40 protein-coding genes, 1 tRNA gene and 7 pseudogenes are annotated in these 49,131 nt (G+C 50.2%); 21 read left to right on the forward strand and 27 right to left on the reverse strand.

All coding sequences use genetic code 11. From position 1 onward, the window contains the following. The 8 genes and pseudogenes from KOO62_12275 to KOO62_12310 all read right to left on the reverse strand — a co-directional run. Nucleotides 1-706: VCBS repeat-containing protein (locus KOO62_12275; GenBank protein ID MBU8934765.1), on the reverse strand; the 706-nt coding region annotated here is incomplete at its 3' end. Between the two features lie 276 nt (nucleotides 707-982). Continuing rightward, nucleotides 983-2,644: a thrombospondin type 3 repeat-containing protein gene (locus KOO62_12280; GenBank protein MBU8934766.1), complete on the reverse strand. Its 1,662-nt coding sequence runs from the start codon at nucleotides 2,642-2,644 to the stop codon at nucleotides 983-985. Between the two features lie 105 nt (nucleotides 2,645-2,749). Next, nucleotides 2,750-3,499 (reverse strand): annotated as a pseudogene (locus tag KOO62_12285) (thrombospondin type 3 repeat-containing protein). Nucleotides 3,500-3,739: 240 nt separating this feature from the next. Then, a pseudogene (locus KOO62_12290) lies at nucleotides 3,740-4,228 on the reverse strand (thrombospondin type 3 repeat-containing protein). 219 nt (nucleotides 4,229-4,447) lie between these two features. After that, a pseudogene (locus KOO62_12295) lies at nucleotides 4,448-4,753 on the reverse strand (SBBP repeat-containing protein). A gap of 75 nt (nucleotides 4,754-4,828) precedes the next feature. Beyond that, nucleotides 4,829-5,029: pseudogene (locus KOO62_12300) on the reverse strand (SBBP repeat-containing protein). Further along, a pseudogene (locus tag KOO62_12305) lies at nucleotides 5,018-5,320 on the reverse strand (SBBP repeat-containing protein). Before KOO62_12305 ends, KOO62_12300 begins: the two co-directional pseudogenes overlap by 12 nt. Before the next feature lie 84 nt (nucleotides 5,321-5,404). Next, a pseudogene (locus KOO62_12310) lies at nucleotides 5,405-6,316 on the reverse strand (SBBP repeat-containing protein). A gap of 198 nt (nucleotides 6,317-6,514) precedes the next feature. On the opposite strand from KOO62_12310, the gene KOO62_12315 reads away from it, so the two are divergent. From KOO62_12315 to KOO62_12355, 9 genes and pseudogenes are all read left to right on the forward strand, one after another. After that, entirely contained in the window at nucleotides 6,515-9,271 is a 2,757-nt protein-coding gene (locus KOO62_12315; GenBank protein MBU8934767.1) for a DEAD/DEAH box helicase family protein, read from the forward strand. Continuing rightward, complete coding sequence (locus KOO62_12320; protein ID MBU8934768.1) at nucleotides 9,268-10,755, forward strand: restriction endonuclease subunit S; 1,488 nt, start codon at nucleotides 9,268-9,270, stop codon at nucleotides 10,753-10,755. Before KOO62_12315 ends, KOO62_12320 begins: the two co-directional genes overlap by 4 nt. Next, nucleotides 10,755-12,212: a type I restriction-modification system subunit M gene (locus tag KOO62_12325; protein MBU8934769.1), complete on the forward strand. Its 1,458-nt coding sequence runs from the start codon at nucleotides 10,755-10,757 to the stop codon at nucleotides 12,210-12,212. Before KOO62_12320 ends, KOO62_12325 begins: the two co-directional genes overlap by 1 nt. Before the next feature lie 171 nt (nucleotides 12,213-12,383). Next, nucleotides 12,384-14,186: a hypothetical protein gene (locus KOO62_12330; protein MBU8934770.1), complete on the forward strand. Its 1,803-nt coding sequence runs from the start codon at nucleotides 12,384-12,386 to the stop codon at nucleotides 14,184-14,186. A 261-nt stretch (nucleotides 14,187-14,447) separates the two neighbouring features. Further along, entirely contained in the window at nucleotides 14,448-14,693 is a 246-nt protein-coding gene (locus tag KOO62_12335; protein MBU8934771.1) for a hypothetical protein, read from the forward strand. A 461-nt stretch (nucleotides 14,694-15,154) separates the two neighbouring features. Then, nucleotides 15,155-16,255 (forward strand): tyrosine-type recombinase/integrase, encoded by a 1,101-nt coding sequence (locus KOO62_12340; protein ID MBU8934772.1) that lies wholly within the window; start codon nucleotides 15,155-15,157, stop codon nucleotides 16,253-16,255. A 32-nt stretch (nucleotides 16,256-16,287) separates the two neighbouring features. Continuing rightward, nucleotides 16,288-16,476: a helix-turn-helix domain-containing protein gene (locus tag KOO62_12345; protein MBU8934773.1), complete on the forward strand. Its 189-nt coding sequence runs from the start codon at nucleotides 16,288-16,290 to the stop codon at nucleotides 16,474-16,476. Continuing rightward, a pseudogene (locus KOO62_12350) lies at nucleotides 16,473-16,922 on the forward strand (recombinase family protein). Before KOO62_12345 ends, KOO62_12350 begins: the two are co-directional and overlap by 4 nt. A 225-nt stretch (nucleotides 16,923-17,147) precedes the next feature. Further along, a complete protein-coding gene (locus tag KOO62_12355) occupies nucleotides 17,148-17,945 on the forward strand; it encodes a zinc ribbon domain-containing protein (GenBank protein ID MBU8934774.1) in 798 nt (265 codons plus the stop codon). Here KOO62_12355 and KOO62_12360 read toward each other — a convergent pair. The 6 genes from KOO62_12360 to KOO62_12385 form a co-directional block, all read right to left on the reverse strand. Beyond that, a tRNA-Arg gene (locus KOO62_12360) sits at nucleotides 17,907-17,980 on the reverse strand. The two genes, KOO62_12355 and KOO62_12360, sit on opposite strands and share 39 nt — an antisense overlap. Nucleotides 17,981-18,160: 180 nt before the next feature. Then, nucleotides 18,161-19,519 carry a S41 family peptidase gene (locus tag KOO62_12365; protein ID MBU8934775.1) on the reverse strand — a complete coding sequence of 453 codons (1,359 nt, stop codon included), beginning with the start codon at nucleotides 19,517-19,519 and terminating at the stop codon, nucleotides 18,161-18,163. A 163-nt stretch (nucleotides 19,520-19,682) separates the two neighbouring features. Further along, the gene (locus KOO62_12370; protein ID MBU8934776.1) at nucleotides 19,683-21,353 is read right to left on the reverse strand and encodes an FAD-binding protein; all 1,671 of its coding nucleotides are present in this window, start codon (nucleotides 21,351-21,353) and stop codon (nucleotides 19,683-19,685) included. A gap of 32 nt (nucleotides 21,354-21,385) precedes the next feature. Next, nucleotides 21,386-22,141, reverse strand: a complete 756-nt coding sequence (locus tag KOO62_12375) for a 4Fe-4S dicluster domain-containing protein (GenBank protein ID MBU8934777.1) — start codon at nucleotides 22,139-22,141, stop codon at nucleotides 21,386-21,388. A 60-nt stretch (nucleotides 22,142-22,201) separates the two neighbouring features. Next, the gene (locus KOO62_12380; GenBank protein MBU8934778.1) at nucleotides 22,202-23,077 is read right to left on the reverse strand and encodes a CoB--CoM heterodisulfide reductase iron-sulfur subunit B family protein; all 876 of its coding nucleotides are present in this window, start codon (nucleotides 23,075-23,077) and stop codon (nucleotides 22,202-22,204) included. Nucleotides 23,078-23,139: 62 nt separating this feature from the next. Further along, nucleotides 23,140-23,547, reverse strand: a complete 408-nt coding sequence (locus KOO62_12385) for a 4Fe-4S dicluster domain-containing protein (GenBank protein ID MBU8934779.1) — start codon at nucleotides 23,545-23,547, stop codon at nucleotides 23,140-23,142. Nucleotides 23,548-23,893: 346 nt separating this feature from the next. Between KOO62_12385 and KOO62_12390 the strand changes: the two genes are divergently transcribed. Beyond that, a complete protein-coding gene (locus tag KOO62_12390) occupies nucleotides 23,894-24,148 on the forward strand; it encodes a hypothetical protein (protein MBU8934780.1) in 255 nt (84 codons plus the stop codon). Nucleotides 24,149-24,617: 469 nt separating this feature from the next. Here the strand turns inward: KOO62_12390 and KOO62_12395 are convergent, their stop codons facing one another. Then, the gene (locus KOO62_12395) at nucleotides 24,618-25,757 is read right to left on the reverse strand and encodes a helix-turn-helix domain-containing protein (protein MBU8934781.1); all 1,140 of its coding nucleotides are present in this window, start codon (nucleotides 25,755-25,757) and stop codon (nucleotides 24,618-24,620) included. Continuing rightward, nucleotides 25,757-26,047, reverse strand: a complete 291-nt coding sequence (locus KOO62_12400) for a hypothetical protein (protein MBU8934782.1) — start codon at nucleotides 26,045-26,047, stop codon at nucleotides 25,757-25,759. Before KOO62_12400 ends, KOO62_12395 begins: the two co-directional genes overlap by 1 nt. A 183-nt stretch (nucleotides 26,048-26,230) precedes the next feature. Between KOO62_12400 and KOO62_12405 the strand changes: the two genes are divergently transcribed. The 9 genes from KOO62_12405 (at nucleotide 26,231) to KOO62_12445 (ending at nucleotide 34,560) form a co-directional block, all read left to right on the forward strand. Next, nucleotides 26,231-27,070 carry a DDE-type integrase/transposase/recombinase gene (locus tag KOO62_12405; protein ID MBU8934783.1) on the forward strand — a complete coding sequence of 280 codons (840 nt, stop codon included), beginning with the start codon at nucleotides 26,231-26,233 and terminating at the stop codon, nucleotides 27,068-27,070. 87 nt (nucleotides 27,071-27,157) lie between these two features. Beyond that, entirely contained in the window at nucleotides 27,158-28,213 is a 1,056-nt protein-coding gene (locus KOO62_12410) for a hypothetical protein (protein ID MBU8934784.1), read from the forward strand. A gap of 146 nt (nucleotides 28,214-28,359) precedes the next feature. Continuing rightward, the gene (locus tag KOO62_12415) at nucleotides 28,360-28,743 is read left to right on the forward strand and encodes a hypothetical protein (protein MBU8934785.1); all 384 of its coding nucleotides are present in this window, start codon (nucleotides 28,360-28,362) and stop codon (nucleotides 28,741-28,743) included. Between the two features lie 34 nt (nucleotides 28,744-28,777). After that, complete coding sequence (holA, locus tag KOO62_12420; GenBank protein ID MBU8934786.1) at nucleotides 28,778-29,764, forward strand: DNA polymerase III subunit delta; 987 nt, start codon at nucleotides 28,778-28,780, stop codon at nucleotides 29,762-29,764. Next, the gene (locus tag KOO62_12425; GenBank protein ID MBU8934787.1) at nucleotides 29,761-30,363 is read left to right on the forward strand and encodes an RNA polymerase sigma factor; all 603 of its coding nucleotides are present in this window, start codon (nucleotides 29,761-29,763) and stop codon (nucleotides 30,361-30,363) included. Before holA ends, KOO62_12425 begins: the two co-directional genes overlap by 4 nt. 40 nt (nucleotides 30,364-30,403) lie before the next feature. Further along, nucleotides 30,404-31,738 (forward strand): zf-HC2 domain-containing protein, encoded by a 1,335-nt coding sequence (locus KOO62_12430; GenBank protein ID MBU8934788.1) that lies wholly within the window; start codon nucleotides 30,404-30,406, stop codon nucleotides 31,736-31,738. An 89-nt stretch (nucleotides 31,739-31,827) separates the two neighbouring features. Next, nucleotides 31,828-32,271, forward strand: coding sequence for a PspC domain-containing protein (locus KOO62_12435; protein MBU8934789.1), 444 nt, complete (start codon nucleotides 31,828-31,830; stop codon nucleotides 32,269-32,271). Then, entirely contained in the window at nucleotides 32,271-33,170 is a 900-nt protein-coding gene (locus KOO62_12440) for a hypothetical protein (GenBank protein MBU8934790.1), read from the forward strand. Before KOO62_12435 ends, KOO62_12440 begins: the two co-directional genes overlap by 1 nt. A gap of 253 nt (nucleotides 33,171-33,423) precedes the next feature. Continuing rightward, nucleotides 33,424-34,560, forward strand: a complete 1,137-nt coding sequence (locus tag KOO62_12445) for a hypothetical protein (GenBank protein MBU8934791.1) — start codon at nucleotides 33,424-33,426, stop codon at nucleotides 34,558-34,560. 164 nt (nucleotides 34,561-34,724) lie between these two features. Here KOO62_12445 and KOO62_12450 read toward each other — a convergent pair whose 3' ends face one another. Then, nucleotides 34,725-37,244 carry a PKD domain-containing protein gene (locus tag KOO62_12450; GenBank protein ID MBU8934792.1) on the reverse strand — a complete coding sequence of 840 codons (2,520 nt, stop codon included), beginning with the start codon at nucleotides 37,242-37,244 and terminating at the stop codon, nucleotides 34,725-34,727. Between the two features lie 266 nt (nucleotides 37,245-37,510). On the opposite strand from KOO62_12450, the gene KOO62_12455 reads away from it, so the two are divergent. Further along, complete coding sequence (locus KOO62_12455; GenBank protein MBU8934793.1) at nucleotides 37,511-38,404, forward strand: DMT family transporter; 894 nt, start codon at nucleotides 37,511-37,513, stop codon at nucleotides 38,402-38,404. Between the two features lies 1 nt (nucleotide 38,405). Here the strand turns inward: KOO62_12455 and KOO62_12460 are convergent, their stop codons facing one another. The 6 genes from KOO62_12460 to KOO62_12485 all read right to left on the reverse strand — a co-directional run bounded on the left by KOO62_12460 (nucleotide 38,406) and on the right by KOO62_12485 (nucleotide 45,729). Then, complete coding sequence (locus KOO62_12460; GenBank protein MBU8934794.1) at nucleotides 38,406-39,860, reverse strand: ABC transporter permease; 1,455 nt, start codon at nucleotides 39,858-39,860, stop codon at nucleotides 38,406-38,408. After that, nucleotides 39,857-40,555 (reverse strand): ABC transporter ATP-binding protein, encoded by a 699-nt coding sequence (locus KOO62_12465; GenBank protein ID MBU8934795.1) that lies wholly within the window; start codon nucleotides 40,553-40,555, stop codon nucleotides 39,857-39,859. The genes KOO62_12460 and KOO62_12465 overlap by 4 nt, the downstream gene beginning before the upstream one ends. A gap of 279 nt (nucleotides 40,556-40,834) precedes the next feature. Beyond that, a complete protein-coding gene (locus KOO62_12470) occupies nucleotides 40,835-41,323 on the reverse strand; it encodes a response regulator (protein ID MBU8934796.1) in 489 nt (162 codons plus the stop codon). A gap of 19 nt (nucleotides 41,324-41,342) precedes the next feature. Next, on the reverse strand, nucleotides 41,343-43,376 hold the full coding sequence (locus KOO62_12475) for an anion permease (protein MBU8934797.1): 2,034 nt from the start codon (nucleotides 43,374-43,376) through the stop codon (nucleotides 41,343-41,345). A 4-nt stretch (nucleotides 43,377-43,380) separates the two neighbouring features. After that, nucleotides 43,381-43,947 carry a CBS domain-containing protein gene (locus KOO62_12480; GenBank protein ID MBU8934798.1) on the reverse strand — a complete coding sequence of 189 codons (567 nt, stop codon included), beginning with the start codon at nucleotides 43,945-43,947 and terminating at the stop codon, nucleotides 43,381-43,383. Nucleotides 43,948-43,971: 24 nt separating this feature from the next. Then, the gene (locus KOO62_12485) at nucleotides 43,972-45,729 is read right to left on the reverse strand and encodes a histidine kinase (protein MBU8934799.1); all 1,758 of its coding nucleotides are present in this window, start codon (nucleotides 45,727-45,729) and stop codon (nucleotides 43,972-43,974) included. Between the two features lie 146 nt (nucleotides 45,730-45,875). On the opposite strand from KOO62_12485, the gene KOO62_12490 reads away from it, so the two are divergent. Then, on the forward strand, nucleotides 45,876-46,433 hold the full coding sequence (locus KOO62_12490; protein MBU8934800.1) for a GNAT family N-acetyltransferase: 558 nt from the start codon (nucleotides 45,876-45,878) through the stop codon (nucleotides 46,431-46,433). A 3-nt stretch (nucleotides 46,434-46,436) separates the two neighbouring features. On the opposite strand, the gene KOO62_12495 is transcribed toward KOO62_12490, so the two are convergent. The 4 genes from KOO62_12495 to pal form a co-directional block, all read right to left on the reverse strand. Continuing rightward, complete coding sequence (locus tag KOO62_12495; protein MBU8934801.1) at nucleotides 46,437-47,285, reverse strand: deoxyribonuclease IV; 849 nt, start codon at nucleotides 47,283-47,285, stop codon at nucleotides 46,437-46,439. Between the two features lie 46 nt (nucleotides 47,286-47,331). Beyond that, entirely contained in the window at nucleotides 47,332-47,874 is a 543-nt protein-coding gene (locus KOO62_12500) for a hypothetical protein (GenBank protein ID MBU8934802.1), read from the reverse strand. A gap of 1 nt (nucleotide 47,875) precedes the next feature. Next, nucleotides 47,876-48,679: a tol-pal system protein YbgF gene (gene ybgF, locus KOO62_12505; protein MBU8934803.1), complete on the reverse strand. Its 804-nt coding sequence runs from the start codon at nucleotides 48,677-48,679 to the stop codon at nucleotides 47,876-47,878. Between the two features lie 12 nt (nucleotides 48,680-48,691). Further along, nucleotides 48,692-49,131: peptidoglycan-associated lipoprotein Pal (gene pal, locus KOO62_12510; GenBank protein ID MBU8934804.1), on the reverse strand; the 440-nt coding region annotated here is incomplete at its 5' end.

The following is a 49,131-nucleotide window of genomic DNA, read 5'->3' on the forward strand; positions in this document are numbered from 1 at the left end:
CATCGCCGGCCCCGTAGTTGACCGCCGAGGCAAAGGTGCCGTCGCCGTTGTTTTTCAGGATGGAGACGTTGTCGGAACCATAGTTGGCCACGGCCAGGTCATCATCGCCATCACCATCAAGATCAGCAGCATAGACAGAATAAGGAGCATCACCGGCCCCGTAGTTGGCTGCCGAGTCAAAGGTGCCGTCGCCGTTGTTTTTCAGGATGGAGACGTAATCGGTAGGCAAGTTGGTCACGGCCAGGTCATCATCGCCATCACCATCAAGATCAGACGCATAGACAGAACGAGGATAACTGCCAGCATAGTAGTTGACCGCCGAGGCAAAGGTGCCGTTACCGTTGTTTTTCAGGATGGAGACGTTGTGGGAACCATAGTTGGACACGGCCAGGTCATCATCCCCATCACCATCAAGATCAGCAGCATAGACAGATTGAGGACCATCGCCGGTCCCGTAGCTGACCGCCGAGGCAAAGGTGCCGTCACCGTTGTTTATCAGGATGGAGACATTGTCGGAATTCCAGTTGGCCACGGCCAGGTCATCATCGCCATCACCATCCAGATCAGCAACATAGACTGAATTAGGATAATCACCGGCCCCGTAGTCAATTCTCGCATAAAACATAGGATCATTGGCGAAAGCGCCGGCAGACATCACTAAACAAAGTATAATTACTGCAACTGATAGAAGACGGTGATTATTCATCAGAGACACTCCGGACTAAAAATTGTCATTTCAAGTCGGTGGCACTTAGGACCGCATTACCACCCTGCTATGGAAGAAGTATACACCAAAACAGCACAAAAGTCAATGTGTAGGAAATCATATCTGGTGTAGACGTGGGCGTCTGCCGCCCACAAAACTGCAGCGTATTACCCCCGGCAGGACGTAATTAGAACTTACAAAGCCTTGTTACAGCACTTTCGATCAGTGGCATAGGGGTGTTTCCAAGGACCACCCGATGGGTGGAGGTAGTTCTCATTACGGGCACGCCGCCGGAGCCGGACCTCCAGTAAACAAGTACGAAACGAGATAGGTCAGATCGGCGATATTGATCTCGCCATTACCGTCAACGTCACTTTCTTCCATGCACGGCGGAGGCGACCCTCCAGTGAATAGATAGGCCACGAGGTAGGTCAAGTCTGCGATGTTGATTTCATCGACCAAATCGTAGTCAACATTGGCGCGGATTGGGGGAACGCAGCAGCCAAAAGGAATAGCTAACGAGAATGGTGATAAGGATGTCGTATAACCACAGATTGTGTTGGTTGCTGTATCCAAAGAATATGTAATATCTACCCAATCAGGATCAACGAAGTGCATCAATCTCAGGTTTGCTTCTTCCTCTTGAGCAACTATGGCAGAATCATAAGTTATGCAAATTAGGATTGAGTCTTCAAAGGTAGCATCCGTAGTAATATTGTAGTACTCGGGATTGCCAGTCGGAACAATCTCAAAAGTCCCTTCACCCGGGTCCGGCCCACTGTCTGTTATGGTCATTTCCGTTGTCCCTGGTGTTGAGACACTGTCAAAAGTAATATCAACATCATCCCCCAGATCTACTACTACACTATCACCAACGGATGTCTCAGCTTCAAAACTGCACGAATCTCCTATACCATCCCCATCAAAATCTTCCTGTAGTGGGTTATATCTGGTTGGACAGTTGTCATCAGGACATGTGTTATAGGCGAACCCGGGATTGCCATATCCGTCATCATCAGTATCAGTACATTCATCACAAGCATCACCGATGCCATCATTGTCTGTATCTAATTGGTCATCGTTTGCTATACTTGGGCAGTTGTCACAAATATCACCTGTACCATCAAAGTCGGTGTCTTCCTGCTCCGGGTTGCTATCAGTTGGGCAATTGTCACAGCTGTCACCAGCGCCATCAGAATCAGTGTCCTCCTGAGCAGGATTGTAATGCGATAGACAGTTGTCGTCGTCGTCCGCGATTCCGTCACCATCGGTGTCAGGTTGTACTGTCAGGTTTATCGCGATATACTGCGGCGAATTTGCGGCGCTTGCCGAGGTAATGGTCACAGTGTCGATATAGAAACCGGAGCCCAGTACCGTGATATCAACTGCACAGTCTACGACAGAGGGAGTCGTTGTGACACTTGGTGTCGGTGTCAGCCATGCTTCGCTGTTGGAAACGGAGAACGCAAGTGGATCACCGTCGGAATTGACTGAGAAACTCTGAGTGTTGGGGTTGGCGCCGCCTTCAATGGCGTTGAAATTCAGCATTATAGGATCGACAAATAGATTTGGAGGGGGAGGTTCGAGTTCTCTGACAGTAAGTGCCCCTTCAAAATGGGGATAGATAAAGACCTGAGAATCATTCACGAACATCCATTCCGTTGCTATGCTGTAAGCCATCGTGTCAAACGTGACGCTGTCACTTTCCGTCCAACCTGTAGCTGTGAAATAGTAACTTGCCCAGAGCCTGCGACCACTGGAATCCGCCGGTATGCAATGAGATATCCCTGCTGCACCAAGCAAGAAACGCTGATTGGTGTTGGTAAGATCAATATCGTCATCTTCGAAAAAGTATGGACCAAACTCAAAGGGGGCAATGAGCGACGAAGCTTCGGTACTGTCCATCTGAAACTTGGGATTGTCCCAGGTGATACCCATAGAGAAACCTTTCAGATTCTCGTTCGAAAAAACATAGATGTCAAATCGTAATCCACCGGGAATGGCCGATGGCACAAAGGCAACCGTGTCTGGTGCATTGAACAAACTATCGCAAGCATCACCGATGCCATCACCGTCAGCATCTTCCTGTCCCGGGTTGTTAACATCAGGGCAGTTGTCGCAGACATTCCCGACGCTGTCGCTGTCAGAATCCGCCTGGTTGGTGTTAGGATAGGTCGGGCAATTGTCGCAAAGATCTCCAACACCGTCAGCGTCGATATCCTCTTGTTCTGGATTGTAATCATCGGGACAATTATCGCAGGCATCTCCTATACCATCAGAATCAGAGTCAGGAGTGGGATCACATCCGATCGGAAAACAATGAGGGCCATCCCAGCCCGGTACATACGGATCAATTCCGGTACTCCAGAGCCATTCGTTGGCTGAAGGATACCAGCACGAATCTATACAGAGGTATTTGCCGTCTGCGGCCTCATCAACACGAGTATGTAGAACATATACCTCAGAATCAAAGCCGACAGGTATACCGACATATTGATCAACACCTCCAAACCCAATAGTGTCCGCGCCTTGGCCGCTGACACCAAATGAATTGATAAAGAACCAATACCAGCAATCCTGGACAGGTGATATTGAATCCCATGTAACTGGCTCCCATGTTACTGATGGATCTTCTGTGAGACCAGATTCATCGGTGGCACCATAGATCCTGAAACCATTCGTTCCTCCACGTATGGGGCTATCATCTGCATTCGTAAGACGAAGATTAAAACTTATATCTGCATGAAGTGGAATCCAGTTACCAACAAGCCCGTCTACATTGTCTAATGACATTCCGCCCCTGGTGTTAGGGGCACATGGAAGTGTATCAAGACAATCTGTTAGTTCAGGTCCTCCCGCAAATAGATAATATGTAAGATATGCTAAGTCATGGATATTTACCCCTTTACACCCACCAGCATTTGCCGCAAGCGGAACAACTGGTTCAGGACCTTCGCCCCAAAACCAGTCAGTCAGATAGGTCACATCCCCAATATTGATTCCTCCATCATTCCGTGCATCACCACAGATAAAGTCACAATGGTCACCGATGCCATCACCGTCAGCATCTTCCTGTCCCGGGTTGTTAACATCAAGACAATTGTCGCACAGATCGCCTACGCCATCACTATCAGCATCCTCTTGGGCGGGGTTGTCAACACCGGGACAGTTGTCACAGGCATCTCCCACAGTGTCACTGTCGGTGTCCGCTTGATTGGTGTTGGAATCGTCGGGGCAGTTATCTTCTGGGCATGTGTTAGCAGTAAATCCCGGATTTCCGAAGCCATCACCATCAGTATCAGTACAACTATCGCAGACATCACCAATGCCATCACTATCAGCATCCTCTTGACCTGCATTGGCAATTGTCGGACAGTTATCACATAAATCTCCGACTCCATCATAGTCGCTGTCGATCTGGTTAGGGTTATAAACTGTCGGGCAGTTATCGTCATCATCAGCTACGCCATCGTCATCAAAATCACCCACAACAACCAACTTGGTCACAAAGACATCGGCCATACCCCGAAAGGTCTGGTATGCTCCCTCGATTGGGAAATCGGTGGAATAAGTATAGCCGGTAATATAAGCACTACCAACGTCGTTCAGTGAGATGCCACGACCTCCATCTTCACTACTCCCGCCAAGGTAAGTGCTGTAAACCAAAACATTGCCGGAAGAATTTAGTTTGGTTACGAAGACATCATCACTACCCTGATCTGTTTGGTATTCTCCCTCTGTTGGGAAATCGGTGGAATTAGTAACGCCGGTAATATAAGCCTTGCCGGAACCATCCACCGCGATGTCATCGCTGGTATCATAACCACTTCCCCCCAAGTAAGTGCTGTAAACCAATGTATCGCCGGAAGAGTTTAGTTTGGTGACAAAGACATCCCAGCTACCCTGATTGGTGGTTTGGTATGCTCCCTCAATTGGGAAATCGCCGGAATTAGAATAGCCGCTAATATAAGCGCTACCAGAGTCGTCCAGTGCGATGTCGGGGCACCAATCATAACCACCTCCCCCCAAATAAGTGCTGTAAACCAAGGCATTACCTGAAGAACTTAGTTTGGTCACAAAGACATCCCAGCCACCCTGATAGGTTTGGTATTCTCCCTCAGTTGGGAAATTGTTAGAGTAAGTACTACCGGTAATATATGTATTGCCAAAACCGTCCACTGCAATACCAGAACCCTGATCAATACCATCTCCCCCCAGATAGGTGCTGTAAACCAAAGCATTGCCGGAGGAATTTAGTTTGGTTACGAAGGCATCTTCACCACCCTGAAAGGTTTGGTATTCTCCTTCGGTTGGGAAATCCATGGACTGAGTTATGCCGGTAATATATGTATTGCCAAAACCGTCCACTGCAATACCAGAACCCTGATCAATACCATCTCCCCCCAGATAGGTGCTGTAAACCAAGGTATTGCCGGAACTATTTAGTTTGGTCACGAAGACATCCCAGCTACCCTGATTGGCTTGGTATGCTCCCTCGATTGGGAAATCGGTGGAATGAGTAGAGCCAGTAACATACGCATTGCCGAAATTGTCCACTGAGATGGCATTGCCTCTATCTTCGTCACTGCCCCCCAGGAAAGTGCTGTACACCAAAGTATTGCCGGAACTATTTAGTTTGGTCACAAAGACATCGCTCTCACCCTGAAAGGTTTGGTATTCTCCCTCAGTTGGGAAATCAGGAGATACAGTCTCGCCGATAATATAAACATTACCGTTTCCGTCCACTGCGATGCTCCAACCTTTATCAGCAGCACTTCCTCCCAGGTAAGTGCTGTAAGATAATACCGGGTCAATGACCAGGGGTAGTGCCGGATCGTAGCTACTACTGAGTTCAAACCCAAAAGAATTATCACCTTGTAGTCTATAGATACCCTCTACCGGAACACGGCTGCTATTTTCTACTTGATAAATTACAGGGCGTTGTTCAACAACCTCACCCCATTTAGTTTCAATGACCAAATCTCCATTATCATTTATTGAGATAGATTCTGCACCTTCATACTGTATCTCTATTTGCGAATAGTCAGCACCCGGGGATACAATAAAGTCATACTCCATCTGTTTGCCATTGCCGTAGTATTTCAGGTCAATACCGGTATAGATTTCTTCATAGACAATGGCATTGTAGTTGGGGATGTCGGTGTGCCATTCGTTAGGGTCGTTGCCGATGAAGTAGTTGCATTTGTACTCCATTATGTCAGCACTCACCATTCGAAGATTGGGATTTGCTCCTATGAATGACGCCTTGATGGCGATGGACTCGATGCTGTCGGGTTGTCTATCCATCATATCATCTGGCATCATACCATACCGCTTGTCTACAACAGAAATGGGATCACTATCTTCTGATTTGATTGTTCGAGTAAACTGGTAGACAGCACCATCGGATGTAAACCACATCGTGGCTCCACCGGCATTGGCGCGATAGAGGACCTGTTCATCCCACTGCCCTTGATTCTCGGTGAAGGCAAGCGGCATGGATGTAAGATTTCTTGTCACCGTGACTGACTGGTCATTGGCGGTCGCACCGGCGCACATTATGAGACATATTGCGACTACTGCAAGTGGGAGAAGGCGGTGGTTCTTCATCGAAGACACTCCTCATAATAGGTCTGTCAGAGTCGGTGGCACACAAGACCAGATTGCCACCCTGCTGTGGTGAAGTATACGCCGAAAAGACGAAAAAGTCAATGTGTAGGGTGTTTCGGTCCTGATGATCCACCTGTTGACTACGACGCGCTAAACTGCTATCATTCCCTCCAAACTAACAGCAGCAGTGCGGAGAATATGTCAGGGCCAGAAGACAAAGCGCGTGAACAGATAGACCAGCTACTGCAAGCGGCAGGGTGGCAAGTCCAGGATCGCGACAAGGTCAATCTGGGAGCTTCGCTCGGTGTGGCCGTTCGCTATTTTCAGATGAAAGAGAAGAACGAAGCTGACTATGTTCTGTTCGTTGACAGAAAGGCGGCTGGAGTTCTTGAAGCCAAAGCGGTCGGGATTCCTCTCGGCGGGGTGGCCGTCCAGACCGATAACTACCTTCGGCTGCTGCCTGATGGAATCCCCTCCTATGGCACGCCACTGCCTTTTGCATATGAGAGCACCGGAGTCGAGACGATGTTTCGGGATGAGCGTGATCCGGAACCTTGCTCCCGGTCTCTGTTCGCATTCCACACGCCGAGTCAACTTAAGAAATGGCTTGAGGAAGAAGGTACGCTCAGAGGGCGTCTGAGGGAGATGCCAGATATTGCCGATCCTCGCCTCTATGACTGCCAGGAAGAGGCTCTCGACGGCTTGGAGGAGTCTCTGAGACACTTCAAACCACGAGCCTTGATCCAGATGGCGACCGGCTCCGGGAAGACCTTCACAGCCATTTCGCAAATCTACCGACTCATCAAATTCGCCGGAGCCAAGCGGATTCTCTTTCTGGTTGATCGCAGGACGCTCGGTAAACAGGCAAGAAGGGAGTTCGAGGACTACACGACACCCGATGATGGCAGGAAGTTCAAGCAGATATACAACATCCAGCATCTGACCTCTAACGTGCTTGACGATGTGAGCCGGGTTCACATCTGCACTATCCAGCGGCTGTTTTCTATGCTCAAGGGTGATGCGGAGCTTGCTGAGGACCTTGACGAGAAGTCACCATGGGAGCTGGAGACCGGAACCAAACAAGCTGAGGTCAGATACAATCCGAGAATACCAATTGGCTATTACGATTTCATCATAACCGATGAGTGCCATCGCTCAATCTATCATCTCTGGCGACAAGTGCTTGAGTACTTCGATGCCTTCCTCATCGGCCTCACCGCCACCCCTTCCAAACAGACAATCGGTTTCTTCAATCAGAATTTGGTTACCGAGTACAGCCATGAGCGAGCCGTCGCCGATGGTATCAATGTCGGCTACGAAGTCTATCGCATCAAGACTGAGATAGGGGAAAAAGGCAGCCATGTCGATGCCGGAGTGTACATCGACCGTCGGGACAAACTCACGCGCGAGAAGAGGTGGGAGTTGCTCGACGAAGACCTTGACTATAATCGCAATCAACTGGATCGGGATGTTGTCGCCGTAGACCAGATTCGCACCGTTATCCAGACCTTCAGGGATAGAGCTTTACCCGAGATGTTTCCCGGACGGGGCGAGGTGCCCAAGACACTGGTGTTTGCTAAGGATGATTCGCACGCAGAAGATATAACCGGTATCATCAAAGAGGAATTCGGCAAAGGTAACGACTTCTGTAAGAAAATCACCTATCGCACAACCGGCGAGTCGACCGAGAGTCTGATAGCCAGCTTCCGCAACTCCTACAATCCTCGAATTGCCGTCACAGTCGATATGATCTCTACCGGGACCGACATCAAACCTCTGGAGTGTCTTCTCTTCATGCGGGATATCAAGTCCCGAACCTACTTTGAGCAGATGAAAGGTCGCGGCACACGCACTATCAATAAGGACGACCTTCAGCGGATCACTCCCGGTGCGAGGTTCAAAACTCATTTTGTCATTGTCGATGCAGTCGGAGTGTGCGAGTCAGACAAGACCGACTCCCGTCCGCTGGAACGTAAACGGACTATTCCTTTTGAGAAGCTGCTCAACTCTATCGCCTTTGGAAACCGGGAGGATGATGTCATCAGTTCGTTGGCCGGTCGTCTGGCGCGACTGGATCAAACGATTGAATCCAAAGACAGGAAGAAACTGACAGAAGCTGCCGACGGCACCGAGCTAAACACAATCATCCATGGGATGCTTGGCTCGATAGATGCCGACGCTCAGATCGAACACGCCAAAAAGAAGTTTGCCGCCAAGACGCCGACCGAAGAGCAAATCACTGAGGCTGCGATTGATCTCAAAAACGATGCCTGCTCGGTGTTTGACGATCCGACTTTTCGCGAGACGATTCTTGATGTCAAAAAGAAGTCCGAACAGACTATCGACAACCTGAGTAAGGACACTGTTACCTTCGCCGGGTTCGACGAACAGGCACGGCAAAAGGCGGAGTCGATCATCACCAGTTTCAAGGAATTCATAGCGCAGAACCGCGACGAGATCACGGCATTGCAGATTCTCTATTCCCGGCCCTATGGTCAGCGGAAACTGACCGTCGAGACAATCAAGGCGCTTGCTGATTTACTCTCAGGTCAGGACCGTCTTATGACACCGGAAATCATCTGGCAGGCGTACGACCGTCTTGAGAGAGGGAGAGTTCGTGGGGTATCGGTACCCCGGCTGCTGACTGATATGGTCTCGTTGGTGCGGCATGCCATGGGGCACGAAGATATCCTTGAGCCGTTTGCGGAGTATGTCAACCAACGTTTCGATCAATGGCTGGGTCTGCAGAAGGAGAACGGCGTCGAGTTCACTGAAGAGCAGATGAAATGGCTCTTGATGATAAGGGACCACATTGCTACTTCCGCCAGTATCTCTAAGGATGATTTTGAGCGAGTGCCATTTAGTCAGCAGGGTGGACTGATGAAGGTCTTTCGTTTGTTTGGTGATGAGTACGAGAAGCTTGTTGATGAGCTAAACGAGGTGCTGGTGGCGTGAGTAGGGTAGAAATTGTCCAGCATGTCTTGCCTTCCAATTGGGCATGGTCCCAAATTGGCGCGCTACTATCAATCAGGAATGGTTCTGCCTTCAAGAGTAAGGACTATGTTGATCATGGGGTGCCGCTTATTCGTCAAACGAACCTCAAATCTAAGAGCGTTGATGTTGAAGCTGCAGTCTGCCTACCGGAGCACTACATTGAGGACAATGCCGAGTTCTTGATCAGAAGGGGTGACTATCTTGTGGGAATGTCAGGTTCGCTTGGCAAGATCAGTTGCTACCGAGAGGATATGCCAGCTTTGCAGAATCAACGGACAGGCTTGCTGACGCTACGCGAGAAATCAGTGAGTGGATATCTGTTTCGTTACTTCGAGTTCTTGGAACACCAAATCGCCTTGGCTGGTAAAGGAGTAGGAGTACAGAACATAAGCTCCAAAGAGTTGGAGATGATACCCATTCCAGTACCACCTCAAGCTGAAGCTCAACGTATTTCGGCAAAGACAGACGAACTTCTCAGTCACCTTGATGCTGGGATGGAGGGGTTGAAAAAGGCAAAGGCTCTGCTCAAGCGATACCGGCAGTCAGTTCTCAAGGCGGCGATGGAAGGCAAGCTCACGACCGAGTGGCGAGAGAAGAACAAGGACAAGATCGAACCAGCGTCCGAACTGCTCAAACGGATTCTGGTTGAACGTCGAGAGAAATGGGAAACCGAGCAACTTGCCAAGATGAAGGCCAAGGGCAAGCTACCGAAGAACGACGATTGGAAGAAGAAATACAAAGAGCCGAACCGGCCCGACACTACCGACCTCCGCGAACTGCCAGGGGGGTGGGTGTGGGCTACCGTCGAGCAGGTTGCTGACAGTGTCGTCTATGGCAGTTCCAAAAAAACCTCTGTCACAGCAGGAGGTGTGCCAGTCTTGCGGATGGGAAATATCGTTGATGGTGAACTGAATTGGGAAAAACTCAAGTACCTTCCAAAAGACCACGATGAATTCCCTGCACTCCTTCTGAGTAAAGGCGACCTTCTATTCAATCGCACAAATAGTGCTGAATTAGTAGGCAAATCGGCCGTCTATGAAAGCAGCCCAGGATTCGCGTCATTCGCATCCTATCTCATTCGGTGTCGATTCGGAAACGGAGTTGATTCGTACTTCGTATCCTCCTGCATCAACTCGGTTCTGGGTCGCAAGTGGATCAAGTCAGTTGTGTCTCAGCAAGTAGGGCAGGCCAACGTAAACGGGACCAAACTGAAGAGTTTCGCCTTTCCAATGCCATCCGTCCAGGAGCAAGCAGAGGTGTCGAACAGACTGCGCCAGATACGCGCGGCTGAGTCCAATTTGTTGAGTGTTTTTGACACGGAGAGAAAGCGAGCTGAAGCACTCCGTCGCTCCATTCTCAGCCACGCCTTCACCGGCAAGCTCGTTCCGCAGGACCCTGATGACGAACCGGCTTCAAAGCTGTTAGAAAGGATTAAGAGTCAATAATGCCGAATAGCTCAAATGCAATTGTAGACAAACTCTGGAATTTCTGCACTGTTCTGCGCGATGACGGTCTGAGCTATGGTGACTATGTTGAGCAGCTTACATATCTGCTGTTTCTTAAAATGGCGGACGAACGGACTAAACAGCCATACGAAGAAAAATCAACAGTTCCGGCCGGACTTGATTGGGCTACGCTTGCGAGTCTGGACGGCGATGAGCTTGAAGTTCACTACCGCCACACTCTTGAGGTTCTGGCCAAAGCCAAGGGCATGCTTGGGGTAATTTTCAGGAAGTCTCAGAACAAGATACAGGACCCCGCCAAGCTGAGGCGGTTGATCTCACTCATTGGAGAAGAAACCTGGATGGGGGTTGATGCCGATGTCAAGGGGGAAATATACGAGGGGCTGCTTGAGAAGAACGCTGCTGATGTGAAGAGCGGCTCGGGACAGTATTTTACACCTCGTCAACTCATCAAGGCGATGGTCGAGGTTGTTCGACCCAAACCGAGAGAGGCGATCTGTGATCCCTGCTGTGGAACGGGCGGGTTCTTCTTGTCGGCGTTTGATTATGTCTCGCACAATTACAGGCTGAACAAGAGCCAGAAAGAGTTTCTTGAGGCGGAAACTTTCCGTGGCAAGGACATTGTTGATGGGGTAGTCAGGCTCTGTGTGATGAATCTCTTTCTTCACGGCATCAAGAGTGATGAGAGTATTGTGGAGACTGGCGATGCGCTCATTGCCGATCCCGGCAACCGATTTGATATCGTTCTGACCAATCCGCCATTTGGCAAGAAAAGCAGTGTTACTGTGGCTAATGGGGACAAGAAGACAGGCAAAGATTCTTTGACCTATGAGCGGGAGGATTTCTGGGCAACAACCTCCAACAAACAACTAAATTTCCTGCAGCATGTCAAAACGCTCCTGAAGATCGACGGTCGGTGTGCGATAGTAGTGCCGGACAACGTGCTCTTTGAGGGTGGGGCCGGTGAGATAGTCAGAAAGAAACTGCTGCATGGATGTGATGTTCATACTTTGCTGCGGCTGCCTACGGGTATTTTCTATGCTCAGGGAGTGAAGGCAAACGTGTTGTTCTTTGACATGCGACCGGGAGGCGAAGCAGCGTCAACCGAAAATCTCTGGATATACGACCTCAGAACCAACAAGCACTTTACTCGTAAAACGAATCCTCTCAAGTTTGAGGACTTGGCTGATTTTATCGAGTGCTACAACGCCGATAATCGGCACGAGCGGAAGGAATCGGAGCGGTTCAGGTGCTTCTCGTATGATGAGTTGGCGGAGCGCGACAAGACGAGTCTTGACATATTCTGGCTGAAGGATGACAGTCTTGAGGATGCGGCCAATCTTCCGAAACCAGACGTAATAGCCCGGCAGATTCAGGAGAACCTCGAAGCGGCACTGGAGCAATTCGCTGGCATCTATCAAGACTTGCAGGGTAAGTGATATGGCGAGGGATTGTATTTCGTTTGCTTCAGTGAAGCGACAGTGATGACATTGATGGTTTAGAGTTGAATACTGGACGTAAACCAGATCACACAGTGAGTACCATGCACGCAGCATTACCCGGGAAACGAGATAGTTGCCAGAACGCATCCTCCGCAAGGAATGATACCTATGTCAGATGAGCCAGAAAGCACAAATCTCAATGCCATTTCCGCTCAAACGTGGGCGACTCTCTTGTCGAAACGCTATGGCTTCGACTACGACTCGACTGTCGAGTATCTGAACGTAATAGAAAAGGCTAACGACGAACTTGATGAGCGTGCTCCGCATATGCCTTACCGAGCCCAATCGGATGCAATGATGGCTGTTCTTGCAACCGAGCTGGGATCTGTCGCGGCGCAGTTGCCAGAAAACTTGCGGTCAAAGACCCTACATCCTCGTGACATGCGCGAATACATGGAACTAAGTGCGATAGTCCAACACCTCAGTAAATATCCCATGCCACTCGGAGACACATCGTTCATGTGCGAAGTAACTGATGTCCTCATAGAGTGTATTAATGGGGACAGAAACAAGTTGGTTAACACAGGACTGCCATCCGTTGTTCCAGTAAATGGAAGTTATGTAAGTGTTCTAGGCTCCTTAGTCTATCCCTCGAAGCTCCCGTTAATGACCAAGGAACGGCCCAGAGACGGTCGTGTATCTACCATCCGCTATTTCTGGGATCGATGTCCAGATGTTCCAGCCAGGATTGTCACAGGACCCTTCGGAAGTCACATTCGAGTGACAGGTAGGGCCATCCAGTACTCGCAGGACGGTACGGGTTACGACTTGGATGGAAAGAAGATAATCGCCCCCACATATGAAGAGGCCTTTTGTAACACCGAGCTATCACCATGCCAGGTTGGAATTCTTCCAGCACTCCGGGAACAACTGATTCCATTGAAGCTGGCTGTATTGACAATCCTGCGTGATTGTCTATCGCGACAAAGTGTCTCTGAACTCTGGCCTCGCTGCCTCGACGTTTTGACAAGTACCCTCTGCGCAAATAGGATAGACTTTTTGCTGATGGTAGACTCCCATTACCTAAAACTGGAAACACGCCTGACCCTCAGAAATATGTGGTATCCTGAGCCAGTCAACTGGGGCGGCCTAAGAGAGCTTCTACAGATCATCGGACTTTATGAAAGAGAGCTGAAGCTCGATCATTCGCTTTCCAAAGAGAAATATCTAATGAAGTACATTGCCGAAGATCGCAATGGTCGACGCTTCTTTTCATTCAACACACTAGGTGATGTCCTAAGACACCCTGAAGCGGAGCGCCTCAAGCCGGCTTTGCTGAGTCTGCACAGGATGTTCGGTGAGGAACTCTTGTTTTGGGAAGAGTTTGACAAGCGGGCGGAGGCAGCTCTCAACTCAGAATTCTATGAGCCAATCGCTCTGACTCACATGGTTAAGCGCGGTGTATCGGAAGAATTTAGGAACTCCATGGAGAGATACGGTAGCGCACTGCAAAACAACCTTGAATCGGACTTGGAACTCAAGAAGCTCGATCCTACCAGAATGAATTCTGAAGCTTCAGCATCTAAATCCCCATTTCACGAAATTCGCGACCTCAAGTGGGAAGAGATTACTATCACGTTCGTATCACATCATTCGGTGTCCATTGCGGCGCGTTCGGTTAGTGAGACCTACACATATGCTGAGTTGGGCTTTGCGGACGGCCGTAGTGTCGATAAACCTAACACGCGGTGGGTCGTACTGAAAACCATGGCTAAGCGGGGAGAGATATCATATTCAGTGGATATTGAACAGACTACCCGCGATACGGCCAAGGCTGCCATGAAGGACATCAGAAAACTTCTCAGAGTAGCTATCGGCCTTGAGGATGACCCGTTCCATAAATACAGAAAGGTCAACGCCTATCGGCCGAAATTCCAGCTTGTCGACGCATCCTACAGCAACGGTGCGTGATAATTCACCGACCCGCTCTGAAAAATCTCACGAAATCTTCAAATTGATATAGGTTGATTCATAGTCACTTAGGTGTGTTGCTTCTGCCCTGGACTTACTTTCCTGGGCATAATCCTCTATCCCCCGTGTTTTTTCGCCATTAGCCATGAAGACCGCAAGGTTTGGCGACTAATCAGGCTATAGACCCCTGAGGTCGAGAACCAGGAAGGTGACTTCATTGCCAAACCTGCCTTCCTGGCTCTTCTGTAATGTGGCACGTCAATGGCGAGAGTTGACTTACACGAAGATTCCACCAATCGGGCCGATCCGACGACCGAGCCAGTCCGTAAGGACGGTGGCTCTTGTCGGAAGGAACCCGGCATTGCGTTTCTCGGACAGTCTCTTTCTGCAGACGAGTACCGGGAAGCTTGCGAAAATCTTCAGACGTTCTTCCAACTTCTCCGTGATTGGCGTGAGCAGGAGTCCAATGGCGACACGAAAACGACACTTTCAGGCGAGCAGGGTTAGGCGTCGGCACTGCTATACCATGGCAGAGTTGGCCGATCTCCTTGGAGCATACATACGAACCATACAGAACTGGCACAAGGCCGGGATGACCCCAATCGACGAGACCCAGCGACCGATGCTATTCCTCGGCAGCGCAGTCCGCTCTTTTCTGGAAAACAGGCGAAAGAGCCGAAGGCATACTCTCCAACCAGGCCAGATGTTCTGCCTCAGGTGTCAATCTGGACGGTGGTCTGAAGCCGAAAGTTTAGGTTTTGAGTTCACCGGGAAGGTTGTCGGCAAGGACGATGAGCAGGTTCTGGTTACTGGAAAGTGCGACTCTTGTGGAGCGAAACTGGTGCAATTCGGTACGCATCGGAGTCTGTTACAGGGGATTTGGACCGTGCAATTCCAACAAGCAAGAAAGGGATTATATGGTACTAACCAACCCCCTTGTAATACTGACTTAACGGAAGGATGTTAGCATGAGAGCCAATCCATCAAACGAGAAGACGAAGCGACGCTATTTTCGATGGCTGAAAGAGGCGGAAGGGTGCACCGAATCGACGATACGATCAGTTGAACGTGCGATCTGTGTCTTCGAAGACTATACTGAGTCTGCAGATTTCAAGATATTCTGTGAGCGGCAGGCGACTGGCTTCAAGCGGTGGCTGAACGAGAAACGCCGCAGTGGAAAACCGCTGTCCACCGCTACGGTGTACCAAACGATCAGACACCTCAAAGTCTATTTCAAGTGGTTAGCCGGTCAACCTGGGTACAAGTCCCAGATCAGTCTTGATGCGGTTTCCTATCTGTCACTCGACAAGAAGACGGTGAGAGCTGCTTTGGCTCCCCGTCCTCGCAAGTTCCCTGATTTGGATTATGTGATCGGATTGACAGGTTCCATTGATGTTCAGAACGACATTGACCAGCGTGACCGTGCTCTTGTGGCGTTTCTGCTATTGGCTGGTATGCGATATACTGCGATCTGCACATTGACGCTCGCGTGTGTTGAGCTTGACAGCCTGACCGTTCACCAGGACCCAAGGCTGGGAGTAAAGACGAAGTTTGGTGAGTCGATTACGACCCGTCTTTTTGGATTTAGCGATACGCTCACTGAATATGTCGTGAGTTGGGTAGAGTATCTATCGGAAACGAAGGGCTTTCAGCCAACTGATCCGCTTTTCCCCAAAACAAAGACGGGTCAGGTGGAGGGAGGATACACCTTTGTAGCCTCTGGTGTAGAGCCAGTGCAGTGGTCTGGCGGCAACGCGATCCGGGAGATTCTTCGGCGACGATCATTGGCAGCTGGACTACCCTACTTCGCTCCGCACGCATTCAGGCGTGCTGCGATTCAGTTAGCTGGTAGACACTGCATAACACCGGAACAATACAAAGCTGTCAGTCAGAATCTGGGACATAAGGATGTGGCGACTACACTATTGACCTATGGTATGCTGGATAGCCACAAAGTGGGAGAAGTTCTTGGGGAAATCGATTTCGCTAACAAGCCTGGCTTCAAAGGCGAGGGCATTCCTCCAGGCGAGGTTGCACAATTCCTGAAGAAATACCAAAGTAAGGCTTGACTTGAGGGATATACGACGATATATTGTGAGGTATGAACGATTTGATCTCAGAACTTGAGAGCTATCGATTGGAGAATCGGATTACGCAGAAGGAGCTTGCGGAGCTGCTGGGAGTGGCTTTCGTGACAGTTAGCCGTTGGCTCAATGGCCATGCGCTGCCCAGTAAGATACACGAGTACCACATCCGGAAGCTACTCAAGTCTGGAGGCAAGAAGCGATGAAAGCCGTTATCTATGCGCGTGTATCCTCCAAGGAGCAGGAGCGAGAGGGCTTTTCGATTCCAGCCCAACACAAGCTACTGATCGAATATGCCAACAAGCATGATTTTCAGGTCACTCAGGAATTCACGGAAGTAGAGACGGCGAAATCATCCGGCCGCACTGAGTTTGGCAGGATGGTAGAATACCTCAACGCACAGAGCGACGTGCGCTGCATTCTGGTTGAGAAGACCGACCGACTATATCGTAACTTCAGAGACTATGTACTTCTCGAAGCGTTGGACCTTGAACTCCATCTGGTCAAGGAAAACGAGGTTATAAGCAAGAACAGTCAGTCGCACGCAAAGTTTGTTCATGGGATAAAGGTCTTACTGGCCAAGAGCTTCATCGACAACCTCTCGGAAGAAGTGAAGAAGGGGATGCGTGAGAAAGCTGAGCAAGGCGAATATCCAGGCAAAGCTCCCTTCGGCTACTGCAACGATCCAATAGGCAAGTCTATTGTCCCTGATGAGAAATACGCGCCACTAATCAAGCGGCTCTATCAGCTGTACTCGAGTGGCAACTACTCGCTGGCCAGTTTGAGAGACAAGGTTTATGAGGAAGGATGGCGGACGGCCAAAGGGAGGAAGTTAGCAAAAAGCATGGTTGAAGCTGCTCTTAAGCGCCGATTCTATTTGGGAGAGTTCGTCTGGAAGGGAACGACGTACCCCGGTCAGCACGAACCTCTCATATCAAAGAGCTTGTTCGATAGCGTCCAGGCCGTACTCACATCTGCTCCCAGACAGCAGTCAGGCAGGAGAGAGTTCTTGTTCCGAGGACTTCTGAAATGCGAGCACTGTGGATGTGCCCTTGTCGGAGAACTCAAGAAGGGGAAATATATCTACTACCACTGCACTCAGGCACGTGGTCCATGCAATCATCCCTGGGTTCGTGAGGAAGTCCTCGACCAGCGCATGATGGATGTGCTCAAGGCTGTTGAAATAGATGATGGGACTGTTGGAGATATTGTTCAGGCGCTGAAGGACAGCCATCAAGATGAGACAACTTTTCGGGACTCGGAGTTGTTACGTCTGCGAAAGCGTGATAGAGAACTGCAATCCCGTCTTGATCGGGCTTACGAAGACCGACTTGATGGAGTGATCGACGAGGAATACTGGCGGCGTGTCTCCGCCTCTTGGCGAGATGAGCAGAACGGAATTGCCCATCAGATTCAGAAACTCGGTCAGTCAGACAGGAATTATATCGATCAAGCCGTCGAGATATTAGAACTCTCAAAGATGGCGCATTCACTGTACTTAGAGCGCAAGACGGCTGAGAAGCGACAGTTGTTGCAGTCTCTACTATCGAACTGCTCGTCGGATGGTATAAACCTTTGTCCCACATACCAGACACCCTTCAACTTGATAGCTGAAGGGCGTCAGAATCAATTTAAGTACCCCCGGCAGGACTCGAACCTGCTACCCTCGGTTTAGGAAACCGATGCTCTATCCAGATGAGCTACGGGGGCATCTACACTTTCCACTGCCTGTATTAAACCGGCCATTATGGTTCTTGTCAATCAGGAATTACGGGGGGAATGCGGGTACAGGGCAATTCTTGTCTGGCCTACGGATCCCACCTCAAGGGGTTTGTTGAAAACCCCAAGCGGGGGACCACTCAACCTTTGAGAGACTATAGCGTAGAACTCTTAATCGCGTGGATTGCGATCAACGCGACCATTGTCGTAAAGACCGTTGACCTCTACTACCTGCCCAGCTTCGTCACGAATAAACTTCATGCGAAAGTAATCCAATTTCTCAAACCAAAAAGTGTCCTCGGTCATCGGAGTCATCTTGAACTTCGGGCGTTCGTCCCGTTGGTAGTAAAGGACACCGTCTTCGAGAGTAATGTGTCGGGGGCCATAATCACCAACGAACTCCAACAATATGGCCTCGTCTACTTCAATGGGATTCAGTTGCGCATCGAGTCCTGCGATGTGCCAATCAAGGATTGGTAACGTTCGTTCGTCGCGAGGGTTCTCTTTAATCTTATTCATCGCTTCGACACGTGCGGTCATCAGGGCGTCATCGGCGGCAACGGCAATATGCGGTTCGACTCCGGTGCCTTCCCAGTTGGTGCCGGTGATTGGATTAATGGCACGCCCGAAGGGAACCTTAAGCTGCACATTGAGGTTGGCGTACAGCTCATTATTACAAGGATGTGCGCCACCGCCGGTTGTTTCCCCTATTAGAGTGGCACGTTCCAGATTTTTAAGGTTAAACGAAAATTCCTCTGCGCCGGAGAATGTGTAGCTACTCGTCAGCACATATAGTGGGATATCGGTCATCCTCTTGCCGGGAACCCAGTTGTGTGTCCAGAACTGATGGATAGAGTCAGACTTACGAATGTAGAAACTGTTGAGATGGACCGGCTCATTGAAGAAATAGCTCGTGAGCAATTGAATCATGACCGGATGACCACCTCCATTTTCCCGCAAATCAATTATCAGCGCATCGCAGTTTGCCACAAAGGCCATAGCCGCAATGGCCGTTTCCCCCGCCTCAGGGTAACCACTGAAACCGTCGAGCCTGAGATAGCCAACGTTCCCAGGTAGACGCTCGACTTTGACAAAATCGAAATTATTGTACTCCGAGTACATAAAATCCAGTCGTTCGTTTTCTGCTTTGTTGGTATCCGACTCGATTTGCGCCAGTCGTTCCGGACTGACATAGAAAACACTCAAGTGCCTGTCATGGCATACTTCGCGCAGATCGGTGGTCAGAGCCTCGGTGAATTCACCGAGATTGCTTATGTCCTTATACGCTTTATTCTTGTACTGCTTGCGAATGTATTGCTCCATCTCCGCGGCTACTTCAGGAAAAACATAGGTAGAGTTAAGTGTGGCCGTAATGCTGTCGATGATCTCCGCCTGGGACTTGGCATCGACAGTGATGTCCTGAGCCAGAGCCGATTGACCCGGGGTAAGACATACCAGTACCAGGGCAACAACGAACCAGCAGGAGAGCACTCCGACACCATTTCCGTTTTCGTTATAGACATGATTCACAATGGTTTCCTCCGTTGAAACAGATTGTCCTTTATGAGTTGGCTACCTTGCATTTACGTAGTTCTTCGCATAGATGTTTCACTCATCGTGATCAGGACAAAAAAGAAAAACCGCGACCCTCTCGGGTCACGGCCTTCATAGTGTGCAATTGTCTATCGGCGGTCTATCGCATCGTCCCCACATAATGGGATGTAAGCTGCTTCTCGCGCACCGCCGGATCGGTGTAGTCTGGTAATAGCATCGGCGCCACACGTCCATCAGCTACTCCGGCCTTGTCTACTTCCGCGTTGTACTTCACAGCATGATCGAGACTCAGCTTGCCGTCTTTGGCATCACCCTGGATATATTTACCAGCGCTTTCTCCGGCAATACGGCCATAGACCATAATATCGAGCAACGAGTTACCCATCAGGCGATTCTCGCCGTGGGTGCCGCCACCAGCTTCACCGGCAACAAATAGTCCCGGGACACAGGTGTCCGCTGTTGGTTTGAATTCCAAGCCACCATTCTGGTAGTGCAGAGTCGGATAGATAAGCATCGGTTCTTTAGCGATGTCGATACCGAAACGTTCATACAGAATATGTTTGCCAGGGAATTCGCGTTCGACCGTACCCTCACCGGAAAGCATTTCAATCATCGGCGAATCAAGCCAGATACCGAGCTTGCCGGTCGGAGTCGGTACGCCTTTGCCGCTGCCAAGACATTCCTTGATGATGGCGGAAGCCTCAACATCACGCGGCTCACGCTCGTTAACAAACTGGTTACCCTCGATATTAACCAGGTTCGCACCCGAGCCACGGAACTTTTCAGTAATCAAAATACCTTCCGCCTGCTCCGGGAAAACGATTCCGGTCGGATGGTACTGCACTGTGTGCAGGAAACAAATCGGTATGCCCGCTCGGTAGCCCATGACGATGCCATCAGCGGTAGCGCCATAATGGTTGGTGGTCATGAAACCCTGAATGTGCAGACGGCCACACCCTCCGGTAGCCATAATGACCGCCTTGGCCTTGGCAACCATATACTCTTCCGTTTCGAGATTGTACAGGACAGCGCCAGCACAATGACCGTGTTCGTTGAGAATCAACTCGACGGCAGGAGCGAACTCGATAACTCTGATATCGGCCGAACGGTTACGAGCTTCGTCTCGCACGGTGCGCATCATCTCTGCGCCGGTGATGTCGGCCGCATAATGCATCCGTTTTCGTGACGTACCACCACCATGAATAGTCTTGAGGGTGCCATCATCAGTTTTCGAGAACCCACAACCCAATCCTTCCAGCCATTTGATCACGCTGGGAGCCTTTTGGGACAGGGTTTCGACCAATTCGGGCGTGTTCTTAAAATGACCGCCACCCATGATATCGAGATAATGAAAATACGGTGAATCCTTGTGGCCCTTTGTAGCGGCTTGGATGCCGCCTTCAGCCATCATCGTATTGGCATCGCCGTGACGCAGCTTAGTAGCGATAACGACCTTGGCGCCATGCTCCTGCGCCAGCAGAGCGGCCGATGTTCCGGCTCCGCCGCCACCAATGATAAGCACATCCGTCTCGATGTCAACTTTGCCCAGATCCACCTTAGCCGGATCGACCCGACTGGTAGCTTCGAGCAGGTCAGCTATTTCATGGGCAATACGGTACCCTTTACTGGGACCAACCTGGACTTCCCGACGACCTTCTTCTTTGACGTCGGGATGATTCTTGAGCATCTCATGGCGCTCATCAAGGCTCAGAAATGGCACTTCCTCGTTGGCCTTCTTGCGCTCCACGCGCTCAGCGCGAGTGCTCTCGACAACCTTGATAAGCTTCTTTAGTTCTTCTGGATATGGCATTACAGTCCTTCTTTCACATCACGGTTGTTGGCTCACAGGTACGTATTATCCTGTGGCGCCCACTCTTCTTCCCCGGTAGCCGGTTCCATCTCGCGCTCAGTGTAAACCTTCTTGAGCGTGTCTTCATCCATCCCCTTAAGCTCATCAAGCCCTTTCTGGAAATGTCCGGTCTCAATCTTAGCGACCATATTGACCAGATGTTCGGCGCGAGGAGCTAGAAGCGCACCATTGATACGACGAGCCAGTTGAGCGATGTGGTACTGGGGAAGTTCCCCCATGCACCGACTGGCACACAAACCACACTGGATGCAGTCGAACGAAATCTGGGCCGCAGCGGCGATATCGCCTCGTTTCAAGGTGGCGATGTAGTCCATCACCTGCACGTCCATCGGACAGACCTTGGTGCAGGCATTGCAGGCCACACAGCGGAACAGCTCCGGATAGAGAGAGAAGATTTCTTCGGCCTTGCCTTCAAGTACGCTGAAATCATACATAGCGCGGTTAGCCGGGTAGAATGGCAATTGGGTCAGATACATATCCGGCTCGACTACCGTCTGACAAGCCAGCCCGACCCGAATCTTGTAGTCACCGGGAACGCGATACACTGTAGCACAGGCACCGCAAATGCCGCCGCGACACCCGCAACCGCGGATGTACTTGTAACCGGCATACTCCATCGCCTTCATGATCGTCAGCGACTCGGGCACCTCGTACCGTTTTCCCATGATGTAAATGGGAATCATCTTCGTCTCGGCTTTTGCCGAGGAAACTTGGGTTGCCGTACTCATTTGATCCTCATGATATCTATGTCAATTATTGTTCTTGTCGTACTCATGATTTCCACCCCATCACACCAGTTGTTTCTCTTTGAGGAGGTTCAACGAAACATCCCGATTAAGTTTGAACTGGTCTTCATCGGCAGGCACTCCAAGCGCCACCGCCAGCAACTGCGTGAAATAGTAAATCGGGACTTCAGTCGCATCCTCGATAGAGCTGAGCATCTTCTCCTGACGATGTCCGAGGTTGTAGTCACATAACGGACAGGTCAACGCCAGTGCTTCAGCACCATTGGTTGTCGCATCACTCAGGATATCGTGTGAGAGTTTCAACGCCACCTCCGGACTGCCCAACACCTGGTATGATCCGCAGCATTCGGTCGCCGAAGGAAAATCAACCACTTTGGCACCTATTGCCTCAAGGAACTCGTGGAAAACACTGGGACGATCCGGGCGGTCAAGTGCGACTTCTTTCGGACGAAGCAACGTACAACCGTAATACGGCGCAACCGCCAAGTCATCGAGCGGTTTCTTCAGAGCCGCCTTGACCTTGTCCCAACCAATTTCGTCTCGAAGGAAATCCAGCATGTGAACTACCTTCACTTCACCGGCGTAGTCGGGTTCTTCATCCATGAAGTCATTGATCGTGCCACGTTTTACCTCGTCTTCTTTCATCAGACGATTGGCTCGCGCCAGCGTGTTGTAACACATAGAGCACAGGGTCAGCACGGTGTCATGACCGCTCTCTTTGACGCGAATCAAATCACGCACCGGAGCAATCAGATGAATCAAATCGTCATCAGCCAACGAATATACAGCACCGCAACAATTCCACCGCTCCAGTTCCTCGACCTCAACTCCGAGTGCCTTCAATGAGGCCAGCGCGGAATGTTCGAGGTTGGCAGCTTTGGTCTTGAGCGTGCATCCAGGATAATAGCTTATCTTCATATTTTACCTCAATCTACTTGCAGTCACACCAAACAAATCGTTCTCACCGATAACCGGATGGCTCATGAAGAAAGCTTACGAAAACCGGCCACCATCGCAATCGTCGGCAGGTCTATGGTATCCTCGGGCTTCATTTCAGCCGGTCCAACCTTGTCGACATTGTCGCGCAACTGAACCTGCCGGAGAGCTTCCATTACCGCCGGGATATCAATACCGCGCGGGCAGCGAACCTCGCAGGTGTGACAGGAAGCACACAGCCAGGCCATGTTGCTCTTCTTTAGTTCCTCGGCCTGACCAAACTGGATGAGGTGCATTACATGGCGCGGAGCAGATGTGGCCTGCGTGTTCATCGGACACGAGGCCGAACAGGTGCCGCATTGCATACATCGGGCCACAGCATCACCAGCTATCTCATCGATCTTGTGGCGCAGTTGGTCATTCATCGTCTTAGCGGAAATCTTCAGGGGCATCGAAACCTTCCTCCGCATAGGTGTCGTCTTCGCCATCGTCCGGCAAACCAACAAAACTTATCACCAAGACTGATGTCGAAGACCCATTTGTGAATCGCTTCACAAACGGCTCATTAATATATGAGGCTGATAGTATGCTATTGTGCCCCAAAACGCAACCCTTTGGACGGAGAATTATAGGAAATTGTGGGTGTTGTCCCGTTTTCTCAAATACCTTATCCTTCAATAAGCATCGCCTGTTCTCTGGCAGTGGGTCAGCGTGCTTTCAGCCTGGTAGTGGGTCAGTTTGAATTACCCATTTGAGTTCTAACCTTGACAAATCTTCCCGCACTGGCTATACTTCAGCATGCAAAAGCGGTCACGCAAAAAGAAGAAGCCAGACGTTAACGAACTGGCAGCAGGGATCGTTGACCAAGCGACCAACGAAGACCCGCCAGAGGAAGAGCCAGAGGTTGACGACGGCAAGAATCCAGCGGCTGTTGCACTCGGTCGATTAGGTGGCCTCAAGGGCGGTAAAGCCAGAGCTAAGAAGCTGACTGCCGAAGAACGTCGTCGAAGCGCTCGGAAGGCCGCTTTGGCGCGCTGGCGGAAGTCCCCTTGACGGTAACCTTGGAGTCAAGTTCTCTTAGATCATCCGTGAAATCAAATACTATGTCAATCTGCTCACCGGTATTGTAATTCTGGTTATAACTATCCAAGTCGGTCTTTATTTGTTTGCACTCTCCTACGACCTGACGCCGCCGCTGCTGCAATGCCAAGTGAATCTGACTTGGTGTTGCACGTCGTATGTCCACCCAGAGGGTGTATTGAGATTTTCCTTTCTTCTCAGTTAGTGCATGTTTCACACGGGGTCTGCGACCTTGGGGGTCTGTCATGTACTGTTCACGTAGAGCGTCAGCTAAATCATCAGCACAACGTTTTATGAGAACGGTGTCCTGTGCCCTCCATTTCCCGTTCTCAATTGCCCATCGCGCAACCTCCTTGGTCGTATATTCGAGTTTCCCCGTCTGTTGTTCAAACTCGCGTGCGATTCTCCGCATTTGTTTTTTGTAGCTCACTTCGGCATCTCCTCATTCCGTTAGAACGCAACCCCAACCATCTGTTAGAGCCGATTCAGTTACTATGTCTCTGACATTAATCAACATATCTTTGCCCTGACTATATCTGATTATTCCCTTGTGCTGCAATTGCCCGACAACAATCCCAGGGTGAACGCCCAACCCCCTTGCAAAACTCGAAATAGATGCATTAGTAAAGATCGGTGCCACGCGCTTGACGAAGCCCGCGAGTTCTTCTTGGTCCACAAGCCAATTCTCTGCAAACTTGTCGGCTCTTTTTTCATCCTCCTGCTTTTCATCTGTGTGCTGTGCACCAGTGCCAACCAATGATATGTCTACGTTCGCCTCCGATTCTTGCCCGTCACCATACAAGATGTGGGCAAGTTCATGGCAGAGCGTAAACCAGAACCAATCAATCCGATTATATCTCATTGTCAATGCGATGACGGGATCTCGCTTTGATAGCCAGAAGCAGACACCATCAATCTTAGAACTCGGCAAATACTCAACGACTAAAAATCGTATCCCGTATCGAGCCAGGATTTCAGGTATTCGCCTTATCTCTTCGGGTTCATGGAATAAGAGCGTGATTTCCTCAAATAGTCGCTTAAACGACTTCTGCGAATATCGTTTCTCTATGGGGATGGCCTCTGCTATATTCCATGTTCTTTGGAGCCAGGCTTCTTGCTCCTTAGTAAGTTCCCCATAGTCTGTTGATTTCCGGGAAGCGCAGGAGATTGTCATCTTCTCTCCCAAAGCATCTTTCTTATAGAATTGCTTAATCTGGGCTTCAATAAACTCGATGTTTGGCGTTTCAACAATCCACCCCCTGTTTATCATGTGCCTTATTGGGGCAAGGTGCCATAATCGTGAGCGCCTCTTTCGGACGTCGTTTTTAGGGAGCCGCTCTTTCGCCAGTTCATATACAGCCTGCAAGTTCAGCCATTCTTCTGCACGGATATTAAATGCGTCTCCAAGCTCCTGGGCTGTCTTGGGAGTGATCTTCCGCTTCCCGTTAACCAATTCGCTAACGACACGAGTGGCTACACCCATTATCTGGGCTAAGTCCACTTGTTTCCATCCGCGAGCGTCAAGTTCACGCTGGATGAACCTGCCGGGCGGAAATGCTTCTGGTACGACACTATGGGGCATTAGTGTTTCCCTATCTTTAGAATGACTACACATTCTGCCTTTTCAATTTTCTTTACTGCAAAGTAGACTCGCCATCTCCGATCCAATCTCACTGAGTGGCGATTCTTCTCACCTTTGAGTTTCTCACACTGAAGACCTTTCCAGTCATATAAGGAACGTCGGTCTCTCATGATCTGTAGGTACAAAATCACCTCACGGTACTTCTGTATCACCGCCGGATGCCATTTCCCGAGATAGCTGGCATCAGTTGCAAGGCGCTCCCACTCAGGATCTGCGTAGTCCACTCTCATGTTATCGACAATATACGCCACTTGACCGCGTCTGTCAATAACAACTTTACACTACATGTAAAGTTTTCTCACGGTATTTGTCGTAAATCCGCTTAACCCATTGTACCACAATACACAAGCGCCAGAGCGGAAGTCCAAGAAAACACTTGACATTGCTTGACCGCTCACGTATATTAGGTCAGTATGAATAAGCTAAACAGACAGAAAAGAGTTCAGGTCATCGCGGCCTTAGTGGAGGGAAACTCCATCCGCTCGACCGTACGTATGACCGGCGTGGCTAAGAACACGGTTACAAAGCTTCTTGTCGAAATCGGCTCAGTATGTGCCGAGTATCAGGACAAGGCGCTCCGCAATCTAACCTGCAACCGGATCGAGTGTGACGAGATTTGGTCGTTCTGCTATGCCAAGAAGAAGAACGTACCCGAAGACAAGAAAGACGTTTTCGGTTATGGCGACATCTGGACTTGGACCGCCATTGATCCAGAGTCCAAGCTGATAGTATCTTGGTTAGTAGGTCTACGCAATGCTGAGTATGCCAACATCTTTATGAACGATCTGGCCGACCGCTTGAGCCATAGGGTGCAGCTGACCACAGACGGCCTTAAGGCTTATCTGGAAGCCGTAGAGGGTGCCTTTGGAGCCAACATTGACTATGCAAGTCTTGTCAAGATGTACGGTAAAGAAGACTCGGGGGCGGGCAGGTACAGCCCACCAGTGGTCACAAAGACAAAACGGCAAAAGATCACGGGCAAGCCTATCAAAGAGCATATCTCAACCTCTTATGTCGAGCGACAGAATCTAACAATGAGAATGTCTATGCGTCGGTTTACTCGGTTGACCAATGCCTTTAGTAAGAAGGTCGAGAATCTTGAACACGCCGTTGCCCTACACTTCATGCACTATAACTTTGCTCGTGTTCACAAGAGCCTGAGAGTATCGCCAGCTATGGAAGCCGGAGTAACCGATCATCTTTGGAGTATTGAGGACATCGTGAAGTTGCTGGAGCAAAAAGAATCAAACTGACCCACTACCTTCAGCCTTGCTCAATAGGAATCTCGGGGCTATATTTTGAGAGGAGTGTGATGGACACTTGCGCAAGGAGATTCCGATATGTGTAGATTTGTTCTGCTATTTCTTACACTGCTAACCCTATGTCTATGGCTGGCCGCATGTGGAGACGACGACAATCCAGTCGATACCGACACAACTCCTCCTGTTATTTCTGAGGTAACACCGCCCGACGGCGTTTCGGTTCTGGATTGGGTGAGCATAATGGTCTATGTTTCTGATAACGAGGGTGTGACGCAAGTGGAGTTCATAATTGACGACTCGTTGTACTTCACAGACACACTCGAACCGTGGTTGTACAATTGGATTTGTGACTCGGTTGACGACAGCACGATGCATCAGATACAGTGTGTGGCTTATGATGCCGCCGGGAATTCCGACAGTTCAGAAGTTCATTCAATGCTGGTTCGGGTCACCGACAGGACTCCACCATCTATCTTGGAAGTAATGCCCACCGACGGAACCTCTACCCAAGATTCGGTTATCATTACAGTAGATGTAACTGATAACAAGGGCATCACGCAAGTGGGATTCTATATAGATGACTCGCTTCACTTCACTGATTTCATTACGCCTTGGTCGTACACCTGGATATGTGACTCGGTTGACGACAGCACGACGCACCAGATACAGTGTGTGGCTTATGATGCCGCCGGGAATTCCGACACATCAGACGTGCACTCTGTTTTGGTCCGAATCACGGTAATTGAACCACCCCCATCCTTGGCCGGTTACTATTATGGTTGGTATTCGAGAACAGACGAAGGCGGCAGTGGCGTTAAGCAGGAACAGCGGATACTGTGGGTATTCACAGATCAGAAGTGGATTCTGGATGTTGATACCGATAACATGACGGATTTCTGTATCTGCGAATCTTCGGGTCGGTACGTACTCGAAGATAGAATACGGCTGACAGTTGATGCCTCTGATCCATTGGGAGAATTGTGTGTAGCGTGTATTGAGAGTCAGAATCCGTCGGGACTTTTTGCTCTGGATCGGTCCACCGATACCTTGATTATGTCTCAATTGCTCACCGATAATGGCGCCGGTATGTCGATTCTTGTGGAAGTTAAACTTCTCCCTGTTGACGTTCCATAGTCAAGGCTGACCAGTATCAGTCTCAAATCTATGAACCAGATTGCACCCCCCAGTTGAGATAGCGCCTGCCATCCTCATAACTCCTTGTCCCGCAATGTCTAATTTCTGAACAGGGGAAGGGCACAGACGTTGCATCAGAGCCCGGCATGGAATGTTACTTTGGTTCACATGACCTGCCCGATAACCACGACTGCCCCGACAAGACGATGGTCGTGTCGTTTCATATCCCTGAAGTAGGGATCAAATTCAAAGCTCCCTTTGCCGCCGTAGACAATGACCATGGCGATCTGGCGGCGTTGCTGGCACTGCTTGAGTTCATCGACGGCAACCAGAAGTACTTTCCCAACCAAACCTATCAGATATTTGGTTGCAACCTGCGCATTGTAAACGGCGTTAACCTGCGTGATGATCTCCCGGACAAGTTCGCTGATCTATTGGACAAAGCCAAGGACTACCGCGAGAAATATCGTTTTTCTCTCGACTGGACACCATCTGCAGGTAACTCAGACTTCGAAGCCCTTTTTGATTGACCGACCTGTGGCGACGGCTTTATCTTAAGTTGCCATGCTCAAACCCCCTGACCTAGCTCGTGCCATAGACGCTGGAAAATTCAAGCCAGCCTACTATCTTTTTGGCGTGGAAGATTTCCGGATTATTGAGGCCGAGAAATATATCTCCCGCAGTTTCCTGCCTGATCGTCAACTCAGTACTAACTATCGCAAGATTAACGGGCGACGAACCCGATGTGTCGATCTGATCGCCGAGTTGTCCAATCTACCTATGCTCGGTGAACGGCAGGTGTTCGGTATCTCAGAATTTCAGAGTTTCAAGCCGACCGAGGTTGACCGTATCTTGAAACTACTCGACCCGCCTGACCCGAATAGAGTAGTGATATTCAGTTCTCCGTCGGCGAGGATGCCCAGGAAAAGCTCTGCATTTATCAAAAAGATCACCAAAGTGACAGAGGTTGTAGAGTTTGGTCGTCTTTCGGTTCGGGCTGTTGCAACGCGAATAAAATCGGGGCTCAAAAAGGAAGACATCGACATCGAACCGGAAGCTCTAAAGCTGCTGGTGGAATTGATTGGCGGCCACAGTGGTGGAGCTGAGGCGGAACTGGCCAAGTTGCGTGATTTCAAGAATCCCGGCGAGACAGTGACAACGGACGATGTTCGAGCTATTACAACCGGCTACGAAGTATACAATATTTTCGAACTGGCTGACCAGGTGGTAGCAGGGCGAACACCCCGAGCTTTGAAGATGCTTGACACTCTGGTTACTGAGGGAAAATCCCCGGTGGCAATATGTTCTCTGGTAATGAGCCATTTCCTGTTCCTATATCTTGTCAAGAATGGTCATCCATTGCCAGGCAACCGGAGGTTCCTGACGACTCGTTTCCGCCAGCAGGCGGGGTTCTTTGACAACGACTATCTGGAGCAAATTCTGATCGACATGGCGACTTGCGATGCTGACCTCAGGGGGGGAACGATGAAACCCAAGATGGCGTTGGAAATCCTGCTGTTGCGTCTGCTTGGTGAAAGAAATCGTCCGTGAGTGAAAGAACCGGGGAAGAAAACAGCCCTTCGTCTGTAATACGTTTGGAGGAGAAAAAAGCCGAACAGACCCTGATAGAAGCGGCCCAGGATGGCGATCAGGTTGCTTTCGGACAGTTGATTCGACGTCATCAGAAGCGGCTGTTTCGGTTTGTCTACGGATTGGTCGGGTCTTTTGATGCCACGGAGGATGTTGTGCAGGAAGCGTTTGTTAAAGCTTATCGGGCGCTGGGAAAGTTCGAAATCGGGTACGATTTCTACCCCTGGCTGGCAACTATCGCCCGCAACACCGCCTACAACGTCATCAAGCGCGAGGAACGCAAAGAGTCGCTGGACTCGTTGCAGGAGAAAGGCTACGATCCAGAGGCGGTTGATCTCGGGCCGTTGGAGCAGCTGCTTGATTCGGAAGGACAGCGCCGGTTTCAGAAGGCCGTGAAAGCTCTGCCGGTGAAATATCGAACTGTCTTTGTGTTGCGACACATTGAAGAAATGAGCTATACCGACATTGCCGTTGCGCTGAAAATACCACCCGGGACGGTCGATTCACGGCTCTATCGTGCCCGGCAACTTTTGTTGGATGAACTTAAGGATCTGTTGTAGTATGGAGTGAGAAAGCTCGCTTCTCAAATTGGGAATTGATATGGATCACGGTTACTATCACGACCGAATCTCAGCCTATCACGACCGCGAACTGCCTCCCTATGAGGAGCAGGCAATGCGCGAGCATCTCGAACAATGCGAGAAATGCCGAGATTTACTTGCCCAGTTGGATAAACTGGATGTTGTGGTCGAGGAGCATTCGAGATTGAGTGACGATGAATACTGGGAGCAGTCGGTCCGTCGAATTCAGGAACGAGTTGAAGCAGACTCTCGCGATGAGAAAACATCCACGGAAAAGTCGTCGGATTGGTTCGGACTGAGCTGGAAAATCACTGCTGCTGCTGCGTCTATTGCGGTGCTTACCTTCATTGGGTTGCACCAGACAGATATCTATGGCCCGGATAAGGACGGTTTTATCTACAAACCGTCAATTGAAACGTTGTCCGACAAAAAGGGTCCGGGGACCAATGAACCCCCAACTGCAATTGAGGATGGGGCAGATGATATCGGTCGCAGTGACGAGGTTGCCGATCAGGTTCCGGAAACGAAGACTCCACAGGAAGAGACTATCCAGCGTTCTGCTCCCAAGAAGGCGGAAGAGTCAGAGTCACAACCGGCAACGGTAGATGAATTGCTTACCGAGGTTTCGGGGGTTGTGACTAACAGTCAGGGCGAGGTTTTCATCCGGGGTGGCCGTGCTGCTGAGGTGTCCTATGTGGTTGACGGTGTTCCGGTAGCTGACCCACAGCGTGGGCTGGATGACCCACAGCGTAGGCTGGATGACCCTCCCGGTGGCCGGGATCAGGCTGAAGATCAGTCTAAACAGGAAAAGTCCCCTGTTGTCGAAGACCGCGCAGACCAATTAGCTCCTTCGAAGATAGGGGAAGCTTCGACGCCTTCGGTTGAAGTCGGAGCTAGCCAGAAAACGATAGCCAGAGAAAAGGCCACCCGACCCGCAACGGCGGCGGGATTGGAAACTCAAACAGCAGTACCGATGAATCTGGACAGTGATGCAGAAACTACTGACAAGAGCGTTGCCTCCAAGGGAACTTTTGACGATGTGGATGAACTTGATCTTGAGGGTTGGATACTACGACGTGATTCGCTGGAGGCCCGGTGGAAGGACTTGGACCAGAAGGAAAGATCTCTGACTTTTTCGCTCAATTCTCAGACGAAGAGCTTGGACCGTGCCCGAGGAGTTGAACGAAAACTCCTTGAGAGTCACTACAATGTTGCCCGTCTGGCTCGTGGGCAGGATCAAGAGACCTTCGATAAGGCAGTCGATTCTCTGCAGGAATATCTGAACCGTGATGGTTCGAGGCATCCGCGAATGGCCCGGGATTATCTGCGTCGGCTGGGAATCGACCCCAAATAGCCCATATTTCGGTAGCAGGACTGCACAACTTTTTATGTCGAGGGCCGTATATTAAACCAGAGAAGAAAGAGCGTTACTGAGGAATGGTTATGAGCAAGCGACTGTATCGATCAACGGAACACAAGGTCATCGGCGGCGTGTGTGGTGGATTGGGTGATTACTTTGATCTCGATCCGGCCCTTCTGCGCATCTTTGCCGTATTGCTATTTTTCGCCTCCGGGGTTGGCTTTTTCGCCTATCTCATCGCCTGGGTGATTATCCCCGTTCGTCCCTACGATGTTGAAGTAGTCAACGCCGAACGCGAATCAGCGTCATGGCACAAATATCTACCGGGACTTTTCCTGATCGGTATCGGGCTGGTCCTGTTACTTCGGGAAAGCTGGTACTGGTTCGACATGGGCATATTCTGGCCGGGGCTTCTGGTTGTAGGCGGACTGTGGTTGATATTCTCGGGTCGCAAGAAAACTACTCTTGAGGAACCACATGGGGCCGCAGGGGAAAAAATCAATGGCACCAATGGAGGGACGATCTAATGTCACCGGCACGTTTCAGATGGGGTCTGTTTCTGGTATTGCTCGGTGTATTGCTGTTGCTGCAAAACGCCGGAACCATCAACTCGAATTTCTGGGCTGATCTGTTATTGTGGTTCCCGGTAGTGTTGATTGCTGTCGGGCTGGAGAAGATTTTCGCCAAGTCACGGGTTAAGCTGATTTCCTATCTAACCTCAGTAGGGCTGTTTGTAGGGGGATTGGCCATCGCTCTGTCTGGCAGTTATGGTGGCGAGGACACAAGTTTCTTCGGTGAATCATCATTTGAACTGGAAAACGACTCCGACGTAAAGTTACTTAACGTGACGCTCGATCTGGATGGTACTGACCTGACTATTCGCGATTCAGGCCGCGATCTGGTCTACGGCGAGTTTGACAAGTTCACACGTAAACCAAGAATCAATTCTGAGATCACCGCCGATGTCGCCAATGTCAAAATGGTAAGCCGAAGCGGCGGCTATCTGGGTGGCGCTATTCAATTTGATACTGGTGATCCACAGGACTGGTCATTGCGGTTTTCAAATGATGTCCCTCTTGAGCTTGAATGTCGGGGCGACGAGTCCGATTTGCATATGAACTTCTCTACAACGCCTTTGCAAAAACTGACTCTGGATGCCAACGATGCCAAGGTTTATCTTAAACTGGGTGATCTATTGCCGGCAGTTAGTATTAGTATTCTGGGGGAAGATTCCGACTTGCGACTGCGTATTCCTCAGACAGTAGGGGTTCGTATTTCCGGTGATGATTACAAATCCTATTTATCCCGACAGGGATTCCTGGAGGATGACGGGCGGTTCGTTTCCGATGGATTTGACAGTGTGGACATCAGGATTGACATCAAACTCGACGATCAATTAGGATCCTTCTCCATAGATTTCTTTTAGCAGCAATAGGTATGGCACACGTTTTCAGGGTGGTCAGGTTTGACCGCCCTTCGTACTTGTGGAGCAGGCATCGAATTGTTTTTTGCAGGCATCAATCCATGATCCACGTGGTCTTGCAGGTCGAGACTGTCTTTAGTTTCGATAATCCATCGAACGGAAACGTACTTCCCAATTGGCAAAGATCATTGCATATTGAGTGTATTGAACGGGACAAACCGTGACACTGACGCCTCAATTTAGGAGATATTGGACTATGACAACTAACATCTTATTCAGATCGATCCGATCATATCAGTTTCTAATGATCATGGCAATATTGGCAGTGATCGCAGCCGGGGCCTGGTGCTCAGAGGAACAAGGTAAACCGCCAATTGACCTGACATCCCTACAAGCAATCGACAACCATTGGGAAGTTGTGCATTCATCGTGCGACGCCAGCAAAAGTTCAATGACACTTCAGAACAAGAAGTGGCTCATGTATTTCCTGCATTGGCGACCATTGACCGATTCTAATCGTACCGTGACGATTGACTACGTGAAAAATCATCTGCTCAATTTCTGGGGACCATCTATGCCGTTCACCTTGTCCGGCATTGAGGGAGAGTTGGAAATTGGCGGTCATCGTGCTTTCTATGTGGAGGCGACCCTCAATCCTGGTATGGTGCGAACTCGATTCGTCGTATGGAACTGCGAGGAGACCAATCGCCAATTCACTGCCGACTGCAATATCAATCTAAGAATGAATACGCCAGACGAGTTTTTCGACATCCAGGAAGACATCACCCGCACTATCTGCTGCCATGGTCAGGAATCCAAACACGACAATCCATCATTGCCCTGGGTGTATCAGAATGACAGCCTGAACATTTCTTTCTCCAAACCAGCCAACTGGCACACTTCCACTTTCGCCGCAAGCGCCTGGTTTCCAGAGGGTCACACTTCTACCAATGCCACTCTGTGGACACTCATCTCCGATTCCGACAAGAGAGCACAACTTTGGTGGCAGCCATCCACCATTCCGATCTCAGAGACGTACCTTGACAGCATCCTGCTTTTGCTTCCGATGGATACCACCTTTGCACCGGCTGCTCCAGCCACTGTCACTATCAGCGTCGAGTCATCTGCCACAGGGAACGGGATGATCGAAGGGAACGGTTATTATCTCATAACCGAAGTGGAGAACGATCAATCATACATTGACAAATATCTGTTCCGGTCCTTGCTTTGGCAGCGGGACGGGACCACCTACTTGCTCTTGACATCCATGCTGGCCTACGAAGAGATAATGATGCGCCCCATCGACCTCGTGCCGTCAGACAGTTTGATGGAGTACTTGCTGTGGCAGGAAATCGCACCTCATGTAACACCATTGCCTGAGCAGTACCGATAGTCGTAGGTCAGGTGCTAATCAACCTGACACATAACGGGGAAGGTCACCCAATCTGAGGGGGATAATAGCAAGCTTGAAAACAGACCTGCCTTTGCTGAGTAGTGATATTCGGCCACCCCTCCCAGGGAGAGGTGGCTGAAGATTATTTTACTGCCTCGTAGCGACTAACACACTGGTGCCGGTCCACCAGTGAAGAGGTATGCCACAAGGTACGTAAGATCAGCAATATCTATTGGCCCACCGGAACCAACAACGCCGTCGATATTGGCAGCTTCAATAACAGGCGGAGGAGGACCGGAAGTGAACAGGTATGCGACTAAGTAAGTAAGATCGGCGATGTTTGGCTGCGAACCGTCGTCGTCAACGTCACCGCAGATAAATGTGACAACAACTTCCTGCTGAGATGTGTCACAAACGCCAAGGTTGTCTTCCACTATCAGTGTTACCATATATGATGCGTGATTTCCATAGACGTGTGTTACCTGCTCGCCCGTAGCTGTCGAATCATCACCGAAATCCCATTGCCAATCAGTAAGCCAGCCATCAGTATCATACGAGGAACTGGTGAACTGGATAGTGTCGTGGTGCGTAGGAGTCGGTGGCTCCCAGGTAAAATCAGACACCGGCGGCATATTGCCGGTACATTCCGATAACCCCTGATAGGGGAGATAGTTCTGCAAGGTAACGGTAACAAACATATCACCGAGTGTCGGAGAGTTTACATCCAGACTAAGATTGCCTGACGCATCAGTATAGTCCCTTGCATATACCTCATCTCCCTTCCAAAGGCAGACGTAGGCGGAACTGAGAGGAATACTTCCCTCATCCTCAACATGAACCGCAAACGATGATGCTCCGATCGGGAAACTTCCGGAGTGGGTCACGACCATGGTTCTGATGGAGTCAGTCCAGAGTGGCATCTCCGGTTCTCCCAGCAGATTGAGCGTCCAATGGCAGTAGGTCATATCGCCGGTATGGGAGCAGTTGTTTTTCGTCCAGGCCAGCGCTTCGCCTAAGCGGTACTTATTGTATGTGAAAAGACCACGCCACCAGTATAAATCCAGTTCTCCGCTCAGAGAAACAGGATAGCCTACATAGAACCAACCACTCCGCGTGTTCCCGGTAAAGGATACGGCGCCTTGTAGTGGATTATTGATCACAAAAGCCTCCGCGATACAGTCATTATGGTCCAACTCCATCGGATGACACCCCAGGGAGAAGATATTGCACATCTTGTTGTTGTTAGTCAGACTATTGACATCGGAACTATAAATTGCAGAGTTATGGTTCAAGTCGCCGGTGCCCATGCAGAAGTAATTGCTGTGATCGCTGTGGTTAACCAAGTTCTGTCCCGCGCTGAGAGCGTTGAGAAACTTCGTTTTGTGGTTAGTGGACTCAGTGTCGTAGACTGTCGTGACATGAAACCGAGAGGGAATGTAGGTTGCATCAATCGATTCTTTCAGATCCTCACTTCGGGTGAGCGTGTAATGGGGAGGTTCCGATGCCAGCGTTAGATCCATTCCAAGAAGACAGGCATTGAGCGCATAGTCATCTGTGGGTGGGTCGATCTCATATTTGAGTACTTTATCGATAAAACAATTAATCTGTGTGGAGCCCTCCGCCGTGGTTCGTCCCACGTAAACCTCATATGTCCAGTCGTCATCAAAATCGCCATAGTACTCGTCGCTGGGAATGTTATCACTGTTATAAATACGGTACTCGAAGGGAACAGTGTTGTGTTCACCTCCGATGAGAATATACTGGGTACTCCAATTAGCATGGGCGTCGATAACAAAGTTTCGGATTTTCTCCTGGTTGTCCGATCCGGAGTACACGGCATAGATGTAGTTGGTTGTGACCACAGTATCCTTCACACCCTTCTTGATGTGCCAATCCACCAGCGGTTGGTACAGCGCGGCATAGGAACCGGACGTAATGATAACATGCTCATATGGTCCATCATCCAGAAGCATCCCTTTGGACGTCCCACCCGGGAAAGTCATTAACTCCACGGCCTCCCGGTTGACGACCATCTCAGTTGCCATTTGTTCGTAGGTACGACGGACATTCTCGGAAGCGTTAGCCGGTAGATAATCGTTACAGACATAGCCATCGACACCTTCAACCGAGAGCGTAAGCGAGGTGTAGATGTATAGTTTTCTCTCGGCTGGAATGTACTTCAGCGGGCAAACCTGAACAATGGCCATCGCTTGCCCGGCTAAGTCGGTCTGGGAGACAATACTCACCGGCTGGGAGGGAAAGTGATCAGGAGACGAATAGACGGCTGAAATCGGATCAATAAATGGTTGATTGCTATCCTGTCCGATTCTTACCGGAGGTTGAGCTGGATACACATAATAATCGCCGCTGATTTCCTCAAGTTCCGAAGCCACAACGCTAACCGACAGAGCCTTCATGCCTGCCGGCAATGCGATCCTAATTTCTTTGAATGGTAGCATCGGATGGCCGCGTTCGGAGAGGTAGCCACAATCCACAAACCTCACCATGTCATATTCCAAATGCTTTGTGAAGGAAATATCTTGCTGTGTGAAGTTAATCGTGTGCTGGACGGGGTCAACAATCGCACCTTGAACACCCGACAGAAAACCGCCAAGCATAATGCCGAGTACAACGAGAGCTACTCCCACCCCCACACGCTTAATAGCCATAGTTGATTCATTCATTAGTCGATTCCCTTTCAATCAGGATTATCAATAAAACCAAGTTTCTTCTTTATATCCGCGAGAACCGGAGTGTATGAGTATGATGCACTTATCGAGTCTCGGAGTATGTCTCTTTGAACAGCCGACCCGTTTCCGTAGAAAGCAGGACGATAGACTTGCTCTGTAATCTAATCATATAATACACATTTTGATCCGAATGTCAAACTTGAACTTGGTACGACTTGCCTTGACAATACATCTCTAACTCGACTAACTATCTACAACTTATGGCCGCTTCACTTTCAAAACCACGGATGCTGCTGGCTGACGCCGGCCTGTTCTACGCCGCTGTCATCTGGGGTTCAACTTTCTTCGTAGTCAAGGGTGTGTTGGACGACGTTGATCCAGTCATCCTGGTGGCCTATCGCTTCCTGCTGGCGGGGCTCGGTATGCTAGCTTATTTGCTGGCTACCGGCAGACCGGTTTTCGCCGGTATCAAACGAGCCATTCTCCTGGCGATAATTCTCTGGCTGTTGTATATACCCCAGACAATCGGCCTGCAGTACACCACTGCCTCCAACTCAGGTTTCATCACCGGCCTCTTTGTAGCCTTTGTTCCCGTATTCCTGCGAGTTATTTTCAAGCGTAAACCGACCCTAATGGAGGTTGTAGCCTCGGTTGTATCGCTGATAGGCCTGTGGGTCCTGACCGGCGGACTAAGAGATATTAATATCGGAGACATCCTCACGTTGGTGGCGGCGATGACTTATGCTCTCCACCTGCTGTACACCGATAAGTATATGAAGGCAGGCGTTGATCCATTAGTAATAACCTGCCAGCAGTTTCTTCTGGTCGGTCTGATGAGTCTGGCAACCGGGTTGATTTGCGATCTGCCTTTTGGGATTGGATCCACTCAGGCAGGTTGGATAATTGTTTTCCTGGCTCTGTTTCCGACCCTGTCCGCATTCGTAATCCAGGCGATAGCTCAGAAATACACATCCCCCTTGAAAGTTTCTCTGATATTCGCCCTGGAGCCGGTTTTTGCCGCCATTTTTGCCTGGTCACTGGGTGGGGAACAGATCGTGCGCCATCGTGCCCTGGGAGGGCTGCTCATTTTCGCCGCGCTTGTTATTTCTGGTCTACGAAGATCAGGAAAGCGAGCGCAAGATACATCAGCATGACCTAGTTGCCTCGTAACGCTTCAACTGGATCAACGCGTGCCGCTCGTGCTGCCGGATACCAACCGGCTGCAAGGCTCACCAGAAAACCAAACAAGAACGCTGTTCCGACCAACCATACCGGCATTGCGAAAAGTTCCATTCCGTCAATTCCCTGACGTTCCATTATTATCCTGGCGATCAATGATGCTGCTCGTGTAATTAGCCAGCCAAAGACAATGCCAACGACCGCCCCGATCGCTCCAATTACACCGGACTCTACGAGAAATAAGAGCTTAATATCCCGTTCATCGGCACCGAGCGCCTTAAGAATCCCGATCTCACGAATCCGCTCAGTAATCGACATAACCATTGTATTTACAATCCCCAGTGATGCCGTCACCAAAGCAATAAAACCAACTACTCCCAATGCCAAATAGAAGTAGAAAAAGGCTTTCTGGATTTCGTCAAATTGCACCGCGAAACTAAACGCCCGGTACCCCAACGCCTCCACCGTATCAATGACCGGCTGATGAGGCATTCCCGGTTCCAGGTCAAGTGTTGCTCGTGAGAAGCTTTTCGTGCTGGCAACATCTTCGCCGGAGAACAACGATCCATCCCTCACGGTTGAGAATAAATCGGTTGGATCGCCGGAGAACCCGGCTGCATCAAAACGGGTAGCGGTAGCGATGGGGAAAATGACATACTTGGTTCGAAGACGACGTCCCCGGTGCGATTCTATCACACCTGTTACCACCAGCGTGTCGCTCACTCGGTCACGCGCATTCATGAACCCGTCGACGAATCGTCCCGCCGCCGAACCCAACTCACGACGAACGATTCGTACACCGTAATCGGACCGCATCAGAGAATCAAAACGGATATCCGACAGGCGCTCACGAATGATCCCGTCCGGATCCTGGAACACGTGAGCAAGGCCGCTGTCCAGACTGGCAACCAGCACGGACACTATCAGCGTCTCCCCTATGATTGAGTCCGGTTCGGTCAACCCCAAGAGATCCACTAACTCTTCCGTCACCACTGCCCCCTTGGAGCTATCGTGCTCAAACATTGCTCCCGCCACAAGCCGGGAAAACAGACGAGTCTGTGCGGCCGTCACCGGAAGAGCCTGCGCGCCGGTTGTTATCTGAGAATCATCGTGCTTGACTTCAAGGTCGAAATCATTGAAGGGATAAGCCAATCGTACGCTCGGGAGCGACCCCAAAATTCTTAGCGCCTCAACGTCAATCACCGTTGCCTCGGTTGAATCAGTGGCAAGTCGAGGAGAAACCTGCATCGTGGTCATCAGTCCCAGCTTGCTGAACTGGTCGTTGACCATCTTTTGATTACCCGCCCCAAACGATAGCATAGAGACAAAGGCCGCGATGGCAATCACTACGCCGGATATAGTCAGCACTGCCCGTAGCTTCATCCGCCACATGTTACCCACAGAGAGTGTCACCAAATCATGCAGGGTCATGATTCCCCCTCCTGATCTTCGGTAACGACGCAGCCATAACTCATGAGAATTGTCCGTTCGGCAACCTGCTGAGCAAGGTCAAGATCATGTGTTACCAGCACAATCGATAACCCGCCAGCATTTAGTTCGGTCAATAGTTCGGCGATTGATTGCGTGTTATCCTTATCTAGATTGCCGGTGGCTTCGTCCGCCAGAAGGATCTCCGGTTTTTTGACCAGCGCCCGAGCCAGCGCTACCCGCTGCTGCTCACCGCCGGAAAGATCGGATGGTTTGTGATCCATGCGGTCCGCCAGACCCAGTCGGATCAGGATCGCCTCTGCCAGATCTCGTCGTTGATCGCGTGGCGTGTGGTTGAAATACAACGCCAGTTCCACATTCTCAATGGCTGTGCGATGAGGCAACAGATTGAACGACTGAAAGACCATTCCAATTCGTTTGGCGCGATAGGCGGACAGTTCCCGACGCGAGAGATCAGATAAGACTTCACCCGCAACCTCCACCTGGCCCGAGGTGGGGCTATCCAACCCGGCTATTAGATTCATCAGCGTTGATTTGCCTGAACCTGATGAACCCACTACAGCCAGGAATTCTCCCTGAGACAAAGATAGGTTCACTCTATCGATGGCGCGTACCTCGTGTATCCCTCGTTGGTAGTACCGACACAGATCAAATGTCTGCAGCCATGATTTGTTCACGAGTCGTTGTCCCTTTCACAGACGTCACACTTATCGTATCAACATCACTCCCGGATCAACCACAGGCAACCAATTATTGGAAGGTCGGGATTCATGAATAGTATACGAACACTTGTCCGTAACAAGTTGCAATTGTATTTTGTGTTATACTACCCCCACCCCGGGAGTCTCAAACTATCCTGATCGAGTTGCGCAAGTCAGACCGGCCATCAATGCATCATCATGTCATTGATAGCCGGGTTGTCAGCTATATTTTGCTTCAACCGCTTATGCCAGGCGCTACTTTTCCTCGTCGTCAAGATCGCGCATAGCTCGCAGAATTCCGAGCGCACTGGATCCGGTAGCGATCTCAGTCAATTTCTGCATCCGGCTTTCATCCGCACTGAATTTCTTCTTCAGTCTTTCCTCGTATGCCTGCATGAGCACTTCCAGGAGCTTTTCCAATTCGTATGGTTTCGGCAGGTAACTGAAAGCACCCAGTTTAGTGCATTCTATCGCAGTGTCGACAGAGCCGTGGCCGGTGAGGATAATAACCTCAAGGAATTTGTGCTCGTCCTTGAGAATCTTCAGTACTTCCTGTCCGTCAATGCCGGGCATTTTCAAATCGAGGAGGGCAATATCGAATTTCTCATTACGCGCAATCTCGACAGCTTCCGCTCCGCGGGCGGCTGTCCGCACATTGAAGTCCCTCATCTCCAATCTTTTGGCGATTGATTCGAGGAACTCCACTTCGTCGTCAACAATCAGCAATCTAATCTTATTTGACATGGGTTGTGCCTTTCATTCTCTAGAACCCAATGAATCTCCAATATCCAAAAATTGTCCATCCCCAAAGAACAGCAAACGACAGCAATAGTACTGCGGCGCCATGCTTGAGAAAATCGGCGAGAGTTACCAACTGCTCACCTGTCACCGGATCTTTTGCCATAGCATAGGCAATTGCATTTGAGGGAGTACCAATTATAAGCATGTGGGCAAATGACGAAGCGAAGGCGGTAGCAAAGCCAATCATCCAGGGGTGAGTATTGCTTATAGTCGCCATCGGCACAGTAATCGGACCAATAGCAGAAACTGTGGCCCCGTCGCTCATGAAGTTAGTACATATTCCAGTGAACAGACTGGCCGCCATAGCTAACCCGGCTCCGTCGCTCATGAAGTCCGGCAGAATACTGAGGAAACTGTCGGCCAGGAACAACGCTCCACCGGTTTCTGCCAGGCCTTTACCAAGGGCGCTGGCACTGGCGTAGAGGGCGATCACCTCCCAGTGGATGGTGGTAATGTCGCGCCATTTGAGTATTCGCATTATGTTCAAAACCACCAAGCCGAGGATGATCGGACCACCCATGCCGAAAGTATCGCTCGCCCCGATCCAGAGAGCTATGACGCCCACCAGAACTGCGCCAGTAAGATACTCGTTTTTATTCATTGGTCCGATCTGGTCGGAAGCCTGACGCACTATTGCTGAAACATTAAGCGATTTAATCTTAATTTTTTTGCGGAAGGTAAAGTAGAAATAGGCTGCGATGACCAGGGCCATGACCGGCACAAAGGGCATTCCGTAGGTCATCCACTCGCCGAAGGTCGGGGCTATATCGTAATCCTGTAAAATACCCATCATGATTGCATTCCGACCTCCGGCAGCGGGCGAACCAGGACCACCCGAGTTGGCCGTGTAGCAGAGAGCCAAGGCAAACATGACGGCCAGCGCACGATCCGTCTTGACCCCAGCGGCACGAATCGAGGTGGCATAGACCATCATGAACAGCGGCATGATAAATGCTACCAACGCATGTTCTGAGATCACCGAACAAGCCATAGCCAGCAAAGGGAGAAAGAGAAACAGAAGTCGCGGCAGAGTCTTTGCCGGTCCTAGTAGCAGTAACCCTATACGTCGATCCAATCCCGTTTTGGAAATCGCCACCGCTATGGCCAACACTCCGAATATGAATATGACCGCATCCTTGGCGTAGGCTTTGGCAATGTCATCGGGTCGAAGAACGCCTGTGAAGTACATCAATACCCCGACAAGCAAAGCCGTGATCCCTACCGGCACAGCTCCTGAAGCCCAGAATAACGCCGCCACGACCAACGTAGCAAGCATCACACGGGCCTTAGTTGATAATTCCTCGGCGGTCTGCACCACTTTGACAGTGTTACCGTCGGTATCCTGGGTCTTTTTGTACATTTTATTTTTATGACTGTAATAGTCAGCGATAGTCTCATTTTCACTCATCATGCGATAACCGGCAAAGCCCATATTGATATCGGTTATCTCCCCGGTCTTGGGGGCGTCGAGAATGTCAATCAAACGCTGCGGCGAGGGAGCCAACAACGCCAGAGCAAAGAGTAAGGCACCGAGGATTATTACGCCCGGGCGGGAATTATGAGATCCGATCAACCATTTCTTCACCGATCCCTTCTCTACAAGTGGGATCTCATGGCGAGCCATAACGTGGGGTCGGTCCTCGCGGGCTGCTTCAATCGTTTCAAGAAGCTTATCCAATTCGCATGGCTTCTCAAGATAAGCATATGCTTCCAATCGTCCAGTTTCCATCGCCGAGGCCATTGAGCCATGTCCTGTCAGTAGAATGATCTGAACGGCAGGACGGAATTTCTTCAACTCTACGAGCGTCTGCTCACCGCTCAAGCCCGGCATTTTCAGGTCCAGGAGAACAATATCAATATCATAATCGTTCCTGGCAATCTTGATTGCATCTTCTCCATTATCGGTCTCAATGGTCTCATAGCCACGCAAGTTGAGTCGTTCGGCAATATCCGATCGAAACTGATCCTCATCATCTACAAGCAGTATCTTGGCCATTCAATCAATCCTTGCTGTCAGTACTGGTGGTTGCCTGTCGCATCTGTTCCATTACTTCATCGCAAAGGTCGGACAATCGAATCAGTCCGACAGGGCGGTCCTGTTGTGTTACCAGAACCGATAATGTTTGCCAGGTCACCATCTGATGAATAACATCACAGATCGGAGCATCTACATCGATGTGCTCTCTCAAGGGGCGCATAACACTTCGGACCGGCACCGCAACCGCCCCCTGGCACATTTCCGAAAGCCTTCGCTGAAGAACACTGAAGTGATCCAGTGCCGTTTGCAGGATCGCATCGCTCACACCTGCTTTGTTGAGCGTGTCCTGATCTGCTACGACATGGCTTCGTGGTTCCAGGGCTTTCAGAAGAGCCAGTTGACCCAGTTTACCTATAATTCTACCATTGTTGTCGGCAATCAATACGGCTTGATATGGCTGTCTGCCCTGGTCCGAATTGAACCGGGACTCCGCTAAGCGAATGACAGCATCCAGAATTGTGGCCGAGGAATCAACTGTCGGGTACTGATCAATGGGCACCATCAGGTCCCCGGCCTTGTTTGCACTCATGTTACAAATGGCTCCTATGTTGAGTTACCGTTTCTGCTTAACCGGTAAAACAAGGGTGAAAGTAGTTCCAACGCCCTTAGTACTTTCTACCTCAATCTCACCGCCGAGACCACGTACAATTCCATAACTTACCGACAGGCCAAGTCCAGTGCCTTTACCCACTTCTTTGGTCGTGAAGAAAGGCATAAACACCTTGTCGAGCTGTTCTTGTATCATTCCACATCCGGTATCTTTAATAGATATTCGAACCCTGTTGCCGTGACTGGATGTTGTGATAGTAATCGTTCCCTGTTCGTCACCTATGGCATCGCTGGCATTATTGACAATATTCAGGATTACCTGCTGAAGCTGATTAGAGTCGGTTGTTAGTTTTGGCAACGAGCGATCGTAATTACGTTCAACCGCAATACTTGAGACCTCAATTTCCGGTCCCAGGAGATCGTCGATGACGCCATTTATGATGTCATGCACGTCGTGTTCCTGCAGGTCAAAGTCGGTTCTTCTGACAAATCGAAGAAGCTTACGAGTAATATCCCGGCAACGAAAAGCGGATTCCTGGATTGTACTCAACCGTTTGTGAAGGTCATTCTCGTCCAGCGTGTGGCCGAACTGGGGATCCATATAGTCCATTAGGAGACCGGATTCCTCGGTTATCACGGCCAGCGGATTGTTGATTTCATGAGCGATACCGGAAGCGAGTTCGCCAACCGACGCCAATTTGGCCGCATGACCCAACTGTGCTCGAGTCCGATCCGATTCCATTTGCATATCTACGAGTTTGCGGGCACGAATCACCGCTACAACAAAACCGAACAGAACGAAAAGCACACTGATTATTATTATCCGCAGTCTGAACCCGGACAGGAAAGCTTGCGTGTCAGTTGAGGCCGGTTGTACAATAACTGCCCAGTTGGCCATCTGAAGCCAGGAGTAGCCGTACAATAGGTATCTACCATCAATGCGAGCCTCCCCTGCCCCGACGTCAGGTTTTTGTGGAGGTACAAATGAGGATGCCTCCAGGGGAGTTCCCAGACGAGGCGTCGCCAATTGATAGTTTCCGGTCTGATTGACAATCGATGTGATGGCTTCAGCGGAACCGGTTTGAGATCTCAGATAGTTATATATTTCCTCAGGTGCCAAGGTAGCTCGCAGTACGACGAAAGCTCCATCGATAGTACGACTGACCGCGATAGTGAAGTGAGGACGCTGACGAAAACCGAGGTAGATATCGGTGATGATAAAACCAGTTTGATCATCGTACAATGTCTTATACCATGATTCCTGTCGGTAATTGCGTTTTTCGAGAGAAGGATACGGGCCTGCATAGGACGTCTGTACTCCGGTTGAATCAAAAAAACCAATATCGACAAAAGCGTTACTGTTCTTCCTGAGTCCGTCGAGATCGTCTTCCATCACTTCCGACGTCGGCGGGAATTCGTGCCGGGGATCGTCGATTAGATTCGAGAGATTAACCAACCTTTCCGACAGGAAAAGTTCCAGAGTATTGGCCTGACTTTCGGCAATCGCCTGCAGATGCAATCGCTTGCTTTCCCGTACAATTGCATCATACTGAATGAGGAAAAAGGCGGCCAGGATGGCTACAGGGGCTACATACATCAGGAGAAGCCGGACAACCTGTTTGCGTCTCATTACACGATAGTGTTCCTCACTAAACGGAAGGAACTCAGCAAACGATACCGTCTTCTTTTTCTCGGCCGCAGGCACAATAGTGTCTTTCTCGTTTCGCCTTAAGTGCAGCCGGACCCGAGTATTCGCGAACACCAGCCACCATGTTTCGGCGGAACACGGTCATCCAGAATATAGGTTGGACTCCACTATTGTCAATAGAAACCATTGCGCTCAAGCGCTATATTTGTGATCATCATACGAGCACTTGCCGTCAACATGTTGCAGCCGTATCTTCTATTATGTCATTACCCACTCTGAAAGGCTCTTTGATTACCCTGCGTCAGTTGCGTAAATCGGACGCGTCTTCACTGCAGCGCCACGCCAATGATCGCCAGGTTGCCAGAAATCTCCTGTTGCTTCCGCACCCATACACTATCGAGAACGCCCTCGTCTGGATCAGGTTCACCCATTCGCTGGTACGCAAAGGCCGCTCCTATCCATTTGGTATCGAAGACAATCAATCTGGAGAAATCGTTGGGATGATTGACCTTGTCGCTATCAATGATTTCCACAAGATCGCTGAGTTGGGATATTGGCTTGGGCGGCGCTATTGGCGTCGAGGATACACGAGCGAAGCAGTACAACTGATCCTGCGCTTTGGTTTCCGGCAACTACGCTTAAGGCGGATTTATGCTCATACATTCGACAGGAATCAGGCCTCTTATGCACTCCTAAAGAAGGCTGGTTTCATCTACGAGGGGACGGAACGCAAATCACGCCGGAAGGGCAATAGATGGCTTGACCTTCACCTGCTGAGTATACTGCGGGAAGAGTTCAAAATTCGCAAACCAAAGTAGCCGCTACTTCTTCACCAAGTTGCGCAGAACCTTGAGATTCTCAATATCCTCAACCAGATCATCCCCTTTGGGAGTTTCGAGAATCATTGGGATACTCTCCAGTCGCTTGTCGTTGACAAGATTACGAAACCCTTCAAGACCGATCTCTCCCTGACCAATATGCTCGTGGCGGTCTTTCTTCTCCCCAAACGGCTTCTTACTATCGTTGACATGAATGATGCGCAGTTGGTTAAGGCCAATAATGTCATCGAAAGCCTTAAACGTCTGACGGTAACCATTCGCATCACGCAACTCGTAGCCAGCCGAGAAGATGTGGCAGGTATCGAGACAAACGCCAATGTGATCCTTGTCATCAACCAGATCAATCATGTACGCGATCTGTTCAAAGGTGTATCCCAGATTCGTTCCTTGACCGGCAGTACATTCCAGGAGAAGAGTCACCGTGTTGTCGTTCAATTCGTCGAACAGACGATTGATGCTCCGACCTACGCGCACCATACCATCCTCTTCGCCGCTACCAACATGCGACCCCGGATGTATCACTAGCGATGGTACTTTGAGAACATTGCACCGTTCCATCTCCTCCTTGAGTGAAAGGAACGATTTCTCAAGGAGAGTATCACTGGGGGAGGCCAGGTTGATCAGGTATGAGGTATGGGAAGTGGCCGCCGTGACACCGAGTTCCTCTTGAAGACGGAGAAACTCATCGACATCATCCGGTTTGAGCTTGGCTGCGCGCCATTGGTTGTTGGACTTGTTAAATATCTGAATAGCATCGCAGGTAGCTTTGTGTCCACGCTCAATGGCTTTGTGAACTCCGCCCGCTATTGATTGGTGTGCTCCAAAGATCATATATCCTCACTACAGGTTCTTAACATCTGTTGATGCGGAAAACAAGTTACGACCTCTTTTGTTCAAAAAAATGCTCACTGCCACGAACTTGTTTCCGATAAGCGGCTATCTCCTGTCCGGCGAGATCGTCGATGATGTCTTCAATCCAGATAGCGACAAGATGGTCATTTTCGTCGGTTTCAATTACAATATGCTCAGCCGGTCGGTAGGCTCGACTGGGATTTGCACAGGCAAACTCCAGCCGAAGTATTGTACGTAGTCGATTGGTGATAAGCTGGGGATCTGTAATGGTCTTGCGGAAATCAAGCCATCGAATGTCCGACTCGCGAGCGTTTTCCGGGAAGCAGAGATTGTCTGCGACCTGCCAATGACGTCGGGCAACGTCAACTTCAATAAAGATGAGTCGCCCATGACGATCAATGTCCAATCGGACATGATCTCCTTCAAGGTAAGAGAAGAAGCGCCGGGAATTATCGAAAGGACCGACCTGGACGTAAAGCGCGTCCTCTTCCAACTGATAAAAACCCCGACCGGTAATAACTGCCTCGGTCGGGGTTTGAAAACGTAACTTAGCTATGGGCGGAGTCATCTCACTTGAGTTCTTTAAGGCGCTCCTTGGCCTGTTCAGCCTCTAGTGTACCGCCATGTTCATCAATCAGTTTCTGAAACGCCTCTTTGGCTTCAGCTTTTTTGCCCAACTCCTGTCTGGAGCGGCCCAACTTGTATAAAGCTCGACTGGTATTAACAGAACTCCCGTAGTTTTCCAGCAGGAATTCAAATTCGCCCACAGCATCATCGAACTGTTCCAGCGAATAGTATGCTTCACCGATCCAATAGTGAGCATTTTCTACCAGTTCGTGCTTCTCACAGTCGCGAATGAATGCCTTGAAAGCCTCGACGGCTTTCTCGTATTCATGGCCGCGAATGATTATGAAAGCATCGTCATAGGCTTTGTAGCAGTCGTCCGAAGTGACAGTTCCAGGCACTTCCGGTGGCTGTCCGGGGGTAGCAGCAGGAGTGACATTACCTGCACTAGTGGAACCACGCAGAACACGCTTCTCATGGACCGCGCGGTAGATAGCGTCGATCTTCTGCAACATGTCCTGGTATGATTCCTGTAGCGCCGATATCTGTTGTTCGAGTTGATCAACAGTCATCGAGACATCCGTCCTCAGCCGCCGATTGTTGTCCGACTCCTGAGTGGATAGAGTGTCCAGCTTAGTCAAAGCCTGAACTACTTGTGTGTTCTGGCGCTGAACCTCTTCAACCTGCATCCGCAGTTCGTCGATATGTCGCGGCGTACAGCATCCAGAGAGCAACGCACCCACAAACAGAACCGCCATCATAAAGATGGCGGTTACTGGTATTCTATTACGGGTCAGCATGTTTTTCACGCGTCTTTTCTGTTACTGCGATACTACGCGGAATTCGCAGCGACGGTTCTTGTCCCAGGCGGCTTCGTTAGAGCCAGGGTTAGCCGGGCGCTCTTTACCATAACTGATGAATGAGAGCCGGGCTGGTGCAATCCCCAAACCAACCAGATAATCCTTGGCTGCCTTGGCTCGCTTCTCACCCAAAGACAAGTTGTACTCGACCGTGCCACGTTCGTCGCAGTGACCTTCGATCTTGGCAATTGCCGACGGGAACTCCATCAACAAGTTATAGTTGGCATCAAGAGCAGCCTTGGCTTCGGAATGCAGGTTGAACTTATCAAAGTCAAAATAGACTGTGACAAACTGCGATTCCTCGATAGTTGCCGGTGGCGGCGGTGGGGGTGGTGGTTGCGGGGCCTGCGGCGGCGGCGGTGCCGGGGCTTCCGGTGGAGTTTCTACTTTTGGATCTAGTT

The sequence above is a fragment of the Candidatus Zixiibacteriota bacterium genome (assembly GCA_019038695.1).
Lineage (GTDB): Bacteria > Zixibacteria > MSB-5A5 > GN15 > FEB-12 > B120-G9.

Bases quoted from the DNA above. Each gene is read 5' to 3' on its own strand.
- KOO62_12280 (MBU8934766.1), bottom strand. From the start codon at position 2,644: ATGGGTATCACCTGGGACAATCCCAAGTTTCAGATGGACAGTACCGAA.
- KOO62_12315 (MBU8934767.1), top strand. From the start codon at position 6,515: ATGTCAGGGCCAGAAGACAAAGCGCGTGAACAGATAGACCAGCTACTG.
- KOO62_12325 (MBU8934769.1), top strand. From the start codon at position 10,755: ATGCCGAATAGCTCAAATGCAATTGTAGACAAACTCTGGAATTTCTGC.
- KOO62_12330 (MBU8934770.1), top strand. From the start codon at position 12,384: ATGTCAGATGAGCCAGAAAGCACAAATCTCAATGCCATTTCCGCTCAA.
- KOO62_12335 (MBU8934771.1), top strand. From the start codon at position 14,448: ATGGCGAGAGTTGACTTACACGAAGATTCCACCAATCGGGCCGATCCG.
- KOO62_12340 (MBU8934772.1), top strand. From the start codon at position 15,155: ATGAGAGCCAATCCATCAAACGAGAAGACGAAGCGACGCTATTTTCGA.
- KOO62_12345 (MBU8934773.1), top strand. From the start codon at position 16,288: ATGAACGATTTGATCTCAGAACTTGAGAGCTATCGATTGGAGAATCGG.
- KOO62_12370 (MBU8934776.1), bottom strand. From the start codon at position 21,353: ATGCCATATCCAGAAGAACTAAAGAAGCTTATCAAGGTTGTCGAGAGC.
- KOO62_12375 (MBU8934777.1), bottom strand. From the start codon at position 22,141: ATGAGTACGGCAACCCAAGTTTCCTCGGCAAAAGCCGAGACGAAGATG.
- KOO62_12380 (MBU8934778.1), bottom strand. From the start codon at position 23,077: ATGAAGATAAGCTATTATCCTGGATGCACGCTCAAGACCAAAGCTGCC.
- KOO62_12385 (MBU8934779.1), bottom strand. From the start codon at position 23,547: ATGCCCCTGAAGATTTCCGCTAAGACGATGAATGACCAACTGCGCCAC.
- KOO62_12390 (MBU8934780.1), top strand. From the start codon at position 23,894: ATGCAAAAGCGGTCACGCAAAAAGAAGAAGCCAGACGTTAACGAACTG.
- KOO62_12395 (MBU8934781.1), bottom strand. From the start codon at position 25,757: ATGCCCCATAGTGTCGTACCAGAAGCATTTCCGCCCGGCAGGTTCATC.
- KOO62_12400 (MBU8934782.1), bottom strand. From the start codon at position 26,047: ATGAGAGTGGACTACGCAGATCCTGAGTGGGAGCGCCTTGCAACTGAT.
- KOO62_12405 (MBU8934783.1), top strand. From the start codon at position 26,231: ATGAATAAGCTAAACAGACAGAAAAGAGTTCAGGTCATCGCGGCCTTA.
- KOO62_12410 (MBU8934784.1), top strand. From the start codon at position 27,158: ATGTGTAGATTTGTTCTGCTATTTCTTACACTGCTAACCCTATGTCTA.
- KOO62_12415 (MBU8934785.1), top strand. From the start codon at position 28,360: ATGGAATGTTACTTTGGTTCACATGACCTGCCCGATAACCACGACTGC.
- holA (MBU8934786.1), top strand. From the start codon at position 28,778: ATGCTCAAACCCCCTGACCTAGCTCGTGCCATAGACGCTGGAAAATTC.
- KOO62_12430 (MBU8934788.1), top strand. From the start codon at position 30,404: ATGGATCACGGTTACTATCACGACCGAATCTCAGCCTATCACGACCGC.
- KOO62_12435 (MBU8934789.1), top strand. From the start codon at position 31,828: ATGAGCAAGCGACTGTATCGATCAACGGAACACAAGGTCATCGGCGGC.
- KOO62_12440 (MBU8934790.1), top strand. From the start codon at position 32,271: ATGTCACCGGCACGTTTCAGATGGGGTCTGTTTCTGGTATTGCTCGGT.
- KOO62_12445 (MBU8934791.1), top strand. From the start codon at position 33,424: ATGACAACTAACATCTTATTCAGATCGATCCGATCATATCAGTTTCTA.
- KOO62_12450 (MBU8934792.1), bottom strand. From the start codon at position 37,244: ATGAATGAATCAACTATGGCTATTAAGCGTGTGGGGGTGGGAGTAGCT.
- KOO62_12455 (MBU8934793.1), top strand. From the start codon at position 37,511: ATGGCCGCTTCACTTTCAAAACCACGGATGCTGCTGGCTGACGCCGGC.
- KOO62_12460 (MBU8934794.1), bottom strand. From the start codon at position 39,860: ATGACCCTGCATGATTTGGTGACACTCTCTGTGGGTAACATGTGGCGG.
- KOO62_12470 (MBU8934796.1), bottom strand. From the start codon at position 41,323: ATGTCAAATAAGATTAGATTGCTGATTGTTGACGACGAAGTGGAGTTC.
- KOO62_12475 (MBU8934797.1), bottom strand. From the start codon at position 43,376: ATGGCCAAGATACTGCTTGTAGATGATGAGGATCAGTTTCGATCGGAT.
- KOO62_12480 (MBU8934798.1), bottom strand. From the start codon at position 43,947: ATGAGTGCAAACAAGGCCGGGGACCTGATGGTGCCCATTGATCAGTAC.
- KOO62_12490 (MBU8934800.1), top strand. From the start codon at position 45,876: ATGTCATTACCCACTCTGAAAGGCTCTTTGATTACCCTGCGTCAGTTG.
- KOO62_12495 (MBU8934801.1), bottom strand. From the start codon at position 47,285: ATGATCTTTGGAGCACACCAATCAATAGCGGGCGGAGTTCACAAAGCC.
- KOO62_12500 (MBU8934802.1), bottom strand. From the start codon at position 47,874: ATGACTCCGCCCATAGCTAAGTTACGTTTTCAAACCCCGACCGAGGCA.